The organism is Pseudomonas fluorescens (genome assembly GCF_902497875.1).
GTDB classification, from domain to species: Bacteria; Pseudomonadota; Gammaproteobacteria; order Pseudomonadales; family Pseudomonadaceae; genus Aquipseudomonas; species Aquipseudomonas fluorescens_BR.
This window is the reverse complement of sequence record NZ_CABVHY010000016.1, coordinates 1-57,671: the sequence shown is the minus strand read 5'-3', so window position 1 is coordinate 57,671 and position 57,671 is coordinate 1. Positions and strand designations below refer to the sequence as shown.

The following is a 57,671-nucleotide window of genomic DNA, read 5'->3' as shown; positions in this document are numbered from 1 at the left end:
TCGGGTCGAGATCGGCTGCAAGCAGCTGTACCACGACCGTGAAGAAGTGACCTGTCACCTGCGCCGACTGGATGTGAAGAAACCGAAATCCCGTTGAATCACACGAATTAATATGTGGGGCTTGTGTGGCGAGGGAGCTTGCTCCCGCGGGCCGGTCCGCGCTCGGGCGCAGCAGCCCTAAAACCAGCCGCCGAGATCTTCTGATAGACCGCATAACCAGAATTGGGGCCGTTTCGCGACCCAGCGGGAGCAAGCTCCCTCGCCACATACCCGGCAATGCGCGACAATGCCGGCAAGTTTCAGGAGTGAAGTATGAGTGAAATGATCGATACCCCTGTCGACGGGACCCTCGACGCCACTGGCCTCAATTGCCCGGAGCCGGTGATGATGCTGCACCAGCACATCCGTGATCTGGAGCCCGGTGGCTTGCTCAAGGTGATCGCCACCGACCCCTCGACCCGCCGCGATATCCCGAAGTTCTGTGTGTTTCTCGACCATGAACTGGTCGGGCAGCATGAAGAGGCAGGCACCTACCTCTACTGGATTCGCAAGAAGCTGGTTTAATCCGCCGAACGGCTGATGCGGATTCGCTTGCGTGCGCTGCGCGTCAGGCGGATCGATAGCATCAGCGCCGCGCAACTCAAGCCGACGATCAACCCCTGCCACAGCCCGCTCGGGCCGCTGGGCGTGCCGAGCCAGTCGGTCAGGCCCAGGGCGTAACCCACCGGCAAGCCAATCCCCCAGTAGGCGAACAGCGTCAGGATCATCGTCACCCGGGTGTCCTGATAACCGCGCAAGGCGCCGGCCGCGGTCACCTGAATCGCATCCGAAAACTGGAACAGTGCCGAGTAGATGATCAGCATCGATGCCACTTGAATCACCCTCGGGTCGGCGGTGTAGATGGTCGCGATGTGCTCGCGCAGCAACAGCATCATGCTCGCCGAGATACAGGCATAAGCCAGCGCCGTACCCATTCCGACTCCCGCGGCAAAACGCGCTTCGCGCGGCTGTTCACGGCCCAGTGCCTGGCCGACTCGCACGGTCACGGCCATCCCCAGTGAGTAGGGGATCATAAACACCAGCGAACTGAAGTTCAGGGCGATCTGGTGCCCGGCGACCACGGTGGCGCCGAGGCTGCCGATCAACAGGGCAATCACCGCGAAAATGCTCGACTCGGCGAACACCGCGATGCCGATCGGCAGGCCTATGCTCAGCAGGCGTTTGATCACCGCCCATTGCGGCAGATCGAAACGGCTGAACAGCTGACTCGATTGATAGGCCGGCGCCCAGCGAGTCCAGCCGGCCATGCCGAGCATCATCACCCACATCACGATCGCCGTGGCCCAGCCGCAGCCGACACCCCCCATGGCCGGCACGCCGAAATGCCCATAGATGAAGACGTAGTTCAGCGGAATATTCAGCGCCAGCCCGCACAGGCCCAGGACCATGCTCGGACGGGTGCGGCCCATTCCATCGCTGAAGCAACGCAGCACATGGTACAGCGCGACGGCCGGAAAACCGCTGGCGATCCCGCGCAGATATTCCATGCAGGGGCCGATCAGTTCGGGGTCGACCTTCATCACCTGCAGAATCGGCTCGGCATTGAACAGGATCAGCGTCGCCAGCAAGCCGACCACCAGGGCCAGCCACAACGCCTGGCGCACAATCGGGCCGATCTCGCCGTGAGTGCCGGCACCGAAGCGTTGCGCGACTTTAGGGGTGGTGGCCAGCAGTGTGCCGGTCATCAACAGAAAAACCGGCACCCAGATCGAGTTGCCCAACGCCACCGCCGCCAGATCTCCCGGCCCGACCCGCCCGGCCATCACCGCATCGACAAAGCCCATGGCGGTGGTCGCCAGCTGCGCAATCATGATCGGCAGGGCCAGGTTGAGCAGGTTACGCAACTCCAGGCGAACCCGGGCAGGGCGGTTGAGGGAAGTAGCGGCAGGGTCAGTCACGGAATTCACAAGCGAAACGTCCAGAGTATTTGATGCGCAAAGGCGGCGCATTCTACGCCTTGACGCAACGGTCAGGAAAATTCCCGTGTTGGGGATTTGTAAACTGCCGCCCTTGGCACCGATCCCTGTAACCCCGGGATTGATCGGTTGTATGCCACCCTTGTAGGAGCTGCCGCAGGCTGCGATCTTTTGATCTTCAGCTCTTGTGAGTCCTTGCTCGATTGAGCAGCCAATTAAAGTCAAAAGATCGCAGCCTGTGGCAGCTCCTACGCGGTGCCATGTGCGCTTATACTGCGGCTCCGCGAAAGGAGCCTGCCATGTTGATTGTTGCCGACGAAAATATCCCCTTGCTCGATGACTTCTTTGCCGGTTTAGGTGAGATCCGCCGTCTCCCCGGCCGCTCCATCGACCGTGCCGCCATCGAGGACGCCGATGTGCTGCTGGTGCGCTCGGTGACCAACGTCGACCGCGCATTGCTCGAAGGCAGCCAGGTGCGGTTTGTTGGCACCTGCACCATTGGTACCGATCACCTGGATCTCGATTACTTTGAGCAGGCTGGCATCAGCTGGTCGAGCGCTCCCGGGTGTAATGCCCGTGGGGTGGTTGACTATGTGCTCGGCAGTCTCCTGACCCTGGCAGAAATCGAAGGTGCCGACCTCACTCAGCGCACTTATGGGGTGGTCGGTGCCGGTGAAGTGGGCGCACGGCTGATCAAGGTGCTGCGCGCCCTGGGCTGGAACGTGCTGGTCTGTGACCCGCCACTCCAGGCGGTAAATGGCGAGGGCTATGTCAGCCTGGAGCAAATCATCGAGCAGTGCGACGTCATCAGTCTGCACACGCCACTGAGTAAATCCGGCGACCAACCCACCTGGCACTTGTTCGATAAAGACCGTTTGAACCAGCTCAAGCCCGGCACCTGGTTGCTCAATGCCAGTCGTGGCCCGGTGGTGGATAACGCCGCGCTGCGCGAAGTGCTGTTGCAGCGCGAAGACCTGCAAGCGGTGCTGGATGTCTGGGAGGGCGAGCCGCAGGTCGATGTGGCGCTGGCGGATCTGTGCGTGATCGCAACGCCGCATATCGCCGGTTACAGCCTTGACGGCAAACAGCGCGGCACGGCGCAGATCTATCAGGCGTTTTGCACATTCCAGGGCCGGCTGCCTCAGGTCAGCCTCGATGATCTGTTGCCCGCGCCGTGGCTGGCTGAAGTCTGCCTGAATGCCGACAGCGATCCGGCCTGGGCATTGGCCATGTTGTGCCGTGGCGTCTACGACCCGCGCCGTGATGATGCAGACTTCCGTCGTAGCCTGGTGGGCACTGTGCAAGAGCAGCGCACCGCGTTCGATGTCTTGCGCAAGCATTATCCGCAGCGGCGGGAGATTGATGGGTTGAAAGTGCGCATCGAGGGTGATTCGCCGGCATTGCGGCAGATTGTGGCGGCGCTTGGGGCGGTGTCCATTCAGGACTGAGTTGGCCCCATCGCGAGCAAGCTCGCTCCCACATTGGATTTGTGGCGCACACAAAATGTATGCCTGACGCGGTCCCCTGTGGGAGCGAGCTTGCTCGCGATGGGTCGCGCAGCGACCCTCAAAAAACACCCATAAAAAACCCGGCCTCAAAGCCGGGTACAAGAAGAGTTGAGGCTATTTGTCAGTCTTGCTTCGCAGGTTTGACCAATCGCTGTTCCAGTTCGCGGCAAGCTTCCTGGATCATGCCTTCAGTGATCGGTACTTCGCGCCCTTGAGCGTCGATAATGGAGCATCCCAGAGATTGGTCTGGCTGGGTGCGGATCACTTCAATCTTGTCATCGCTACTGTGTTGCAAGGACATGGCCTGTCTCCTCATCAGGTTGTGTTCTTACTATAAAGCCGCCAGGTGACCACGCTGTGACAGTTCCCTGCGGGGCAGCAAAGCGGTATCACCAGTCCACCAGATATAACTACAAACTTCCACCCGAACTTTAGACCAATAACATCTAGGTTCTAGTGTCAGAGGTCATATTTAACCTCACTCATTCTGATTTACAGCGTTTCAGCCGATGAGCGGGTGTAGGCTTGGCTGCACTTATCCCTTTCGGTGGTGCTTTTGGATGGTTTTCATGCTCTCTGCCACTCAACGCCGTGCAATCCGCCTGGCCACTCATTTTGTCGCGCCGTACCGCTGGCAGGCACTCGGCGCCTTGCTCGCGTTGATTGTCACGGCGGGTATCACCTTGTCCATGGGGCAAGGGATCCGGCTGCTGGTGGATCAGGGTTTCATGACCCAGTCACCGCAACTGCTCAACCAATCCATCGGCCTGTTTCTGTTGCTGGTAGTTGGGCTGGCGGTGGGCACCTTTGTGCGTTTCTACCTGGTGTCCTGGATCGGCGAGCGCTGCGTCGCGGATATCCGTCGGCAAGTGTTCAATCATTTGATCTACCTGCACCCGGGGTTTTACGAGAACAACCGAAGTTCGGAAATCCAGTCGCGGTTGACCACCGACACCACGCTTTTGCAATCGGTGATCGGCTCTTCGCTGTCGCTGTTTCTGCGTAACGCCTTGATGGTCATCGGCGGGATTGTATTGCTGTTTATCACCAATCCCAAGTTGACCAGCATTGTGGTCGTTGCCTTGCCGCTGGTATTGGCGCCGATCCTGATTTTCGGTCGGCGGGTACGCAGCCTGTCGCGCCTGAGCCAGGACCGCATCGCCGATGTCGGCAGCTATGTGTCCGAAACCCTCGGCCAGATCAAGACCGTGCAGGCTTACAATCATCAGCCGCAGGATGAACAGCGCTTTGCAGTGACGGTGGAAGAGGCCTTTATCACCGCCTGCCAACGTATCGTCCAGCGCGCCTGGCTGATTACCCTGGTGATCGTGCTGGTGCTGGGGGCCGTCGGGGTGATGCTCTGGGTCGGCGGCATGGACGTGATCGCCGGGCGGATCAGTGCCGGCGAACTGGCCGCGTTCGTTTTTTACAGCCTGATCGTCGGCAGCGCCTTTGGCACCTTGAGCGAAGTGATCGGCGAACTGCAGCGTGCGGCCGGGGCCGCCGAACGGATTGCCGAGTTGTTGCGTTCGGAAAACATCATCCAGGCGCCAACCTCTGGGGTGATCAAGTTGCCCAAGCGGGTCGAAGGCAATCTGCTATTGGAGGATCTGCGTTTTTCCTACCCGTCGCGGCCTGAAAGCTATGCCATCGACGGCCTGAGCCTGACCATCAAGGCTGGCGAAACTCTGGCGCTGGTCGGGCCTTCCGGAGCGGGCAAGTCGACCATCTTTGACCTGTTGCTGCGTTTTTATGACCCGCAGCAGGGTCGAATACTGCTCGACGGGCAGCCCTTGACCCGGCTCGATCCACTGGACCTGCGCCGCTGCTTTGCCCTGGTTTCGCAGAGCCCGGCGCTGTTTTTCGGCAGCATTGAAGAGAACATTCGCTATGGCAATCCAGCGGCGACCTTCGCCCAGGTCGAAGAGGCCGCACGGATTGCCCACGCCCACGATTTTATCCTGCAGATGCCCCACGGCTACCAGACCCACCTCGGCGATGCCGGCCTCGGTCTCTCCGGCGGCCAGCGGCAACGCCTGGCAATCGCCCGGGCGCTGCTGGTCGATGCACCGATCCTGCTGCTGGACGAAGCCACCAGCGCCCTCGACGCCCAGAGCGAATACCTGATCCAGCAAGCGCTACCCAGCCTGATGAAAAACCGCACCACCCTGGTCATCGCCCACCGCCTGGCCACCGTAAAAAACGCTGACCGGATCGCGGTGATGGACCAGGGGAAACTGGTGGCAATCGGCACCCATCAGCAATTGATCGCCAGCAACGCGTTGTATGCACGGTTGGCGGCGTTGCAGTTCAATGACGACAAGCCGGAGCTCGATGTCCGACCGTAGGAGCTGCCGCAGGCTGCGATCTTTTCAGGCCCGCAGCAAAGATCGAAACAAGCCACGAGTATCAAGAGGGCTGCTGAACACCGCCGCGTTAGGGCACTATGTCGACCTGTGTTACATGCCTGGATGAGGATATGAGCCGTTATCAGCCACCGTTGACCCTGACCACCAGGATGCTTGCGTTGATCGCCGAGATCAGCGAGCAGATCGGTCAGCTTTCGGCCGTGGACGATACACGGCAGACTCCTCAGCTACGCCGTGGCAACCGGATTCGGACGATTCAGGCCTCATTGGCGATCGAGAACAACACCCTCAGTGTGGAACAAGTGACAGCAGTCCTGGCAGGTCAGCGCGTGCTCGGTTTGCCCAGGGAAATCCAGGAAGTGCGCAATGCCTTTGCCGCATATGAGGCTATGCCAGGATGGCGGTCGAGCGCTCGGGTCGATCTGCTGCGGGCCCATGAGCTGTTGATGCAGGGCTTGATCGATGATGCAGGGAGATTTCGTCAGGCGGGGGTGGGCATCTATCGTGGCGAGCAGTTGATCCATATGGCTCCGCCGCCGAGTCGCGTGGCGCAGTTGATTGACGACTTGCTCGAGTGGCTTGGAAGTTCTGACTGGCATCCGTTGATCATCAGCTGCGTATTCCATTACGAATTCGAGTTCATTCATCCGTTCGCTGACGGCAACGGTCGGATGGGCCGTCTCTGGCAAACCTTGATACTCAGTCAGTGGCGCCCGGTTCTGGCCTATTTGCCGGTTGAGGCGGTGATTCGCGCCCAACAGGACGATTATTACGCAGCGCTGTCGGCTGCCGATCAACGGGCCGAAGCGACGCCTTTTGTTGAATTCATGTTGCAGGCGTTAAGCATCGCTCTTGAAGAGGCTGCGCGTAGCGAACCTGCAACCGACCAAGTAACCGACCAAGTAACCGACCAAGTAGCGCGACTGCTGCGGGTGCTTGATGGTAGTTCCGCGCTGAAGGTTAACGAGTTGATGGCAGAGGTGGGATTGGCCCATAAGGCAACTTTCCGGGCCAACTATCTCAAGCCGGCACTGGTTGCCGGGTTGATTGAAATGACTCACCCGGGCTCTCCCAATAGTCCTGTTCAAAGGTACCGATTGACCGAGCGCGGGAAGCAGGCTGCGATCTTTTGATCTTCGTTCGCCGAACAAAAATGCCCGCATCTCTCGATACGGGCATTTTTAATTAACGATTCAAAGCACGATCAAAAGATCGCAGCCTGCGGCAGCTCCTACATAGCCGGCATTGCCCTCATTGATCATCAAAATACCGCTCATGCCAGTCCACCAGCGGTTGTGGGGCGTTGAGTTTCTGGCCGTAGATCACCGAGTAGGACAATACGTTCTGCACGTACTGGCGGGTTTCGTCGAAGGGGATGCTTTCGACCCATACGTCGAAGCTCAGATGATCGGCTCCGCGCAGCCATTGGCGTACGCGGCCGGGGCCGGCGTTGTAGGCGGCGGAGGCGAGCACGCGGTTGCCGTTGAACTGGCTGTGGACCTGGCTCAGGTAGGCGGCGCCGAGCTGGATGTTTTTATCCGGATCCAGCACCTGCTGCGGCGAGGCCAGGGGAATGCTGAATTTGCGCGCGGTTTCCTTGGCGGTGCCGGGCATCAGTTGCATCAGGCCGGTGGCGCCGACGCCGGAGCGGGCGTCGGCCATGAAGGCGCTTTCCTGGCGGGTGATGGCGAACACCCAGCTGGAGTGCAGGCCACGTACCTTGGCTTCGCGAACCAGGGTCTCGCGGTGGGCCATCGGGAAGCGGATGTCCAGGTCATCCCAGTATTTAGCCTGGCTGATGGTGCGGATCGCCGGGAAGTACCATTTCAAGTCGTAGGCCAGTTTGGCCTGGGCAACCATTTCGTCGCGGTTGAAGTGCCGGCTGACGTGATACCACTCGCGGCGGCCATCGACGATTTGCCCGCGGGCATGGAATTCCAGGGCGCGACGCACGCCTGGGGTGTTGCGCACCTTGTTGATCAACTGCTGGCTAAGCACCAGTGGCGAGTTGTTCAGGTGGTAGGGCGACTGAGTGCGGTCGGCGGCCAGGAAGCCGTAAAAATCCCGTTCCCGGGCCAGGCCTTTATAGAGCACCTGCGCCTCCGGGTTCTGCGGCTGCGCGAGTTCCAGGCTGCGCGCCTGCCAGTAACGCCAGCGGTTGGTGGTGGCCAGGTCCTGGGGCAGTCTGCGGGTCAGTTGATAGGCATCGTCCCAGCGCGCCAGGCGCAACAATAGACGCAGACGCCACTCGGAGACGGTGTTGTCACGCAGCTCCGGATCGTATTTGGTCATTACGTCCAGCGCGCGGCTGTCGAACCGGCGGGCCAGGGTCAGGCCGATTTCCCGGGCAATTGCCACTTTTTCGTCACGGGAGAAGTGCATGCTGCTGGCATAGCCGTCGAGCAAGGCTAACGCTTTCTCCGGGTCCTGCCGGGCCAGGCGTCGCAGGCCGAGGCCGACCACGTCGGACATGGCTTCGTTGGCCGGGGTGAAGCGTGACGGCTGGTCGAGCAATTGCGGTTTCTGGGCGACGTCTATCAGCAACCGGCCCTGGGGGGCGAGGGTGCGCAGGCCGTTGACCAGGTTGTTGGCCAGTGGGTAGTTGCGGGCGTCGGCGGCCAGCTTGGCGCGTTGCCAGCGTTTTTGCTCGGTCAACTGGCCTTCGGCGGCCCACTGGGCGAACAAGGCGTCGCAGGCTTCGGGCTGGCTTTTGCCGGTCAGCCAGAGTTTTTCAGTGTTGGCGTAACCTTGGGCCTTGAGGTTGTGGCCCAGCTGATACTGGCCATACAAACAGTCCAGTTCGGTGAAATTCAGCTTGGGGTCATAGTATTTGACGAACGGTTGCCAGTCGCCGCGCTCGGCCAGCCAGCGTAACCAGCGCAGTTTCATCCAGTTGGCTTGCGGCAGGTCACCGTGCTCGGCGAGAAACTTCTCGATCTCGGCGTTGCTGGCGGATTTCAACCGGTAGGTCAGCTCGTCGTAGGCCAGGTAGGGTTCCAGCGGGTAATCGCGCAATGCCTGGCTGTAACGCATATACGGGCCTGAATCACCCTTGGCCAGGGCGCGCTTGGCTTCATCGTAATACTGGCGTTGTTGAGACAGGTCTGCAGCCTGGACGGATTGAACGGCACTGGCAGAAAGAATTAAACAGGATAAAAAGTTGAAAATGCGGCTGCGCATGATACGTCCGGGCAGAGAAAACGTGACGAGTGCCGACGATGTCGACACTGATTAGCTGTAGCTTAGCCTTTTGCCAGCAGCCGGCGAAAGCTTTGCCAGCTTGCCGGTACAAGTTCCGGGTAAATGTTGTTCAGGGTGCTTCGAAGTTGAAATTGCCGGCCTTATTAGGCCCCGATTCAGGTAGAATGCGCCCCCGGTTTTTGGAGAAGCTCATGACCCTGCTCAAATTCAGCGATGTGTCCCTTGCTTTCGGCGCTATGCCGTTGTTGGACAAGGTGTCCTGGCAGATCGCCCGTGGTGAGCGGGTGTGCATCATCGGCCGCAACGGCACTGGCAAATCCAGCATGATGAAGCTGGTCAAAGGTGACCAGAAGCCCGATGAGGGCTCCGTCTGGCGCGCGCCAGGGCTCAAGATCGGCGAATTGCCGCAAGAATTGCCACTGGCCGACGAGCGGACCGTGTTCGACGTGGTTGCCGAAGGCCTGGACGGTGTCGGTGAATTGCTCGCGCAATATCACCACCTGAGCCAGAATATCGTCACCGATGCTGACCTGGACAAGCTGATGCACGTCCAGCACGACCTCGAAGCCCGTGACGGCTGGCGTTTGCAGCAATTGGTCGACAGCACCCTGAGCCGCCTGCAACTGCCGGCCGACAAGACCCTCGCCGAGTTGTCCGGCGGCTGGCGTCGTCGGGTCCTGCTGGCCCAGGCGCTGGTGTCTGAACCGGACCTGCTGCTGCTCGACGAACCAACCAACCACCTGGACATCGGTGCGATCGCCTGGCTCGAAGAGGCGCTGAAGGATTTCCAGGGCGCGGTGCTGTTCATCACGCACGACCGTTCCTTCCTGCAGAACCTGGCGACCCGGATCCTTGAACTGGACCGTGGCGGCCTGATCGACTGGAACGGCGACTACGCCAGCTTCCTGGTGCACAAGGAAGCCACCCTGGCCGCCGAAGAGACCGCCAACAACCTGTTCGACAAGCGCCTGGCCCAGGAAGAAGTATGGATCCGCCAGGGCATCAAGGCCCGCCGCACCCGTAACGAAGGCCGCGTCCGCGCCTTGAAGGCTTTGCGTGTAGAGCGCAGCGAGCGTCGCGAGCGCACCGGCAAGGCCAATATCCTGCTGGACACCGCCGACAAGTCCGGCAAGCAAGTCATGGTCCTCGAGAACGTCAGCTTCGCTCATCCGGACGGCCCGTTCCTGATCAAGGACTTCTCCATGGTCCTGCAGCGCGGCGACCGTATCGGCCTGCTCGGCGCCAACGGCACCGGCAAGACCACCTTGCTGAAACTGATGCTCAGCGGCTTGCAGCCGACCAGCGGGACGATCGAAGAGGGCACTCGCATCGACGTGGCCTACTTCGACCAGTTGCGTCATCAGCTGGATCTGGAAAAGACCGTGATCGACAACGTCGCCGAAGGCCGCGACTTCATCGACATCGACGGCCAGAGCCGCCACGTCCTGAGCTACCTCGGCGACTTCCTGTTCAGCCCGCAGCGTGCCCGCACGCCGGTCAAGGCGCTGTCCGGTGGCGAGCGTGCTCGTCTGTTGCTGGCCAAACTGTTCAGCAAGCCAGCCAACCTGCTGGTACTCGACGAACCGACCAACGACCTCGACGTGGAAACCCTCGAACTGCTGGAAGAGGTCTTGCTGACCTTCAAAGGCACTGTGCTGATGGTCAGCCACGACCGGGCATTCCTCGACAACGTGGTCACCAGCACCCTGGTCTTCGAAGGTGAGGGCAAGGTCCGTGAATACGTCGGTGGTTATCAGGACTGGATTCGTCAGGGCGGCTCGCCGCGCCTGCTGGGCGTGACCGAGAACAAATCCGGCAAAGCCGAGCTGGCCTCCGCCGTTGTCGCGCCAGTGGCTGCCGCGCCTGCTCAGGAAGCGCCGGTGGCCAAGAAGAAGCTCAGCTACAAGGTGCAGCGCGAGTTGGAAGGCTTGCCAGGCGAGATCGAAGCCAAAGAGCAGAAAATTGCCGCGGTCGAGGTTGAAATGGCTGATTCGGGCTTCTATCAGCGTCCTGCCGCGCAAACAGCGGCGGTAATCGCTCAATTGGAGCAATTGCAGGCTGAACTGGAAACTCTGGTCGAGCGTTGGGCCGAGCTGGATGCCTGATTGATCCGCCAGCAATAAAAAAGCCCGGCCTCACTGATGTGAGCGCCGGGCTTTTTGCAAAAACGCAAACCTACTGTGGGAGCGAGCCTGCTCGCGATAGCGGTAAATCAGTCGACATCGATGTTGAATGTCAGGCCGCCATCGTCGGAACGCCGCCCGGAGCAAGCTCGCTCCCATTGGATATCAGAGGCTCCGGAATCAGCTTTTGATCAGGCGCACCGCCAGCACATCGCAAGGCGCGCCGTGCAGCACGTCGTTGGCCGTGGAGCCGAGCAGCAATGCCAGGCCATGTCGGCCGTGGCTGCCGACGACGATCAGGTCGCATTCCTGTTCCTTGGCCAGGTGATGGATTTCCTGGCGCGGCTGGCCGTAGGTCAGGTGGCAGTTGGCTTTGCTGGCTTCCGGGTATTTCAGGATCAAGCGATCGAGCCGTTCTTTAGCCTGGTCGAACTGCTGTTGCTGCAGTTGCGAAAGGTCCATCGGAACATCGCCGCCAAACGCCATGGCCATGGGCTCGACAATATGCACCAGTGAGAGTTTGGCGCCATTACTGACGGACAGCTCGCGAGCGCGCTTGATGACGGGGTCGCATTCTTCGGTGAGGTCGACTGCGACCAGGATGTGTTCGTAGGGCATGGAAGGCACTCCGGAGGATTGCGATATGGGTAAGTATGGCTGGTTTCAAGCGGATTGGATTTAGTGCGGCGAAATCCGCTCATCAAGAATCGGGAGTACACATATGACGGTCTGGATAGTGGTGTCAATCCTTGCGGTGGTTCTTAGCCCTCTGGCCTGGTTGCGACCCTCGCGTCAGCAGAGCGGGCGGATGGCCTTGCGCATGGAGGCGCGACGCATGGGCCTGGCCATGCAGTTGGCCCCTCAGGAGTGGCCACACTGGCTGGAACCCGAGCCGCCAAGCCCTTGCGCGCAATATCACCGGCCTCGGCGCAGTGTTAAATCGAGGTGCTGGTGCTACTGGCAGACAGCGCCGGGCGTCTGGGTCAATCAATGGCGGGAGGTGTGTGAGGATGAGACGTTGCTGGAGCATTTCAAAAAGTTGCCGGGCAATGTGTTCAAGATCGAAGCGGACCAGCAAATGATCGTCTTGTATTGGGGTGAAAAGGGCGAAGCTAGTGTTTTGCAGGATATTGCAGCGGTTCTCAAGGCGTTGGCCTGAAATCCGGTTTTCTGTGGGGGCGGCGGTGCGGCGATTCGACTTGCCCGCGAAGGCGGCCTGGTAGCCGGCCTATCTCTTGCTGGTGTACATATCCATTTCTGCGGTAACGGCCACTTAGGGTTTCGCCCTTACGGCGCCTCCCTTTGGCAAACGCCCCAAAGGAAGCAAAGGTCTCGCCCCGGCGTTCGGCACCTCGCCTAGGCTCGGTGTTCCCTCGCTCCGGTGTCCATCATGGGGCGCCGCAATGCGGCGGAGTCAGCTGCGCTGACGGCGCTACGCGCCACCCCCCTGATGAACACCTCCACTCGGCCTGCCGAAGGGGCGGGTAGATCAAAAGCCAGATCAAAAGCCAAAGCGAGGCGGCCGACCGGCCGGCCTGTTTGTTGTGGGTACGCGTGCCCTTGAGCTGCCGATAGGCTGCGATCTTTTCGGGGGATGTATTTTTCGTGCGAACGCCAGGATCAAAAGATCGCAGCCTATCGGCAGCTCCTACGGGGGATTGGGTTGATTTCAAGGATTGTCAGGCAATAAAAAGCCCGACATTCGTCATCGGGCTGGAGTTGGCCAGGCAGGCCGGAAACTCGGTAAATCGCAACGGCATGTGTTGCGTCGATTCTAGCCTTGGCGTTCGCCCAGGGTGTCATTTTTGTTGCGATTCCCGCCAGCGTAGCTTGAGAAAGCCACGGTCGGTGCGGGTTAGGGCGACTTTTCTAATTATTGACTTTATGAATGCTCAAACATGCCCTGGCGTGTTGATGGTCTTCCCGGCGCTGAAGTGACCGCAAGGTCTCGTTTCAACCAGTATTTTGGGCGATTGACAATTGTCTGAAATTCCGTGAAGGTGGCGTACCCGAATCAAACGGGCGTATGAATTGAGCGTTTGTATTACAGATCGCTCCTACAGAATCCCGACTATCGCGTTGGCGGGTGTGCCTGGCGGATTGGCGTAGCATCGACGGTAACGTCATTGCCCTGCCAGAAGTTAGCCGTCCGACGTGTACTGTTCAGCTTCCATATCGTGGAGATCAGTTGATGATTTACGAAGGTAAAGCCATCACGGTTAAGGCTCTTGAAAGTGGCATTGTCGAATTGAAATTCGACCTCAAGGGCGAGTCCGTCAACAAGTTCAACCGTCTAACCCTGAACGAATTGCGTCAGGCTGTAGACGCCATCAAGGCAGATGCTTCGATCAAGGGTGTGATCGTCAGCAGTGGCAAGGACGTGTTCATCGTCGGTGCCGACATCACCGAATTTGTCGAGAGCTTCAAGCTGCCTGATGCAGAGCTTGTTGCAGGGAACCTCGAAGCCAACAAAATTTTCAGCGATTTCGAAGACTTGAATGTTCCGACCGTAGCCGCGATCAACGGCATCGCTCTGGGCGGCGGTCTGGAAATGTGCCTGGCGGCGGACTATCGCGTCATGGCCACTACCGCCAAAATCGGCCTGCCGGAAGTCAAGCTGGGCATCTACCCGGGCTTCGGCGGTACCGTGCGCCTGCCACGGATCATAGGTGCCGATAACGCTATCGAGTGGATTGCCTCCGGCAAGGAAAACCGTGCCGAAGACGCACTGAAAGTGAGTGCAGTCGACGCCGTAGTCGCCCCTGAGAAGTTGCAGGAAGCGGCTCTGAACCTGGTCAAAGGCGCCATCTCTGGCGAGTTCGACTACAAGGCCAAGCGTCAGCCAAAGCTGGAAAAGCTCAAGCTCAACGCCATCGAACAAATGATGTCGTTCGAAACCGCCAAGGGTTTCGTCGCCGGTCAAGCGGGCCCGAACTACCCGGCGCCGGTCGAAGCGATCAAGACTATCCAGAAAGCTGCGAACTTCGGTCGTGACAAGGCGCTGGAAGTCGAAGCTGCCGGTTTCGTCAAGCTGGCCAAGACTTCTGCCGCGCAGAGCTTGATCGGTCTGTTCCTGAACGATCAGGAGCTGAAGAAAAAGGCCAAGGCCTACGACGAAATCGCCAAAGACGTGAAGCAGGCTGCCGTACTCGGCGCCGGCATCATGGGGGGCGGTATCGCTTATCAGTCGGCGTCCAAAGGCACGCCGATCCTGATGAAAGACATCAACGAGCACGGTATCGAGCAGGGTCTGGCGGAAGCCGCGAAGCTGCTGGTGGGTCGCGTCGATAAAGGTCGCATGACCCCGGCGAAAATGGCTGAAGTGCTCAACGGCATTCGTCCGACCCTGTCCTACGGTGATTTCGGCCACGTCGACCTGGTGGTCGAAGCGGTCGTCGAGAACCCGAAAGTCAAGCAGGCGGTTCTGGCTGAAGTCGAAGATCATGTCAAAGCGGACACCATCCTCGCTTCGAATACCTCGACCATTTCCATCACCTTGCTGGCCAAAAACCTCAAGCGTCCGGAAAATTTCGTCGGCATGCACTTCTTCAACCCGGTGCACATGATGCCGCTGGTGGAAGTGATCCGTGGCGAAAAGTCCAGCGAGCTGGCCGTTGCCACCACCGTTGCCTATGCCAAGAAAATGGGCAAGAACCCGATCGTCGTCAACGACTGCCCGGGCTTTTTGGTCAACCGTGTGCTGTTCCCGTACTTCGGCGGTTTCGCCAAGCTGGTCAGCGCCGGTGTGGACTTCGTCCGTATCGACAAGGTCATGGAAAAATTCGGCTGGCCAATGGGCCCGGCGTACCTGATGGACGTGGTCGGCATCGACACCGGTCACCACGGTCGTGACGTCATGGCTGAAGGCTTCCCGGACCGCATGAAAGACGATCGCCGTTCGGCTATCGATGTGCTCTACGAAGCCAAGCGCCTGGGCCAGAAGAACGGCAAGGGTTTCTACGCTTATGAGACCGACAAGAAGGGCAAGCAGAAGAAAGTCGCCGATCCGTCGGTGCTGGAAGTGCTCAAGCCGATCGTATACGAGCAGCGCGAAGTCACTGACGAAGACATCATCAACTGGATGATGATCCCGCTGTGCCTGGAAACCGTGCGTTGCCTGGAAGACGGCATTGTCGAAACCGCCGCCGAAGCCGACATGGGTCTGGTCTACGGTATTGGTTTCCCTCCATTCCGTGGCGGTGCGCTGCGCTACATCGATTCGCTCGGTGTTGCAGAGTTCGTTGCCCTGGCTGACCAGTACGCTGATTTGGGCGCGCTGTACCACCCGACCGCGAAGCTGCGTGAAATGGCCAAAACCGGCCAACGGTTCTTCGGTTAAGCGTCCAAACACTTGAGCGAGAGTGAAATTTTATGAGCTTGAATCCAAGAGACGTCGTGATTGTCGACTTCGGTCGTACTCCGATGGGCCGCTCCAAGGGCGGCATGCACCGCAACACCCGCGCCGAAGATATGTCGGCGCACCTGATCAGCAAATTGCTGGAACGTAACGTCAAGGTCGATCCGGCCGAAGTCGAAGACGTGATCTGGGGCTGCGTCAACCAGACCCTGGAGCAGGGCTGGAACATCGCCCGCATGGCGTCCCTGATGACGCAGATCCCGCACACCGCTGCCGGCCAGACCGTCAGCCGCCTGTGTGGCTCGTCGATGAGTGCTTTGCACACTGCCGCGCAAGCGATCATGACCGGCAACGGTGACGTGTTCGTCGTCGGCGGCGTCGAGCATATGGGCCACGTGAGCATGATGCACGGTGTCGATCCGAACCCGCACATGTCGCTGTACGCGGCGAAAGCCTCGGGCATGATGGGTCTGACCGCGGAAATGCTCGGCAAGATGCACGGCATCAGCCGTGAAGCGCAGGATGCCTTTGGCGTGCGTTCCCACCAGCTCGCTCACAAGGCGACGCTGGAAGGCAAGTTCAAGGACGAAATCATCCCGATGCAGGGTTACGACGAGAACGGTTTCCTGAAATTGTTCGACTTCGACGAAACCATCCGTCCGGAAACTACCCTGGAAAGTCTCGCGGCCTTGAAGCCTGCGTTCAATCCAAAGGGTGGCACCGTAACGGCGGGGACTTCCTCGCAGATCACCGACGGTGCTTCGTGCATGATCGTGATGTCGGCGCAGCGTGCACAGGACCTGGGCATCCAGCCGCTGGCGGTTATCCGCTCGATGGCAGTGGCCGGTGTAGACCCGGCAATCATGGGCTATGGTCCAGTACCGGCGACACAGAAAGCACTGAAGCGCGCCGGTCTGGGTATTGCTGATATCGACTTCTTCGAGCTCAACGAAGCTTTCGCCGCACAGGCCCTGCCAGTGCTGAAAGATTTGAAAGTGCTCGACAAGATGAACGAGAAGGTTAACCTGCACGGCGGCGCAATCGCTCTGGGCCATCCATTTGGTTGTTCCGGTGCGCGTATTTCCGGCACCTTGCTCAATGTGATGAAGCAAAATGGCGGCACCTTTGGGGTAGCTACCATGTGCATTGGCCTCGGCCAGGGCATTGCCACCGTCTTCGAACGCGTTTAAACGTTTCGTTGATGGAAGCCGGGGCCATGTGCCCCGGTTTTTGTTTTTGCGGATTTTTTTACGATTTTATTTTCAAGCGATTTTTAACGGATTTGTAGAGGGCCAGCACATGAAAGTCGAACCCGGGCTCTATCAGCATTACAAGGGGCCGCAGTACCGCGTTTTCAGTGTCGCGCGGCATTCCGAAACCGAAGAAGAAGTGGTGTTCTACCAAGCACTGTATGGCGATTACGGCTTTTGGGTGCGTCCCTTGAGCATGTTCCTGGAGTCGGTCGAAGTTGACGGCGAACAGGTGCCACGCTTTGCTTTGGTGCAAGCCGAACCGAGCCTTTTTTCGAAGCCATAAGTTGAGTGCGCGCAAAACCCTGCGCTTGACCTCACCTTGTTGCCACTATATATAGCGGTGCCGCGTCAGGCGCCAACCGCCTTTCACTTCTAGAATTCAGGAATTTTCTGATCCATGGGCAAATCGCTGGTCATTGTGGAATCCCCGGCTAAGGCCAAGACCATCAACAAGTATCTGGGCAACCAATACGTGGTGAAGTCGAGTATCGGCCATATCCGAGACCTGCCCACCAGCGGTTCGGCTAGCGCCAGCAAAGAGCCTGCCGCCAAGCGTGGCAAGGCCGCCGCGGGTGAAGGTCCGGTGCTCACGCCGAAAGAGAAAGCGCGCAAGCAGCTGGTCTCGCGTATGGGTGTCGATCCCGATCATGGCTGGAAAGCCAAGTACGAGATCCTCCCGGGCAAGGAAAAGGTCATCGAAGAGCTGCGCCGGCTCGCCAAGGATGCTGACACCATCTATCTCGCAACCGACTTGGATCGCGAGGGGGAAGCCATTGCCTGGCACCTGCGCGAAGCCATCGGTGGTGACGACAGCCGCTACAAGCGCGTGGTGTTCAACGAAATCACCAAGAAGGCGATTCAGGAAGCCTTCTCCAAGCCAGGCGAGCTGGACATCGATCGGGTCAATGCGCAACAGGCCCGCCGTTTCCTCGATCGCGTGGTCGGTTACATGGTCTCGCCGCTGCTGTGGTCCAAAATCGCCCGTGGCCTGTCCGCCGGCCGCGTGCAATCGGTTGCCGTGAAGCTGGTGGTCGAGCGTGAGCGCGAGATCCGTGCGTTCAACCCGGAAGAGTACTGGGAAGTGCATGCCGACCTCGGTACCGCCAAGGGCGCCAATGTGCGTTTTGAAGTGGCCCGTGAAAACGGCGAGGCGTTCAAGCCGCTCAACGAAACCCACGCCATGGCGGCACTGGAAAAGCTCAAGGCTTCCAGTTACACCATTGCCAAGCGTGAAGACAAACCGACCAGCAGCAAGCCGTCGGCTCCGTTCATCACTTCCACCCTGCAACAGGCCGGTAGCAACCGCCTGGGCTTCGGGGTGAAGAAAACCATGATGATGGCTCAGCGTTTGTACGAAGCGGGCTACATCACTTATATGCGTACCGACTCGACCAATCTCTCGGCCGATGCCGTGGAAATGGCGCGTACCTATATTGAAGGCGAATTCGGCAGCAAATACCTGCCGGCCGCGCCGAACGTCTACAGCAGCAAGGAAGGCGCGCAAGAGGCTCACGAAGCGATTCGTCCTTCTGACGTGAATACCGACCCAAGCAAGCTGGTGGGCATGGAACGTGACGCTGAGCGGCTCTACGAGCTGATCTGGCGCCAGTTCGTCGCTTGCCAGATGCTGCCGGCGCAATACTTGTCGACCACTGTCACCGTCGCCGCCGGGACCTTCGAGCTGCGTGCCAAGGGCCGCATCCTCAAGTTCGACGGCTACACCCGCGTCATGCCGCAAATGACCAAGCCTGGCGACGACGATGTGTTGCCGGACATGGCTCAGGGCGACGCGATGAAGCTGATCAAGCTCGACCCGAGCCAGCACTTCACCAAACCGCCTGCACGTTACTCCGAAGCGAGCCTGGTCAAGGAAATGGAAAAACGCGGTATCGGTCGTCCTTCGACCTATGCAGCGATCATTTCGACCATTCAGGATCGTGGTTACGTCGCGCTGCACAACCGTCGTTTCTATTCGGAAAAGATGGGCGATATCGTGACCGAGCGCTTGTCCGAGAGCTTCTCCAACCTGATGGACTACGGCTTCACCGCCGGCATGGAAGAGAACCTCGATGACGTCGCCCAGGGCGAACGCGACTGGAAAAACGTGCTCGACGAGTTCTACGACGACTTCAAGAAGAAACTCGAAGTGGCTGAGGGCGCCGAGCACGGCATGCGTGCCAACGAACCGGTGATGACCGACATTCCGTGCGTCCAGTGCGGCCGGCCGATGCAGATTCGTACGGCCTCCACCGGCGTGTTCCTCGGCTGCTCGGGTTACAGCCTGCCGCCGAAAGAGCGTTGCAAGGCCACCGTCAACCTGGTGCCGGGCGATGAAATTGCTGCGGACGACGAGGGTGAGTCGGAGTCGCTGGTACTGCGTGGCAAGCATCGTTGCCCGATCTGCAGCACGGCGATGGACGCCTACCTGCTCGACGAGAAACGCAAACTGCACATCTGCGGTAACAACCCGGATTGCGTCGGTTTCGAAGTCGAAGAGGGCACCTACCGGATCAAGGGCTACGAAGGTCCGAGCCTGGAATGCGACAAGTGCGGCAGCGAGATGCAGCTCAAGACTGGCCGTTTCGGCAAGTTCTTCGGTTGCACCAATGCAGAGTGCAAGAACACCCGCAAACTGCTGAAAAGCGGTGACGCGGCGCCGCCGAAGATGGATCCGGTGAAGATGCCGGAACTCAAGTGCGAGAAGGTCAACGACACCTACATCCTGCGTGACGGTGCTTCCGGACTGTTCCTGGCCGCCAGCCAGTTCCCGAAAAACCGCGAGACCCGTGCGCCGCTAGTGATGGAGATCGTGCCGCACAAGGATGAGATCGATCCGAAGTATCACTTCCTGTGTGAAGCACCGAAGAAAGATCCGGACGGCCGTCCCGCGGTCATCCGCTACAGCCGCAAGACCAAGGAGCAGTACGTCCAGACCGAAGTCGAAGGCAAGCCTACCGGCTGGCGCGCGTTCTACGACGGCGGCAAGTGGACGGTCGAAGACAAGCGCTGATCGCAGAGGTCGCGCGCGAACCTGTGGCGAGGGGGCAAGCCCCCTCGCCACAAATGTCACCAGGCTGAAGAACCGCGTTCACTGATAGGCCACAAAGGCCGCGTGAAAACCCTCGGGTTGTCACGCGGCCTTTTGCTTTTTGCGCTTGCAGTTGGCCGCAGTGACCACGACACTGTCCGGCCAGCATGCAGCTTTTTATTCGTAGTGGAGACTGCCGTCATGGCCCACGAGCTCTATACCCGTACCAACCAGAAAATTTACTTCGCCGGTCTGGCGCTCGAGGCGTTGGCCAAGGCTGAAGAGGGGCGGGCGATCAACGCTCAGGCGCTGGTTCAGGCAGGGCGTGAAGCGGTGTTGTTTCATCTGTACGGTGCGGTGCTTGGGCTGTGCCATGAAATCGCTGGTTATTACCGTTTGCCCCAGGCTAATGCGCCACGGGCAGAAATGCTGCTGACTCGCGAAGTGCTCGAGACCCTGGCAATCCCCGAGTTGGCCGAGCTGGTGGAGCTGGCGCAGAACCGTGAAACCTGGCTGGCAAAGCTGCTGGCGGCCCATGCTGCGCTGTTTCAGCCACCACGAGCACCGCATAAACCCAAGGGCGATGTCACTCAGCCGTTGATCGTTGCGGTCAATCTCGATGAGGAAGTGGAGCCAGAGTTGAGTCGCGAGGAGCTGGAAAGCTGGCGGCAGAACCTGAAAGGGCTGGCCATTCGGTTTCGCGACGGGCTTAACGAGAGTTGAGAGGTTGTTTCGGTTGTAGCAGCTGCCGAGCCTGCGAGGCTGCGTTCGGTTCGGGCCGCGATCGGACGCAGCAGTCGTAAAATCGGACTCTGCGGTATTCCAGAAAAACCGTTGAAGCAGGATTTACGACTGCTTCGCAGCCGAACGCAGCCTCGCAGGCTCGACAGCTGCTACAATACCCGCCTTTCGTGGAGATCAGACTTTTATGCCAGCGTCCTTTCTAGAAATTGTTGAGTTGCCTGACGGCCGTATCGAGCTGCGCAGGGCTGAGGACGAGGGTTCTCTGGTGACTTTGGACTTTTCCAAAGATGCCAAAGCGTTTCTGCAAGGTCAGCACGTGGAAGTGGCCAAGGCCATGTTGAGCGTAGGCGTGCAGATGGCTGGACGTCTGGTTGAAGGCGAATTTGAGAAAGACGAAGGGTCACGGGTGCTTCACTGAGTCCGTTTGTCGGTTTCCCTGTGTAGTTCGTCGCCGCAAATCGGCTTCTCTGTTCTCGAGAAGCCCCGCGTTATCCAGCTGTCGTTGTAGCCTTTACGATCAGCCCAAACGAATATTCAGACTTTGTGCGTCCCCTGTACGGGCGGCGCTGATCAACTGTTGCCGCGCGCTGGAGTTCAGCGGGTTGAGCCAGCTGACCACGGTGTGGCTACGCCCCAGGCGCAGCGCCTCGCAGGTCAGTTGCTGAGCGCTTTGCGCGCCTCGGGGTTGCAGCAGCAGAATCCGCTCGCGGTTCAACCCTGCATCCCGCAACCAGGTCTGGGTCAGGCTAGAGGGTGGGGCGATCAGCGTCAGCCAGCGCGCGTCCTGGTCCTGACTCAGCTCTCTGAGAATCGGTGCCAACAGGCTCAGGCAGTTCCCGGCCGCACCGCGTAGCGACAGTTCACTGAACGCTTCGGGCGCGGTGCCCCATGGCGACTCGACCACATCCTTGAGGATCGGCGCGAGTGGCTGGGCCATGAAGACCTCGAACAGTGACAGTTGTGCTTGCTGTGGGTGTGGGAACTGCATAAAGCCTCCTTTAGCGGCGAATGACGCCGACACTCAAGCCTTCGATCACCAGATCCTGATCTTTCAGGTTCACTTCGATGGGGGCGAACTCGGGATTTTCGGCCATCAGCCAGACTTTGCTGCCTTCACGCTTGAAGCGCTTGACGGTGACTTCGTCGCCAATCCGTGCGACCACGATCTGGCCGTTGCGGGCTTCGCGTGTGGTATGCACGGCGAGCAGGTCGCCGTCGAAAATACCAATGTCCTTCATGCTCATGCCATGTACGCGCAGCAGGTAGTCGGCGCGCGGATGGAAGAAGGTCGGATTGATGTTGCAGGACTCTTCGATGTGCTGCTGGGCGAGAATCGGTGCACCGGCAGCCACCCGGCCAATGATCGGCAGGCTGGATTCGTCGGTCTTGGCTTCAAAGCCGGGAATGCGAATCCCGCGGGAAGCGCCGGGGGTCATCTCGATCGCGCCCTTGCGGGCCAGCGCCTTGAGGTGTTCTTCAGCGGCGTTGGGGGATTTGAAACCCAGTTCCTGAGCGATTTCCGCACGTGTAGGCGGGTAGCCATTGTCGTCGAGGCAGCGTTTGATGAAAGCCAGAATCTCAGCTTGGCGTGGCGTCAGTTTTAGCATGTCGATCGCTCTGTCTTTTTATACAGTGACTGGGATTATATACAGTAGATGGCGCTTGGCAATCCTCCTTTTTATTCAGTCCGCTGGACGGTCGGGTCGCAATGGATCGACTATTGCGGCACAGGACTGACTACAGAGTCAGTCGGGTGTGATTAAATAGGTGACTGAGCGGCCGGAATACGGACAGTCAGACTTGACAATGCAAAGTCTGAAACGTATGTTTCAAACAAGTGTTTGTCAGGCGGAGTAGCCATGGCCCAGTCGGAAACCGTTGAACGTATTCTTGATGCTGCCGAGCAGTTGTTCGCGGAAAAAGGGTTTGCCGAAACCTCATTGCGGCTGATCACCAGCAAGGCCGGGGTCAACCTGGCGGCGGTGAACTATCATTTCGGCTCGAAAAAAGCCCTGATCCAGGCGGTGTTCTCACGGTTCCTCGGGCCTTTCTGTATCAGCCTCGATCGCGAGCTCGAGCGGCGCCAGGCCCGGCCGGACAACAAGCCAAGCCTCGAAGAGCTGTTGGAAATCCTCGTCGAACAGGCGCTGGTGGTGCAACCGCGCAGCGGCAACGACCTCTCTATCTTCATGCGTCTGCTCGGTCTGGCCTTCAGTCAGAGCCAGGGGCACTTGCGTCGTTATCTGGAAGACATGTACGGCAAGGTGTTCCGCCGCTACATGATGCTGGTCAACGATGCCGCGCCGCGCATTCCTCCGATCGAACTGTTCTGGCGTGTGCATTTCATGCTGGGGGCGGCGGCGTTCAGCATGTCGGGCATCAAGGCCTTGCGGGCGATCGCCGAGACTGATTTCGGGGTCAATACCTCGATCGAGCAGGTGATGCGCTTGATGGTGCCGTTTCTGGCCGCCGGCATGCGCGCCGAAACCGGCGTTACCGATGACAAGATGGCCAGCGCCCAACTACGGCCGCGCAGCAAGTCGAGCCCTTCGGTCGCCAAGGTTTAACCGCGCACGGGTGGGCGCGGCGGCTGACATCCGTTAAGCTAGCCGCCCATGCCGACAGCAGTTTTAGCTCCGCTCCCTATCCCCTTCGCCGACCCTGTTTTGCCGGGCATTGCCTGTGCCGATCCGGTCGCGCGCCTGCGCCTGGGCCATCGTTGATGTGCCGCGCGCTTGCCGTTATTAAGGATTTTCCATGACTTCTGGCCTGCAAGGCTCCTTGATGGTGGACGTCGCCGGTACCTGGCTGACGGCTGAAGATCGCCAGTTTTTGCGTCAGCCCGAAGTGGGCGGCCTGATCATTTTTGCGCGCAATATCGAGCACCCGCGGCAGGTGCGTGAGCTCAGCGCATCGATCCGCGCAGTACGCCCGGACCTGCTGCTGGCGGTGGACCAGGAGGGCGGTCGGGTGCAACGACTGCGCCAGGGTTTCGTGCGTTTGCCGGCGATGCGGGCGATTGCCGATAACCCGAATGCCGAGCTGCTGGCCGAGCAGTGTGGCTGGATCATGGCGACTGAAGTGCTGGCTGTCGGCCTGGACCTGAGTTTTGCCCCGGTGCTGGATCTGGACTATCAGCGCAGCGCGGTGGTCGGCAGTCGTTCCTTCGAAGGCGATCCGGAGCGTGCCGCGCTGTTGGCGGGGGCGTTCATTCGCGGCATGAACAGCGCCGGCATGGCCGCCACCGGCAAGCACTTCCCCGGCCATGGCTGGGCAGAGGCCGATTCCCATGTGGCGATCCCGACCGACGAGCGTAGCCTCGAAGAGATTCGCACCCATGACCTGGTGCCCTTTGCCCGCTTGAGCAAGCAACTGGCGGCGGTAATGCCGGCCCACGTCATCTACCCGCAGGTCGACTCCCAGCCTGCCGGGTTCTCGCGACGTTGGTTGCAGGACATCCTGCGCGGCGAACTGCAGTTCGACGGGGTGATTTTCAGCGACGACCTGTCGATGGCCGGCGCTCATGTGGTCGGCGATGCCGCCAGCCGAATCGAGGCGGCGCTGTCGGCCGGTTGCGACATGGGCCTGGTGTGTAACGATCGCGCGGCGGCCGAGCTGGCCTTGAGCGCCGCCCAGCGCCTGAAGGTCAAGCCGTCGGCGCGAATTGCGCGGATGCGCGGCCAGGCCTGCGCCAGTACCGAGTACCGCCAGGACCCACGCTGGCTGGCGGCCCTTGGTGCGCTCAAAGATGCCCAACTGATTGATTAAGGACTTTTTGCGATGACGGTTTACGCGATTATCGGTGGCACCGGTCTCACTCAGCTCGATGGCTTGAGCATTCGCCAGTCGTTGCAGCTGGATACGCCATACGGCGCACCTTCGGCGGACATCCAGATCGGTGAGTACGCCGGGCGTGAAGTGCTGTTTCTGGCGCGCCATGGCCATCCGCACCGGTTTCCACCGCATCAGGTGAATTACCGGGCCAATCTCTGGGCACTGAAGCAGGCCGGTGCCGAGGCGATTCTGGCGGTCAATGCGGTGGGCGGGATTCATGCGGCGATGGGCACCGGGCATTTCTGCGTGCCTCACCAATTGATCGACTACACCAGCGGTCGCGAGCACACCTACTTTGCCAATGACCTGGAGCAGGTCACCCACATCGACTTCAGCTACCCCTACAGCGAACCGCTGCGCGAGCAACTGATTGCCGCCCTGGCCGCCGAAGGCTGCGCCTACAGCAGTCAGGGCGTGTATGCCTGCACCCAGGGGCCGCGGCTGGAAACCGTGGCCGAGATCGCCCGACTGGAGCGCGACGGTTGCGATATCGTCGGCATGACCGGCATGCCGGAAGCCGCGTTGGCCCGCGAGCTGGACCTGGCTTATGCCTGCCTGGCGCTGGTGGTGAATCCGGCCGCGGGCAAGTCCAGCGCAGTCATCACCATGGCCGAAATCGAACAGGCATTGCATGATGGCATGGGCAAGGTCAAATCGACCTTGGCGCGGGTGTTGGCGGCGAATGTTTAGTCTGTGAGCTCCGGTGCGGGGCAGCCAATCTGTTGTGCAACTTCCGATTGAATTGATCCCCGATAAGCGCTGAATCCATGCCAACCCATCTCCAGCACATTTTCGAACTTCCATGGGCTGAAGAATTCAGCCAGTCCACCCTCGAACGCGGCCGCAAGTATGCCCAGGAGCGGCGAGTAGAGATTGTCAGGGTCGACGGGGATGGCGTTCTTGCAGCCTGCCGAGGTTCGGCCGGGAATGTCTACGAGCAGCACATTCTTATTAATGGCGATCCGGTGGGTGAATACCTGCTCGAATGCTACTGTTCGTGCCCGGTCGTGGTCGATTGCAAGCATTGCGCGGCGGTCATGTTTCACCTGCAAGAGACCTCTGTTCAAGCGCCGAACGCCTCTGCCGAGGCCCGGCTCAATCGTGAGCTTGAGCAATGGCTCCAGCAGATTGCCGATCAAGACCGCGAAGCCGATCCCGTCAAAGGCACGGGTACCCGACTCGTGTACAAGCTCGAGGTGAGCCGCAGCCTTGGCCAGTGGGTGCTGGAGGTGTACAGAGCGCGTCAGCTCAAGGACGGCGCGCTACGGGACATAAAACCGTTGTACTCAATGGCGGATACGCTGGCTCGCGAGCCGGGTTACCTGTCCGACCAGGATCTGCGAATCGCCAGGCTGATGGTGGCGGGTCGCTCCCACTCCTTCCTCAGTGGTTATCCCTTGCAAGGGCGCGGCGGGGCGGAAATTCTCGAGCTGGCACTGCAGACTTCACGGCTGTTTCTCGATTTTGAACAATCGCAGCCATTGTCGGTTGGCGCACAACGGCCAGCGGACTTTATCTGGGCTGAACAAGCCAACGGCAATTATCGTCCGCAATGGCTCAGTGCCGGGCAGGCGCTGGAGGCAGTATTGCCCCTGGAACCTTTGCATTATCTGGATCGGACCCGAGGTGAACTAGGTGTTGTACTGCACCCGCTGGACGATAAGTTAGCCAGTCATTTATCCCTTGCGCCGGAAATTCCGGCCCGTCAGGTGCTGCAGTTCAGTCACCGCCTGAGTGCTTTGAACAAGGCGGCGCTCGCTCCGAAAACACTGACCGAACGTCTGATCGATGATCTTGAGCCGCAGGCGTATCTCACCCTGGGCAGCCACGGTTTTACGGGCTATGTACATGAAACGCGGCGTATGCAGCAGCAATTCGAACACCGTGCGGCGTTGACGTTCAGCTATGACGGACACTTGGTGACGGACAAGAAATCCAAAGCGCTCATGGTGCTGTCCGGCACTGAAACTCTGCGCATTCAGCGCAAGCCCGCTGCCGAAAAAGCCTTGCTTCAAACCTTGCAGAAAACCGGCTTGAAAAAAGCCACGGGCAAAAGTCAGGCGTTGCCCGATAGCGCTGGCGAGATGTTTGGTTTGGCGGATGATCAGGCCTGGTTCGATTTCGTTCATACCGGCATACCGGCCCTGCGCGCGGCCAATTGGCACATCGAGATCGCCAAGGGATTTCAGTTTGATCTGCGCCCCGTGGAGGATTGGTACGCTGACATTGAAGAGTCGTCCGGGCGTGAATGGTTCGATCTCGAGCTGGGTATCGTGGTCAATGGCGAGCGTCACAGTTTGTTGCCGATCATCCTGCACCTGTTGCGCAGCAGCCCGCAGCTATTGAACCCGGATTACCTTGCGCAGCGCGCGGATGACGAGTACCTGCTGACCGATCTCCATGGCGGGCAATCCGCCGGCAAGCCCGGGGCAAAGATCGCGCTACCTTATGGCCGGATCAAGCCATTGATGGCTACCCTGGGCGAGTTGTATCTGGGTGAGCACAATGGCACTTCGTTGCGGTTGAGTGCGCCCGACGCAGCGCGGTTGAGTGAGCTGGAAGGTTTGCCGATGCTCTGGCAGGGCGGCGAGCGTTTGCGGGCTTTTGCCAAACGCCTGCGTGAGTCGACTCACATCCAGGTCCCGGCACCGGTGGGGCTTGATGCGACGCTACGGGAGTATCAGCTCGAAGGCCTGAACTGGATGCAGACCCTGCGCGAGCTGGAAGTCGGCGGGATCCTTGGCGACGACATGGGGCTGGGTAAAACCCTGCAAGCCCTGGCCCACCTGCTCTGCGAGAAACAGGCCGGTCGTCTCGCGAGCCCGGCTCTCGCGGTCATGCCCACCAGCCTCATTCCCAATTGGCTCGACGAAGCTGCGCGTTTTACGCCACAGCTCAAGGTGCTGGCGCTTCACGGGGCCAACCGTCAGAAAGACTTTACCGACCTGGCGCAGTACGACCTGATTTTGACCACTTATGCGCTGCTCCCACGAGACCTGGAGGTATTACAGCCTCAAACCTGGAGCCTGTTGATTCTCGACGAAGCTCAGAATATCAAGAATCCGCTGAGCAAAGCGGCTCAGGCGGCGCGACAGTTGGGCGCCAGGCAACGATTGTGTCTGTCGGGGACGCCTTTGGAAAATCACCTGGGTGAACTCTGGTCATTGTTCCATTTCCTGCTGCCGGGCTGGCTCGGTGACAGCAAGACCTTCAATCGCGAGTACCGCACGCCCATCGAGAAGCACGGTAATCGCGAGCGCATGCAGCACCTGACCGCGCGGATAAAACCGTTCCTGCTGCGCCGCAAAAAAGACCAGGTGGCCACCGAACTGCCGTCCAAGACCGAAATCGTGCATTGGGTCGATCTGAGCGATACGCAGCGGGATGTCTACGAAACCGTGCGCGTCGCCATGGACAAGAAAGTCCGTGACGAAATTACCCGCAATGGCGTTGGGCGTAGTCAGATCATCATCCTCGAGGCGTTGCTCAAGTTGCGCCAGGTCTGCTGCGATTTGCGCCTGGTGAAGACGGCCTCGACGGCCAAGGCAGCGCGTCCAGGCAGCGGCAAGCTGGGTAGCCTGATGGAAATGCTTGAGGAACTGCTCAGTGAAGGCCGACGGGTCCTGCTGTTCTCGCAATTCACCTCAATGCTTGCGCTGATTGAAGAGGAGTTGCAGCAGCGCAATCTCAGCTACTCGATCCTGACCGGTGAAACCCGGGATCGGCGTACACCGGTCAAAGACTTCCAGAGTGGCAAGACTCCGCTGTTCCTGATCAGCCTCAAGGCGGGTGGAACCGGCCTCAATCTGACTGCTGCCGATACGGTGATTCACTACGACCCGTGGTGGAACCCGGCGGTGGAAAACCAGGCGACTGATCGAGCCTACAGGATCGGCCAGGATAAACCGGTGTTCGTCTACAAACTCATCGCCCGCGGCACCGTCGAAGAGAAAATACAGGCGCTGCAACAAGAAAAGGCCGCCCTGGCCGCCGGGGTGCTGGAAGGCGGTATGAGTGGTGGCTGGAAGCTTGAACAGAGTGATATTGAAGCCCTGTTTGCGCCTTTGAAGGGGTGAGCCGGACACCCAGAGTTAGGCACGGAACCTGTGGGAGCGGGCTTGCTCGCGATAGCGATGTATCAAACACTGCTCTATCAGCGCTTTTCCAGCTTGTTCGGCAGCGGTGCAAATAACGCTTCGATATCGTCGCTCTGCAGCTTCCAGTCGCCGGTCTTGCGTCCGTCCAGCACGCCTGCCGCCAGGTCGGATTTTTCTTTCTGCAGGTGCTGGATTTTCTCTTCGACGGTGCCGCGGGCAATCATCTTATAGACGAATACCGGCTTCTCCTGACCGATGCGGTAGGCGCGGTCAGTGGCCTGGTTTTCGGTGGCCGGGTTCCACCACGGATCGTAGTGGATGACCGTGTCGGCCTCGGTCAGGTTCAGGCCCACGCCGCCGGCTTTCAGGCTGATCAGGAAGATCTGCAGCTTGCCGCTCTGGAACTCTTTGACCGGCGTGCGACGATCGCGGGTTTGCCCGGTCAACAAGGCATAAGCGACGCCACGGCGTTTCAATTCGACTTCGATCAGCGCGAGCATCGAGGTGAACTGGGAGAACAGCAGAATTCGGCGACCCTCTTCGAACAGCTCTTCGAGCATTTCCATCAGACTGTCGAGTTTGCCGGACGAACTGCCGCGGGCCGGTGGCGCATCGTTGACCAGGCGCAGATCACAGCAGACCTGACGCAGCTTGAGCAGCGCTTCGAGAATGATGATCTGGCTGCGGGCCACGCCTTTGCGGGTGATCTCGTCGCGGACTTTCTTGTCCATTGCCAGGCGCATGGTTTCATAGACGTCACGCTGCGCTTCGTTGAGTTCGACCCAGTGGATGATCTCGGTTTTCGGCGGCAGTTCGGTGGCGACCTGTTCTTTGGTCCGGCGCAGCAGAAAGGGTTTGATCCGGCCATTGAGGTGCTGCAGCCGCACTTCGCTGGCGCGCTTTTCGATCGGTACGCGGTAGTCGCGATTGAAGCTTTTCACGTCGCCCAGCCAGCCGGGCAACAGGAAGTGAAACAGCGACCAGAGCTCGCCCAGGTGGTTTTCCAGTGGCGTACCACTCAAGCACAGGCGTTGCCGGGCATTGAGCTCGCGCGCGGCATGGGCCGCCTTGCTGTTGGGGTTCTTGATGTATTGCGCTTCGTCGAGGACCAGCACGTGCAAGGGCAGGGCGGCGAGCCGCTCGACATCCTTGGGCAGCAGCGCATAGGTGGTCAGGATCAGGTCGTAATCGGTCAACTCGGCGAAATATTTTTTGCGCCCGGCACCGTACAACGCCAGCACCTTGAGTTGCGGGGTGAAGTGCGCCGCCTCATCCAGCCAATTGGGGATCAGGCTGGTCGGCATCACCACCATGCACGGCCGGTCCAGGCGGCCGGCATTCTTCTCGGTCAGCACATGAGCCAGGGTTTGCAGGGTCTTGCCCAGGCCCATGTCGTCGGCGAGGATCCCGCCGACTTCCAGTTGCCGCAGCGACTGCATCCAGCTCAAGCCTTCCAGCTGATAAGGCCGCAGCGTGGCGTTCAGCCCTTCGGGGGCGGTGGTTGTGAAGTCTTTGATATCCCGCAGGCGCTGGGCGAAGGTGCGGATCTGCTCGCCACCTTCCCAGAGCAGCGGCAAATCATCCAGCGGGTTGAGCCGCGTCGCATCGGCCTTGCTCAAGCGCAGGGTGGTGGTGCCGGGTTCTTGCAGATAGAACTCGCCGAGGGTCGCCAGCACCGGCTTCAAGCGGCCGAACGGCAAGGCAACCTGCAACGGGCCGTGATCGGAGCCGGGGCGGTGGGGAATGTTCACCAGGATCAGCTCATCGTCACGCCGCCTGGCGAGGCGTTCCGGGTTGAGCAGTTCGGTGTGCGAACGCATCAGGTTGAGCAGGATCGGCAGCAGGCTCAGGCGTTCGCCATTGACGATAATCCCCAGCTCAAGGTCGAACCAGTCGCGCTCGGGTGCCTCTTCGACGGTGGCGTACCAGTCGTCGACGGCTGTCAGATCGAAGCCGAAGTCTTCATCGATCTGCAATTCCCAACCTTGCTCGCGTAGCTTGGGCAGCTCATTGAGGGTGAAGGTCAGCCAGGCGCTGTCGTTAACCATCTCGAACAGTTCGCCGGCGCTTTCCGGGAGTGCCTTGCTTTGGCGGGTGGCGATCTTGAAACCGAGGATTCGCAGTTGTTCGCGGTAGGTATTTTCCACTTCGGGCTGGCGTTTGATCCGCAGGGTCTGCTTTTCCTGACGAATCAGGATGTCGGCATTCTTCTGTCCGCTGACGTATTCATCCAGGTAGCTGAAAGACAGGGCGGCGCGATGCTGGATGTAACGCTGCATTTTGCCGTTGCGCGGTTCGAAAGCGCTGAACTCGATGCTCGCCAGCCACAATCGCGGAACCGGCTGTACGTTGTCCACCACCACCTGTGGCAATACGACAGGGCTGCGGTTTTCGAGGACGGCCTGGAGTTTTTCCAGCAGTTCGGCATCTTTCGCGGCGGCCGGGTAGGCCAGGGTTTCCTGCACCTGCAGCAATACCGCTGCGCAGTGTTTGCAGTTAGTGCGGACCGGGCAGGTGCAGGTGGCATCGACCATCAGCAAGGTGCCTTTGGCCGACTCGCGCAAGCGAATGGTCTGACGGTAAACATTGCCCCCCGAGCCTTCGCAACTGGCGGTGATCGTACTGTCGCCGGCCTGGACGATTCTGACGCGGTTTTCCAGGGCGTAGCGGCGGCCGCGCTCCAGGCTTTGTTCCTTGAATCGACTGACCCAGGAGGGTCCCAGGGGTTTGGTCAGGGTCGGGGGCATGGGGACTTCAATCAGTCCGGTATTTCATCGGGGATTGGCGCAGGCGCGGGGGCTGTCAGCGAGGTGATCTTGATCAGCAGGCCGAGGTGGCCGTTGTCGAGGAAGTTCAGCTGGCCATTCTTGGTATGGCTGGACTGGCTCATGCGCTCGCTGGCAGTGACCAGGCCATTGCTGTCGATCTGATTGACCCAGAACTCCGCATCGACGTCGGTAAAACGTCCCAGTTTCAGGTTGAGGGTGCCCTCGATCGGAAACTGGCCGAATTGTTCCTGGCCGTCGCTGACCGCGACTTTGCTCGGCTCTTCGCCCAGGTTCTGTTGCCAGGCCTTGTGCAGTAGAACGGTGTAGTCGTTGCTGGCGGTGAGTTTTTCCACCTCGCCGCCGAGGCTCGGTGTGCGTTCGTCCTGTGCCGGGATGCGCTGGGCGCCGGCGGCCCAGTCTTCCGGTGCGACGATTTTATCGCTGACGATCGCCGGCACGGCGTTCTGCCGGACCAGGATCATTTCAACCTGATACAGGCTGTCGGCAAATGCCGTGGGTGCGACCAGTGCCAGTAGCAGGGTCAGAGAGCGAAACAGGCGCATGCGGCGTCCTTCAAGCAGTTTTCGGAAGGAGGCGCTCAAACAGCGCCTCCAATGTATTGAAACGCTCTTCCGGGCGTTCCATGGGTACCATGAATTTGAACATCGTGGCGCCCTCGAACTTGTAGCGATTGGGCTGGCCCTGGATCAGCTTGATCAGCACCAGTGGATCGACCGGGGTTTGCGCCTCGAATTCGATGCGACCGCCTTGCGGGCCGCCGTCGACTTTCTTGATGCCGAGCAGTTCGGCCTGCAGTTTCAGCAGGGTCAGGCGCACCAGGTTCTTGGTCGGCTCCGGCAACAGGCCGAAGCGGTCGATCATCTCCACCTGCAGGTCTTTCAGGCCTTCCTCGTCGGTGGCCGAGGCAATGCGTTTGTAGAGGATCAGCCGAGCGTGCACGTCCGGCAGATAGTCTTCGGGAATCAATGCCGGCAGCCGCAGGTTGATCTCCGGACCACCGCCCAACGGTTGGTCGAGGTTCGGCTGCTCGCCCTTGCGAATGGCTTTTACCGCGCGCTCGAGCATCTCCATGTACAGAGTAAAGCCAACCGCCTGAATCTGCCCGCTTTGACCGTCACCCAGTAATTCACCGGCACCGCGGATCTCCAGGTCGTTGGTGGCAAGCACGAAGCCCGCGCCGAGGTCCTGGGTGTTGGCGATGGCTTCCAGGCGCTTTTCCGCGTCCGGGGTGATTTGCTGGCGTGGCGGAGTCAGCAGGTAGGCGTAGGCCTGGTGGTGACTGCGACCGACCCGGCCGCGCAGCTGGTGCAATTGCGCCAGGCCGAACTTGTCGGCGCGCTCGATGATGATGGTGTTGGCGCTCGGCACGTCGATCCCGGTCTCGATGATGGTCGAGGCGATCAGCACGTTGAAGCGCTTGTGATAGAAGTCGCTCATCACTTGTTCGAGTTCACGCTCGCGCATCTGCCCGTGGCCGATGCCAATCCGTGCTTCCGGCACCAGTTCGGCGAGGTCGGCGGCGCATTTCTCGATGGTCTTGACGTCGTTGTGCAGGTAATAGACCTGGCCGCCGCGCAGCAGCTCGCGGAGCAGGGCCTCTTTGACCGTGCTCTTGTTCTGCTCCATGACGAAGGTCCGCACCGACAGGCGACGAGCCGGCGGCGTGGCGATGATCGACAGGTCGCGCATGCCCGAGACCGCCATGTTCAGCGTGCGCGGAATCGGCGTGGCGGTCAGGGTCAGAATGTCGACTTCGCTGCGCAAGGCCTTGAGCTGTTCTTTCTGGCGGACACCGAAGCGGTGTTCTTCGTCGATGATCACCAGCCCGAGGTTTTTGATTTTCACATCGTCTTGCAGCAGCTTGTGGGTGCCGATGACGATGTCGATCTTGCCCTCGGCCAGTTCGGCGACCGCGGCGTTGATTTCCTTGGTCGACTTGAAGCGGCTCATCACTTCCACGGATACCGGCCAGTCGGCGAAGCGATCGCGGAAGCTGTTGTAATGCTGCTGGGCGAGCAGGGTGGTGGGTACCAGGATGGCCACCTGACGACCGCCGTGCACGGCGATGAAGGCCGCGCGCATCGCCACTTCGGTCTTGCCGAAGCCAACGTCGCCACAGACCAGGCGGTCCATCGGCTTGGGCGCGAGCATGTCGGCGCGCACCGCGTCGATGGTGGTTTGCTGGTCCGGGGTTTCTTCGAACGGGAAGCCGGCGCTGAAGGTCGCGTAGTCGGCTTTCGGGTCTTCGAAGGCATAACCTTCGCGCGCCGCGCGCCGGGCATAGATGTCGAGCAGTTCGGCGGCCACGTCGCGCACCTGCTCGGCGGCTTTGCGTTTGGCTTTCTGCCAGGTTTCCGAACCCAGGCGATGCAGCGGGGCCAGGGCATCGTCGGTGCCGGTATAGCGGGCGATCAGGTGCAGGTTGGCCACTGGCACATAGAGCTTGGCGCCCTCGGCATAGGCGAGGGTGAGGAACTCGGCTACCTGATTGTCGATCTCCAGGGTGGCCAGGCCGAGGTAGCGGCCGACCCCGTGATCGATGTGCACCACCGGCGCGCCTTCGCGCAGCTCGGTGAGGTTCTTGATCACTGCATCATTGTTGGCGTCGGCGCGCTTTTCCCGACGTCGGCGCTGCATCACTCGCTGACCGAACAGCGGGCTTTCGGCGATCAGTGCCAGTGACGGGTCATCCAGCACCAAGCCTTCGTCCAGCGGGGCAATGGTGATTGCCAGCCGGTGTTTGCTGGCGACGAAATCCGGCCAGCTGTCGACGGTTTTCGGCCGCAGCTTCAGGCGCTCGAGCAGTTCCAGCAGCACTTCGCGGCGTCCGGCGGATTCCGCGGTAAACAGCACGCGGCCGGGAAACTCGTCAAGGAAGCCGGCGAGTGCCGCCAGTGGCTCATTGGCCTTGGCTTCGATCGCCAGGTTGGGCAATGGCTGGGCCGGGAAGCGTTCACGACCGACGCCAGTTTCGACGTCCTGCTGGCTGGCGATCACTCGCGGCCAGTTTTTAAGGCGGGCAAAGCAGTCTTCCACCGGCAGGAACAGTTCGGCCGGCGGCAGCAAGGGCCGTGACGGGTCGACGCGGCGCTCTTCATAGCGGTTGCGCACGTCGTTCCAGAAGTTCTCGGCGGCCTGTTCGATGCCCGGCAGGGAAAACACCTGGGTGTCCTGGGGCAGGTAGTCGAACAGGGTCGAGGTTTCGTCGAAGAACAGCGGCAGGTAGTACTCGATACCGGCCGGGGTAATCCCGCTGCTCAGGTCCTGGAAGATCGGGCAGCGGCGGAAGTCGACATCGAAACGCTCGCGAAAACGCGCCTTGAACCGGGTGACCGCATCCTTTTGCAGCGGAAATTCCCGCGCCGGCAGCAGTCGCACCGAGGTGACCTTGTCGATGGAGCGCTGGTTTTCCGGGTCGAAGGTGCGCAGGGTCTCGATTTCGTCATCGAACAGGTCGATGCGGTAGGGCAATTTGCTGCCCATCGGGAACAAGTCGATCAGCGCCCCGCGCACCGCGAACTCGCCATGCTCGTACACCGTATCGACACAGCGGTAGCCACTGGCCTCAAGCCGGGTGCGCATCTGGTCGACATCGAGCTTCTGGCCGATGTCCAGCACCAGGCTGCTGCCCAGCAGGAATTTGGTCGGTGCCAGGCGATGTAGGGCCGTGGTGATCGGCACTACCAAAACGCCATGACTGAGTTCCGGCAACCGATAAAGGCTGGCGATGCGCTGGGAAATAATGTCCTGGTGCGGCGAAAACAGATCGTAGGGCAGGGTTTCCCAGTCCGGGAAGTGCAATACGGGCAAATCCGGGGCGAAGAAACTCAGCTCCTGTTCCAGCCGTTCGGCACTTTGGCTGTCGGCGGTCAGTAGCAGGGTGAAGCGCTTTGCAGCGCTGGCAGCCTCGGCAATCGCCAGACTGAGGGCGGCACCGGGCAGATTGCCCCAGTGCTGTTTGCCTGCGGCGGCAGGGAGTAGCGGTAGACGCAGAACGGGCACGGAAGGTTGAGCTCCAAGCGTTGCGACAAAGTCGACGATTGTAGCGGGCGAAGGTGCCGGCTGTCAGTTGCAGACTACTAAACAAAGGGTGAAAAGCGTGTCGCGACAGGCGCGCATTGATCCGCGGGGCAGTCGGCGGCATAATGTAGCCCCTTTTTTCTGCCCCTACATATGTGGAAGGTTCCCGTGACTCAGAAGCCCGACCAGTGTCTTGGTGAATGGATCGACCGTGAAGCACTCGCAGAAGCGATGATTCCGCTTATCGGTCAGCTCTACCGCAACAACAACGTGGTGAGCTCGATCTATGGCCGCAGCCTGATCAATCGTTCAGTCATTGCGATTCTCAAAGCCCACCGCTTTGCTCGTCATCGCCAGTCCGATGACAGTGAACTGTCCGTCCACGAAACGTTTCCTCTGCTCAAAGCGATGAGCGAGCTCAAGCTCGGCGCTGCTTCGGTAGACCTGGGCAAGCTGGCGGTCAAATTCAAGACCGAAGGCAATGACCGCACTGCCGAACAGTTCGTCCGTGACGAACTGGCCGATGTGGTCGGCAAGCAAAATGGCTCCGGACGCACCGGCACTGACGTGGTGCTGTACGGCTTCGGTCGTATCGGCCGTCTGCTGGCGCGCATCCTGATCGAAAAAACCGGTGGTGGCGACGGTCTGCGTCTGCGTGCCATCGTGGTCCGCAAGGGCGCCGACAACGATCTGGTCAAACGTGCCAGCCTGTTGCGTCGTGACTCGGTGCATGGCCCGTTCGATGGCACCATCACTATCGATGAAGCCAACAACACCATCACCGCCAACGGCAACCTGATTCAGGTGATCTACGCGAAGAACCCTACTGAAGTGGATTACACCCAGTACGGCATCAAGAACGCGCTGCTGGTGGACAACACCGGTGTATGGCGTGACGCCGACGGCCTGGGTCAGCATCTGTCCTGCCCGGGTATCGACCGCGTCGTTCTGACCGCGCCTGGCAAAGGCAAGCTGAAGAACATCGTGCACGGTATCAACCACGGCGAAATCACTGCTGACGACAAGATCGTGTCCGCGGCTTCCTGCACCACCAACGCCATCGTGCCGGTGCTCAAGGCAGTCAACGACAAGTTCGGCATCATCAACGGTCACGTCGAAACCGTTCACTCGTACACCAACGACCAGAACCTGATCGACAACTTCCACAAAGGCGATCGCCGTGGTCGTAGCGCCGCGTTGAACATGGTCATCACCGAGACCGGTGCTGCCACTGCCGCTGCCAAGGCACTGCCTGAGCTGGCTGGCAAGTTGACCGGTAACGCGATCCGCGTTCCAACGCCAAACGTGTCGATGGCCATTCTCAACCTCAACCTTGAGAAAGCCAGCACCCGCGAAGAGATGAACGAGTACCTGCGCTACATGGCGCTGCACTCCGATCTGCATAAGCAAATCGACTTCGTCAACTCGCAGGAAGTGGTTTCCACCGACTTCGTTGGCTCGCGCCACGCCGGTGTGGTGGATGCTGAAGCCACCATCTGCAACGATAACCGTGTTGTTCTGTACGTCTGGTACGACAACGAATTCGGTTACAGCTGCCAGGTAGTGCGCGTGATGGAAGACATGGCCGGGGTAAACCCGCCAGCGTTCCCGCGCTAAGCTTTAGCTGCACGTGAAAACGCCCCGACTTGTCGGGGCGTTTTTGTTTGTGCGGCAATCAAAAGATCAAGATCAAAAGATCGCAGCCTGCGGCAGCTCCTACACCTACCGAGTACATCCGCTAATTTGCGGGTGTATACGAATCCTGAGCTGCCGAAGGCTGCGATCTTTTAGGCGAGTAACTGTCGCATAATGGCCACCCCTGCTTACAGGGCGAGTCAATTTTCTGGAGGGACAGGTTTGCGCACGTGGCCAATGCAGGTTCTCAGTCTATTCCTGGTGATCGGCGCACTCTCGGGCTGTGGCAATGGCGATTCGCTGGAAAGCTTCGGCGGGCCGACCATGGGCAGCACCTATTCCATCAAATACGTGCGCTATACCGGGATTCCCGGGCCGGCCGAGGTTCAGCAGCAAGTCCAGCACATCCTCGCCGAGGTCGATCAGCAGATGTCGACCTACCGCAGCGATTCGGACATCGAGCGTTTCAACGAGTTGCCGGCAAACAGTTGTCAGCCAATGCCGGCGTCGATCCTGCAATTGGTGCGGGTCGGCGAGCAGCTGTCGATTGAAAGTGACGGCTCGTTCGATCTGACCGTGGAGCCGCTGCTGAACCTGTGGGGCTTCGGGCCCCAGGCCCGCGAGGAGAAAGTTCCGAGTGCCGAAGCCCTGGCTGAAGTCCGCCAGCGGGTCGGGCATGGGCATTTACGGATCGAGGGTGATCGGTTGTGCAAGGACGCGCCAGTCAACGTCGACTTCAACAGTATCGCCGCCGGTTATGCGGTGGACCAGATCGCCGGGAAGCTGACGGCACTCGGTATCGACAGCTATCTGGTGGAAGTTACCGGAGAACTCAAGGCCCTCGGTAAAAAGCCCGATGGCTCACCCTGGCGGATCGCCCTGGAAGAGCCGCGTGACGATCAGCAAGTGGTCGAGCGGGTGATTGTGGTCGATGGTCACGGCGTATCCACATCCGGCGATTATCGTAAATATTTCGAGCAGGACGGGCGACGTTATTCCCACACGTTCGATGCCCGCACTGGCAAGCCGGTGGAACACGCGCTGGCGTCAGTGACAGTGATTCATACGTCGGCGTTGATGGCTGATGGCTTGTCGACACTGTTGCTGATTCTGGGGCCGGAACGCGGTTGGGATTATGCAGAAAAACACCAGGTCGGCGCTTTTTTTGTGATGCGCACCGATAGCGGTTTCGTCACACGAAGCAGTCAGGCTTTTGTACGGCTGAGCGCGGATAAAACCAAGTGATTGCGCGCGTTCGCGTCGAGTGCTGGCGATGTAGTGCAGGCAAAAGTAGCCTACGACGCGACCAAGGGTTAATGTGCGCGGCGTTGACGCTTCTATAGACTGTGTCCGGGTTTTCTTGATGACCCCAAATTGTTCCTTCATGCCGCACAGGCCGGCATGATTTAGCCGCGGGTACCTGAGTGGTGCCGCGGCCTGTTCTGAGGAGTACGCATGGCTGTCTACAACTACGACGTGGTGGTGCTGGGTTCCGGCCCGGCTGGAGAAGGTGCGGCGATGAACGCCGTCAAGGCAGGGCGCAAGGTGGCGATGGTCGATACCCGTCGTCAGGTCGGCGGTAACTGCACCCACCTGGGGACCATCCCGTCCAAGGCCTTGCGTCACTCGGTCCGACAGATCATGCAATTCAACACCAACCCGATGTTCCGGGCCATTGGCGAGCCGCGCTGGTTCTCTTTTCCTGACGTACTCAAGAGTGCGGAAAAGGTGATTTCCAAGCAGGTTGCCTCGCGCACCGGTTATTACGCACGCAATCGGGTTGACCTGTTCTTCGGCACCGGCAGCTTCGCCGACGAGCAGACCATCGAAGTGGTCTGCGCCAATGGCGTGGTCGAGAAACTGGTGGCCAAGCACATCATCATTGCTACCGGTTCGCGCCCGTATCGCCCGGCCGACATCGATTTCCACCACCCGCGTATCTACGATAGCGACACCATCCTGAGCCTGGGCCACACCCCGCGTAAACTCATCGTTTATGGCGCCGGCGTGATCGGTTGCGAGTACGCCTCGATCTTCAGTGGTCTTGGGGTATTGGTGGAACTGGTGGATAACCGCGGCCAGCTGCTGAGCTTCCTCGACTCCGAGATCTCCCAGGCCCTGAGCTACCACTTCAGCAACAACAACATCACGGTGCGGCACAACGAGGAATACGACCGGGTCGAAGGCCTCGACAACGGCGTGATCCTGCACCTCAAGTCCGGCAAGAAGATCAAGGCCGATGCCTTGCTCTGGTGCAACGGGCGTACCGGCAACACCGACAAGCTGGGCATGGAAAACATCGGGGTCAAGGTCAACAGCCGTGGTCAGCTCGAGGTGGACGAGAACTATCGCACCTGCGTGCCGAACATCTACGGCGCCGGTGACGTGATCGGCTGGCCGAGCCTGGCCAGTGCCGCCCATGACCAAGGGCGTTCGGCCGCCGGCAGCATCGTCGACAATGGCAGCTGGCGCTTCGTCAACGACGTGCCAACCGGCATCTACACCATTCCGGAGATCAGCTCGATCGGCAAGAACGAGCAGGAGCTGACCCAGGCCAAGGTGCCGTACGAAGTCGGCAAGGCGTTCTTCAAAGGCATGGCGCGCGCGCAGATCGCCGGTGAGCCCCAGGGCATGCTGAAGATTCTGTTTCACCGCGAGACTCTGGAAGTCCTCGGCGTGCACTGCTTCGGTTACCAGGCCTCGGAGATCGTGCACATCGGCCAGGCGATCATGAACCAGCCGGGCGAGCTCAATACCCTGAAGTACTTCGTCAACACCACGTTCAACTACCCGACCATGGCCGAAGCCTATCGGGTAGCGGCTTACGACGGCCTCAACCGGCTTTTTTGAGCGGCTCCGGCCGGTGGCCTGAGCCGGCCGGGGAGACCGATTTCAGCAATTCTCGAGAGTGGCGCTGGCCAAACCGGGAAAGTCTGTAATCAGGCTATCTACGCCGAAGTCGGCGAGCCTGCGCATCAGCGCGGGTTCGTTGACTGTCCATACCGACACATGCAAACCCTGACGCTGCGCCTTCTCCAGGCGCTCGGGGGTGCACAGCGTCCAGTTCAGCGCGAGAATCTCACAGCCATAGCTTTGCGCGACCTTGATCGGGTCGAGCCAGGCGTATTCGGCGACCAGCCCGCGGGATATATCGGGTGTCAGATCCAGCGCGGCCTTCAGCACTTCCCTTGAGCTCGAGGTGATGCTGATCTTGTCCAGCAAGCCGAAGCGCTGGGCCATTTCGCGAATCGCCAGCACCGTGGTGACCGCGCGAGTGCGCGAAGCGCTCTTGACTTCAAGCTGCCAGTGCTCGAAATCACACTTCTCGAACAGCTCCTCCAAACGCGGAATCGGACATGGCTTGATCCAGCCCGGCCCGCCGTTGCGCGCATCGTAGGTCGCCAGGTCGGCGGCCGAATGCTCGACCACCTTGCCGCGACGGTCGGTGGTGCGCTTGAGCGTCGGGTCGTGGATCACCATCAACTCGCCGTCCATGGACAAATGCAGGTCCAGCTCGCAGCGACGTACCCCGTGCTTGAGGCATTGCTGAAAACCAACCAGGGTGTTTTCCGGTGCTTCGCCTTTGGCGCCGCGGTGGCCGTAGATAAGGGTCACAGTTCTTCCTTAAAAAAGTTAATCGCCGGATAAATCGGTTTGTTCGCGGGCCAGGCGTCGCTCCTGCGCCTGTTTCTGCAAGATGTAACGGGCCAGCAACTGGCGTTGCGCGTCGGTCGGCGACTCGAACTCAGTGCCGATTTTGAACGTGCCGAAGCCCTCCGGTTCACAGTTCGTGACCTTGGCCCGCAACAGCAGGCCCAAGGCTTGCGGCATCAGCAAGAGCTTGATCGCCAGATGGCTGTCGGGTGGGTAGGCGAGGTGATGCTCGAACTCGATGCCGCCTTCGGACAGCACCACGGCCTGTGGCTCCTCGAACTTGTCGAGCACGGTCTGGGCGACAACCTGGCCAAGCAGGTCGATGCGCTTGTTCAGCACCTTCAGGTAGGTGGCCATGGTTCGATCGCGTTCGCTGATCTGCCTGAGCAGGTGCTGCGACTCGAATTCGCTCAGGTGCAATTCGCTGAGCAGATTGAATAGTGTCGACTCATCCTGCAACACTTCCTGGCCTGTGGCTTCCAGGGCAGACAGGGGCCGAATATCCAGTGCGATCGTGTCCTCGATACGGTAGTATTCGCGGCGATCTTCTTCATCTAATGTCGACATGGCGAACCCATGGTAGTAGCGGTGGTCTGAGTGTAAAGCTGGTTACCAACCCCCGCCACAAGGACGTTCCTTTTCCCTCCGAACAAGCCCCGACATGTTCAGACCTCTCTTCGTATTTATTGGCACGCGTTACACCCGTGCAAAGCGTCGCAATCATTTTGTGTCATTCATTTCCCTGACCTCGATGATCGGACTCGCCCTCGGCGTGGTCGTGATGATCGTCGTGTTATCGGTGATGAACGGCTTCGATCATGAGATGCGCACCCGCGTGCTGGGCATGGTGCCCCACGCGACCATCGAAGCCGGTGAGCCGGTCAGCGACTGGCAACGCCTGGCCGCCAAGGTCAAGCAGAACCCGCAGGTGCTGGCGGTTGCGCCGTTCACCCAGATGCAAGGCCTGCTGACCAACAACGGCAAGGTCTCCAAAGTGCTGCTCAATGGCATCGACCCGGCGCTGGAACGGCAGGTGTCGATCATTGATAAGTTCATGCTGCAGGGCAAACTCGACGACCTGGCGCCCGGCAGTTTCGGCATCGTCATCGGCGACAAGGCGGCGGCCAAGCTTGGCGCTGCGATCGGCGACAAGCTGACGTTTGTGGCGCCGGAAGTCACCGTGACTCCGGCCGGGATGTTCCCGCGCATGAAACGCTTTACCGTGGTCGGCATCTTCCATGTCGGCGCCGGTGAAATCGACGGCTACCTGGGTGTCACTAATCTGCAGGATCTGGCGAAGTTGCATCGTTGGAAACCGGATCAGGTGCAGGGCATCCGCCTGAAGTTCGACGACCTGTTCCAGGCACCGCGCACCGCGTGGAGCATTGCCCAGCAGCTCGGCGAAGATCGTTTCTACGCCCGTGACTGGACCCGCACCCACGGCAATCTGTATCAGGCCATCCGCATGGAAAAAGCCATGATCGGCCTGCTGTTGCTGCTGATCGTTGCCGTCGCCGCCTTCAACATCATTTCCACGCTGGTGATGGTGGTGAATGACAAGAAGGGCGACATCGCGATTCTGCGCACCCTCGGCTCCACACCGGGGCAGATCATGGCGATTTTCATGGTCCAGGGCACGGTGATCGGCGTGGTCGGTACGCTGATCGGCGCCGTGGTCGGGATGTTCGCCGCGCTGAATGTCAGCGCCGCGATCTCCGGCCTGGAAGGCCTGCTGGGGCACAAATTCCTTAACGCTGACGTGTACTTCATCGACTACCTGCCGTCGCAGCTGATGGCCGAAGACGTGTTGATGGTCTGCGCCGCCGCGTTGGTCCTGAGTTTCCTCGCCACCCTGTATCCAGCCTGGCGTGCCGCGCGCACCCAGCCCGCGGAGGCGTTACGTTATGAGTGAGTTGGGCATGAGTGAAAAAGCAATCTTGAGCTGCCGCGACCTAGGCAAATCCTACGAGGAAGGTCCTGAGTCGGTGGTGGTGTTGTCTGGCCTGCAACTGGAGTTGCATCCGGGTGAGCGCGTGGCGATCGTCGGCACTTCCGGTTCGGGCAAAAGTACCTTGCTCAACCTGCTGGGCGGCCTCGATACTCCGTCCTCGGGCAGTGTCTGGCTGGCCGGTGAGGAACTCTCGGCCCTCAACGAAAAGGCCCGCGGCTTGCTGCGCAACCGTTCGCTGGGTTTCGTCTACCAGTTCCACCACTTGCTGCCGGAATTCACTGCCCTGGAAAACGTCTGCATGCCGCTGTTGATCGGCCGCACGGCGATTCCCGAGGCGCGCAAGCGTGCCCAGGCATTGCTTGATCGGGTAGGGCTGGGTCATCGCCTGGAGCATAAGCCGGCGGAACTGTCCGGTGGCGAGCGCCAGCGCGTGGCAATTGCCCGGGCCCTGGTCAACAATCCGGGGCTGGTGATGCTCGATGAGCCGACCGGCAACCTCGATTCCCACACCGCTCAAGGCATTCAGGATCTGATGCTGGAACTCAGCACCTCGATGCGCACCGCGTTCCTGGTGGTGACCCACGACATGAACCTGGCCCGCCAGATGGATCGCGTCCTGCACTTGCAGGAAGGTTACCTGACGCCTATCTGATTGGCCGAAACCCGGCGTGGCTGAAAAGCGTGTCGGGTCTTTTATTTTTATACGGTGCCCCAGCGAATGTTCAGACCGTTATCGATCTTTATCGGCACGCGCTATACCCGCGCCAAGCGCCGCAATCGTTTTGTTTCGTTTATCTCGATGACCTCGATGATCGGCCTCGCCCTGGGTGTGCTGGCGATGATCGTGGTGCTCTCGGTGATGAACGGTTTCCAGCGCGAAATGAGCTCGCGCATCCTCGGCATGGTGCCCCACGCGACCATCGTCGGCGTTAACCCGATCGATGATTGGCAGCCGGTGGCCGCCGCCGCGATGAAAAATCCTGAAGTGACCGCCGCAGTGCCGTTCACCGAGATGGAGGGCATGCTGTCCTATAAGGGTTCGATGCAGCCGATCCAGATCAGCGGCATCGACCCGGCTCAGGAAGGCAAGGTCTCGATCGTCGCCCAGCATATCGTCCAGGGTCGCCTGGATGCGTTGAAACCCGGTGAGTTCGGGGTGGTGCTGGGTGAAATTACCGCGCGGCGCTTTCGCTTGAACGTCGGCGACAAACTGACCCTGATCGTCCCGGAAATCAGCTCCGCCCCCGGCGGCATCACGCCGCGCATGCAGCGGCTGAATGTGGTCGGGGTGTTCAAGGTCGGTGCCGAGCTGGACGGTTCGATGGCGCTGATCCACCTCGCCGACGCCGCGCAAATGCAGCATTGGCAGCCGAATCAGGTGCAAAGCGTGCGGCTGGCGGTGAAGGATCTGTATGCCGCGCCGCAGGTGTCGAGCGACATCGCCAGCGGCCTGGGCGCCGATTTCAAGGCCGATGACTGGACCCACACCCAGGGCAGCCTGTTCAGCGCGATGAAGATGGAAAAGACCATGATCGGTCTGTTGTTGCTGATGATCGTTGCGGTGGCGGCCTTCAACATCATCGCCACCTTGATCATGGTGGTGAACGACAAAGGCGCGGACATCGCGATCCTGCGTACCATCGGCGCGACACCCGGGCAGATCATGGCGATCTTCATGGTTCAGGGCACGGTGATCGGGGTCGTCGGCACATTGATCGGCGGAATCCTCGGGGTCATCGCGGCGCTGAATGTCAGCGAACTGGTGGGTTGGGCGGAGCGGGTCAGTGGCCAGCACATCTTCAGTTCCGACGTGTACTTCGTCAGCAACCTGCCGTCCGAACTGCAAGGCGCGGATGTGGCGCTGATCTGCAGCGCGGGTTTTGTCCTGAGCTTCCTGGCCACCGTCTACCCGGCCTGGCGCGCATCGAAGATCCAGCCTGCGGATGCGCTGAGGTATTCGTAAGCCGTAACACCGATCGCGAGCAGGTCGGATCGCCGCACCGTCGCTCCCACACTGGTCCTCAGTCGTACACAAACTAAGTGTTCACTGAAGATCTAATGTGGGAGCGAGCTTGCTCGCGATAGGGCCGGTACTACTGACTTCAATCTGCCACAGTGGATCGTAGTCCTGCGCAAATTATGTGTTCACTGAAGATCCAATGTGGGAGCGAGCTTGCTCGCGAAGAGGCTGGTACTGCCGGCATCAATCTACCTGTGGCAACTCAATCACAAACCTGGTCCACCCCTGGCCCGATTCACAGCGAATCTGCCCACCATGGGCGCGGATGATCGACTGGGTTATTGCCAGCCCCAATCCCGCATGTTCGCTGCTGCCTTCGCGGCGAGCCGGATCAGCCCGGTAAAAGCGATCAAACAAACGCGGTAGCGATGCCTGGGAAATCCCGTCACCGCTGTTCTCGATGCTCAGGCTCAGGCCTTGCGCGGTCTCGACAATCCGCACTCCGACTTCACCGCCTGCCGGGGTAAACCGCAGGGCGTTGTCCAGTAGGTTGGAGAGGGCGCGCCGCAGCATGCTGCGGTCCCCGGCGAAGCTTGCGCTGCCTTCGCGGCTCAGGCTGACCTGGGCGTCCTCCGCCAGCGGAGCGAAAAACTCCAGCAGCAGATCGACCTCATCCGCCAGCTGCAAAGGCTCTCGTTTGGGGTTTAGCAAGCCATGATCGGCCTTGGCCAGATACAGCATGTCGTTGACCAGTTGCGCCATCCATTGCAGCTCTTCGAGGTTGCTGTGCAGCGCTTCGCGATAGTCCTCCAGCGGCCGAGGGCGGGTGAGGGTGACCTGGGTGTGGGTCAGCAGGTTCGACAGCGGCGTGCGCAGTTCATGGGCGATGTCGGCGGAAAACGCCGAAAGCCGCTGGAACGAATCGTCCAGCCGCCCGAGCATGGCGTTGAAGGTATGGGCCAGTTCGGCCAGTTCGTCCGGCATCTGATCCACCGGCAGGCGTTTGGTCAGCGAGCTGGCGGACACACTGGCGGCGACCTCGCTCATGCGCCGCAACGGACGCAAACCGCTGCGTGCCGCCCAGGCGCCGAGCAGCGCAGTGGCCAGCGCCGACAAGCCGACCGTCAACCAGATCAAGTGCTGCATGCGTTGCAGGAAGTGTTGGTGGTGAGTGATATCGAGCATCAGGGTCAGCCGTGGCGAGCCCGGTTTCTCCGGCTCCAGCGCGGCGCTGTAGACCCGATAAGCCGTGCCGTCGCTTTGCAGGCTGTGCAAGCCGGGCTCGGATGGCAAATCGGCGGGCAGAGCGCTGGAGCTGCTGAACCAGACGTTGCCATCTGCGGCACTGACCCGCAGCGACAGGTCCGGTGAATGACTCAGTTCATCCAGCAACCGGGCTTTGCGTTCGGCGAACCGGGGCGGGCCATCGACGCCTTGCAAGGCACTGCGCAGGGCAATCAGCTTGCCGTCGAGCAGTTGCTGATCGAGCTCGATGAAATGCCCTTCACTGGCGCGACTGAACAGCACCCCGGCCAGCAACGAAACCACCGCGGTGCAGGCGGCAAACAACAGGGCCAGGCGACTGCTCAAAGAAAGCCGGCGCATCAGGCCGGGCGCTCTTCGAGCACGTAGCCCATGCCGCGCACGGTATGAATCAGTTTGTTCGGGTAGTCATCGTCGATCTTCAGGCGCAAGCGGCGAATCGCCACTTCGATGACATTGGTGTCGCTGTCGAAATTCATGTCCCAGACCTGTGAAGCGATCAGCGACTTGGGCAGCACCTCGCCCTGACGGCGCAAGAGCATCTCCAGCAAGGCGAACTCCTTGGCGGTCAGGTCGATACGCTGGCCACCACGTTCGACCCGACGGCGGATCAGGTCCAGGCGCAAATCGGCCAATTGCAGGCTGGTGTCCTGGGTGGTGGCACTGCCGCGGCGCAGCAGGCTGCGCACGCGGGCCAGCAGTTCGGAGAAAGCGAAGGGTTTGACCAGATAGTCGTCGGCCCCCAGCTCAAGGCCATGCACCCGGTCCTCCACTGCGTCGCGGGCGGTCAGGAACAGCACCGGCATGTCCAGGCCGGCGCTGCGCACAGCCTGCAGAATCTGCCAGCCGTCGCGACCGGGCAACATCACGTCGAGGATCAACAGCGCGTAATCGCCGGTCAGCGCCAGATGCTGGCCGGTGGTGCCATCGGCCACCAGCTCGGCGTTAAACCCGGCTTCACTCAGCCCTTGGCGCAGGTACTGCCCGGTTTTCGGTTGGTCTTCGACGATCAGCAGTTTCATGGGCGACTCATGGCAAACGGACGGGAGCTTTATACCGTGGGTGGCCGCGATGCGGCGTAACCTGACAAAGTTGTAATCTAGCAGTCAGCTGACTGGCAGCGGCGCGGGGTTAGAGTTTCCCACAGGCTGAACCTTATCTTGCTGGAGTGTGACTATGTTTTTGCGAAATCGACTGGTGCTTGCCGGTTGCCTGCTGGTATTGAGCTTTCCGGTATGGGCGTCGCCAGCGCAGACCTACAGTTTCGGCGCGCCTGCGCCGGCGGCGAAAGCCACGCGTACGGTCGAGGTGGTGATGGGCGAGATGTCGTTCAACCCTCAGTCGCTGGAGATCAAGGCCGGTGAGACGGTGCGGTTTGTGCTGATCAACAAAGGCCAACTGCTGCATGAGTTCAACCTGGGCGATAAATTGATGCATGCCAGGCACCAGGAGGAAATGCTGCAGATGCAGCAGAGCGGCATGCTGACCCCGACAGCGATGAAGCCTTCAACAAAATCCTCGGACGCCATGGATTACGCGGCGATGGGCCACGGTGCAACGGCCGGCATGAAGCATGGGTCGAACATGAAGCATGACGACCCCAACAGTGTGCTGGTGGAGCCGGGGAAAACCGCCGAATTGACCTGGACCTTCAGCAAAGCCGGTCACCTGGAATTCGCCTGCAACGTTCCCGGCCACTATCAGGCGGGCATGGTCGGCAAGCTGAACATCAGCCAGTAAGCGCCTGGCATTCAAAGGCGGGGGCAAAGGCTGATAGACTTGTCGGGTTTATTTAGTCAGGTTCCCGCCATGCATCCCGCAGCCGAACATTCGCCGCTGGGCAAGTCCAGTGAATACATATCTACCTACACCCCGTCTCTGCTGTTTCCGATCCCGCGCGCGGCGAAATGGGCCGAGCTGGGCTTGAGCGCCGAAACCCTGCCATACAAGGGCGTGGACTTCTGGAACTGCTTCGAGCTGTCCTGGTTGCTGCCCTCCGGCAAGCCAGTGGTGGCCATCGGCGAGTTCAGCATTCCTGCGGATTCGCCGAACATCATCGAGTCGAAGTCCTTCAAGCTGTACCTCAACTCGTTGAACCAGACGCCGTTCGCCGATCGTCAAAGCCTGGAAGCAACCCTGCAGGCCGACCTGTCGGCTGCGGCCGGCAAGCCGGTGGGTGTGCGAATTCGCAGCCTGAGCGAAGTCCAGGCCGAAGGTGTGGCCGGGTTGCCGGGGGTGTGCATCGACGAGCTGGAAGTCAGCGTCAGCGATTATGCGCAGCCGCGTCCGGAACTGCTGCGCTGCGACGAGTCGCGAGTGATCGAGGAAAGCGTGCACAGCCATCTGCTCAAATCCAATTGCCCGGTGACCGGCCAGCCGGATTGGGGCAGCGTTGCCGTGGAATATCGCGGCGCCGCGCTGGACCACGCCAGCCTGTTGGCTTATCTGGTGAGCTTCCGTCAGCACGCGGACTTCCATGAGCAGTGCGTGGAGCGGATCTTTCTCGACCTGCAGCGTCTGCTCAAGCCGGAGAAACTCACGGTCTATGCACGTTATGTGCGCCGGGGTGGTCTGGATATCAACCCGTATCGCAGTACTGAGGCGTTGGAATTGCCTAACCTCAGGTTGGTTCGCCAGTAAGGCCTGAAAAATGTGGTGCCCCTAAAAGATCGCAGCCTGCGGCAGCTCCTACGCCGACCGCGTACACCCGCCAATCCGGGGTAAACGCAAATCCTGTAGGAGCTGCCGCAGGCTGCGATCTTTTGATCTTGTCTTCAGAAACAAAAAAGCCCCGCTCCAAGAGCGGGGCTTTTGCATCCGGGGTGTCTTAGATTCCCATGTTGCCGAGCGCTATCACGATATTGCGCAAGGTACCGGCAATCGCCGGATGGTCGACTTCGAAGCGTTCTACGGCGAGGTTGACGCCATCGGCCAGGCTGGTGTCCTGGGTTTTTCTCTCGATTTCGATCTCGAGTTCGATCTGCTGCATCAGTAATTGCAGATCGGCGCGTTCTGCTTCCGAAAGCGGTGGGTTCTGCTCCAATTGCTCGCGCAGGGTATTGAGCTGGTGTTGCAGGTCGCGGGCAGGCATGGCGTTCTCCCTTTATTGATAGGCACAGGGATGGACCGCTGCAGCAGGCTAAAGGTCCATACCCTGACCTTAGAGTAATCCACTCCACCGCTAAGTGCATGATCTCGATCAAATCAAGGCTTTTCCCCCTTGAGCCGCCGCAGGCTGATATCCGCCAGGCAGGTGCCGAGTTCACCCAGGTGATCGATCACTGAATGCACCCCGAGGCCGAACAGTTGCAGCGTCGCCTTGCCGCGTTTGTGCTCGCGCGCTTGCTGGCTCAACGCCTGCCATTCGCTGGGCGCCAGCCCGCACAACGAGCCGCAGGAGGCCAGGCCGACGGTCCACAGCCCGGCGTTGAGGCCAGCCTGGAGCAGGCGCGGTTCGCCGCTGACCAGTACGCAGCCATCCAGGCGATCGACATTCAGCGCCATCAGCGCCTGCCAGCAGGCATTTGGCGCCGGCCATTGACGGCTGGTTGCGACGTTGTGGGTGGGTTTGATCCAGTCCGGCAGCGATGCTGCGAGGGAATGGCTGACCCCTTGCGGCAGCTCATCCAGCCAGGCGCAGGGGACGCCTTGGTGGTGCAAGCTGTGCAAGATGTCCAGCGCGCCCGGCGTCGCATTGGCGGGCTCGTGGGGCGGCTGATCGGGGCTGTGCTGGCGCGTTCGGGCGCCGAAATCGACCAGGCAGCCGCTGAGGCCGAAAAGCACGGCGGTCAGGGCTGGAGCGGCTATGGGTACGGCTTCGGCGTGCGGCATATCAGCATCCCTGAAATAGCAACGTAGCCTAGCTGTCGCTGATGACGGTTGAGTGACAGCGGTGTGAATGGGGCAGGGCGGTACTGCGAATGTTCCAGTACGCCGCGTGGAAGGCTGCGTAATAGAGCCGATTCGTCTTATACTAGCGCGCTTACCGCCGGGGCCTGGCCCTCGCGACAGAACAAACCAAGGAGTTTCTGCTATGCGCTGGAGCAATCGCCTGGCTCATTTATGTGTGTGTGCCGGCGCCATGCTGGTTCCGTTTGTTGCTCAGGCAGCCACGGAAGAAGATCCTTGGGAAAGTCTCAATCGGCCGATTTTCCGCTTCAACGACATGCTCGATACCTATGCGCTGAAACCCCTGGCGCAAGGCTATCAGGCGATCACGCCGCAGTTCCTTGAAGACGGCATCCACAACATGTTCCGTAACGCCGGTGACGTTGGCAACCTGGCGAACGATGTGTTGCAGATCAAACCCCACGCCGCCGGCGTCGACACCGCTCGCCTGGTGTTCAACACCACCTTCGGTCTATTTGGTTTCTTCGACGTCGGGACCAAAATGGGCCTGCACCGCAACGACGAAGACTTTGGTCAGACCCTTGGCTACTGGGGCATGGGCAGCGGTCCGTACGTCATGCTGCCATTCCTTGGCCCAAGCACCCTGCGCGATGCGCCTTCCAAGTACGTGGACAGCTACACCGAACCCTACCGTTACATCAATCACATCCCGACACGGAATGTGGGATTCGGCCTGGATATCATCGACACCCGCGCCAGCCTGTTGTCGAGCGAGAAGCTGATCCGCGGTGACAAATACGTGTTCATCCGCAACGCCTACCTGCAAAACCGCGAATTCAAGGTCAAGGACGGTCAGGTCGAAGACGACTTTTAAACCTGACCCGGTAAACGAGGAAGGCGGCCAATGGGCCGCCTTCTGCGTTTTTGTCCGCGATCAATTCATTGTCAGGATTGTAAGGCCAAGTTTCTGGCCCTCCTTGATCCAGACCACTTCGGCCTCAGCTTCCAGCCCAGCGAGGGCCGCATGTTCGGATTCGATGCGCACGCTGAGCCTGTCGCCCACCTTGAACGAACGCTGTGCCTGCACTTGCATACCACTGCTGGAAAGGTCCACGCAGACCGCTGGCACCACCTGGCCGGCATGGATCAGGGTGATCTCGGCATCCACCCGCATACGGATGAAGTCGCGCTTTTCACTGTAGTCACGATCGTTTTGACCCATGGGCTCTATCCTTCGATTGCGTTACGGTTTTGTCTGTTCTTATAACTCCCGGTCATTTGCGATGTAAAGACGTTCAGGCGACCATCGGCATGAGCTTGAAACGCCCCGCGGATGGGAGTACCGTCTGCGCCTTAGAAGGGCACCTCTGATAACGCGCGAACAGGGCAATAAGCTCCGAAAGGCTGCGACTCAGAGAGGCTAGAAAGCGAATCCAGTAGCGTGAGCCCGGCCCAAGCCTCGCCCACCTACGCCAACCTAATTCTGGCGCCGTTTGCCCACATGCAGAAAACCAGTGCCACACTGCTGATAATCGACGACGACGAAGTAGTGCGCGCGAGCCTTGCGGCCTATTTGGAAGACAGCGGATTCAGTGTCCTTCAGGCCAGCAATGGCCAGCAGGGTCTCAAGGTATTCGAGCAAGCAAAGCCCGATCTGGTGATCTGCGATCTGCGCATGCCACAGATGGGCGGACTCGAACTGATTCGTCAGGTGACTGACCAGGCTCCGCAAACACCGGTAATCGTTGTTTCCGGCGCGGGCGTCATGAACGACGCTGTCGAGGCCCTGCGTCTCGGCGCGGCGGACTACCTGATCAAGCCCCTCGAAGATCTGGCCGTGCTCGAGCACTCGGTGCGCCGGGCCCTGGATCGCGCGCGTCTGCTGCTGGAGAACCAGCGCTACCGCGAGAAGCTGGAAACCGCCAACCGTGAACTCGAAGCCAGCCTGAACCTGTTGCAGGAAGACCAGAACGCCGGGCGCCAGGTGCAGATGAACATGCTGCCGGTCAGCCCCTGGACGATCAACGAGTTCCAGTTCGCGCATCAGATCATTCCGTCTTTGTACCTCTCCGGCGATTTCGTCGACTACTTTCGGGTCGACGAGCGTCGGGTAGCGTTTTATCTGGCAGACGTTTCCGGCCATGGCGCGTCATCGGCATTTGTCACCGTGCTGTTGAAATTCATGACCACACGGTTGTTGTTCGAGTCCAAGCGCAACGGCACTTTGCCGGAATTCAAGCCTTCGGAAGTCCTCGGCCATATCAACCGGGGCCTGATCAGCTGTAAGCTGGGCAAACATGTCACGATGGTCGGTGGAGTCATCGACGAGGAGACAGGTTTGTTGACCTATAGCATTGGCGGTCACCTGCCATTGCCTGTTTTGTACACCCCGACCAGTGTCCGTTATCTGGAAGGGCGTGGTCTGCCGGTGGGTTTGTTCAACGAAGCCACCTACGAGGATCATGTGATGGAATTGCCGCCGACATTCAGTTTGACGCTGATGTCTGATGGCATTCTGGACCTTTTGCCCGAGCAGACACTCAAAGAGAAAGAAGCCGCCTTACCTGAACGGGTAAGGTCGGCGGGCGGCAGCCTGGATGGTCTGCGGCAGGTATTTGGATTGGCCACGCTAGGGGAGATGCCGGATGATATCGCCCTGTTGGTGTTGAGCAGGAATCTTTAATGAGTACTGGAAGAATCCAGTTCGCCGAGCAGGATGGCACTTTCGTCCTGAAATTCATCGGTGAAGTACGCCTGACCCTGTGTTCGGCGTTGGATGCGACTATCGAGAAAATCTTCACTTCGCTGAATTTTACAGCGATCGTGATCGATCTGACCGAAACCCGCAGCATAGACAGCACGACCCTGGGTTTGCTGGCCAAACTGTCGATCCTTTCGCGGCAGAAGATCGGTCTGTTGCCGACGGTTGTCACCACCCACGAAGACATCACCCGGCTTTTACAGTCGATGGGCTTCGATCAGGTGTTCAACATCGTCGATCACCCTATTCCGTGCCCGGAGTGCCTGGCCGACTTGCCATCCCAGGATCAGTCGGAAGAAGTGGTGCGGATCAAAGTGCTCGAAGCGCACAAGATCCTCATGGGTCTGAACGACTCCAACCGCGAAGCCTTCCATGACCTGGTAAACGCCCTGGAGCGTCACTGATCGCACCTGGCGTTCGCGCATAAATCAAGCGCATAAAAAAGGGCGAACCCGCGAGGGTCCGCCCTTTTTGCATGGGCCTGATGCTGGTCAGAGCTTGGCTTGCAGCAGCGCTTCGAGTTTTTCCTGGTCGCGGGAGAACTGACGAATGCCTTCAGCAAGCTTCTCGGTGGCCATGGCGTCTTCGTTGGAAGCCCAGCGGAACTGGCTCTCGGTCAGGCTCTGACGGGGTTCACCGGCGTTACCTGGGGCCAGCTTGCGCTCAAGCTTGCCAGTGTCCGCGGCGAGTTTCTCCAGCAGCTCCGGGCTGATCGTCAGGCGATCACAGCCGGCCAACTGCTCGATCTGGTTCAGGTTGCGGAAACTGGCACCCATGACCACAGTCTTGAAGTCATTGGCCTTGTAGTAGTTGTAGATGCGAGTGACCGACTGCACGCCCGGATCATCGGAACCGGTGTAGTCGTTGCCGCTGCTCTTCTTGTACCAGTCGTAGATGCGGCCCACGAACGGCGAAATCAGGAACACCCCGGCATCGGCACAGGCAACCGCCTGGGCGAAGGAGAACAACAGGGTCAGGTTGGTCTGAATACCCTCGCGCTCGAGTTTCTCGGCAGCGCGGATACCTTCCCAGGTGGAAGCGACCTTGATCAGCACGCGCTCACGGCCAATACCGGCCTTGTCATACAGCTCGATCAGACGGTGCGCGCGCTTCAATACCGCGTCAGTGTCGAACGACAGGCGCGCATCCACTTCAGTGGAAATACGCCCCGGAATCACTTTCAAAATCTCTTGCCCGACCGCCACGCCAAAGCGATCACTGGCCAGACCGATATCGCCCTTGCAGTCGCTGATACAGGCATTCAGCAACTCGGCATAACCTGGAATGGCCGCGGCCTTGAGCAGCAGCGAAGGATTGGTGGTGGCATCCACCGGTTTGACCCGAGCGATAGCTTCAAAATCGCCAGTATCGGCAACAACGGTGGTGAACTGCTTGAGTTGATCCAGCTTGGAAGTCATAAGCGTGCTCTGTCCTGTGGGTCTGTTGACATTACCCGAGCGCTGACAGCCACTCAAGGGTACGAATGCGTATCGATGGCTCCAGCGGCAACTACCTGAAAACAGGTGTTTGAAAGGCGGGGCGCGGTATCGCTAAATTCGATGCCGAAATGCGGCACAGGTTCAAACAAAATGACCGTTAGCGGCCTTCGAGCAGCTCTGCAGCCTGATCCAGCAACACCAAAGGCTCCTTAGCCTTGTGAATATCCACCGACAACAACTGCCGAAACTTGCGCGCCCCCGGAAACCCGGTGCCCAGCCCCAATACATGTCGAGTGATATGGTGCATCGACCCGCCAGTCGCCAGATGCTCGGCGATATAAGGCCGCAACCGCGCCAACGCCTCGGCCCGGGTAATCACCGGCGCCGTGCTGCCGAACAACTGCTGATCCACTTCAGCCATCACATAAGGATTGTGATACGCCTCACGCCCCAGCATCACCCCATCGAAACGCTGCAAATGCTCGTGACACTCCGCCAGCGTCTTGATCCCGCCGTTGAGAATAATCTCCAACTCCGGAAAATCCGCCTTCAACCGCGCCGCCACGTCATATTGCAGCGGCGGAATATCCCGATTCTCCTTCGGCGACAACCCCTCCAGAATCGCAATCCGCGCATGCACCGTGAAACTGGTACAGCCGGCATCCCGAACCGTGCCAACGAAATCACACAACTCCTCGTAACTGTCCCGCCCATTGATCCCGATCCGATGCTTCACCGTCACCGGAATCGACACTGCATCGCGCATCGCCTTCACGCAATCCGCCACCAGCGCAGGGTGCGCCATTAGGCATGCGCCGATCATATTGTTCTGCACACGGTCGCTTGGGCAGCCGACATTGAGGTTCACCTCATCGTAACCGTGTTCCTGGGCCATGCGCGCGCACGCGGCCAGATCAGCCGGGACACTGCCGCCGAGTTGCAGGGCGAGCGGGTGCTCGGCTTCGTTGTGGCGCAGGAAACGGTCGTGGTCGCCGTTGAGCAAGGCGCCGGTGGTGACCATTTCTGTGTAGAGCAGGGCGTGTTTGGAGAGCAGGCGGAGGAAGAACCGGCAATGGCGGTCGGTCCAGTCCATCATCGGCGCGACGGAGAAGCGGCGAGAAGGCTCGGACCGGGAAGGGGTAATGTCGTTCAAGGGCATGGAATGTCTGTCGCTTTAGGCGCAGCCGGCGCAGAAGGGGCAGGGCGCGGGCTTGAATGGCGTATGAGGCTAAGTGGGGCACAGTTTATCAGGAAATAGGGCGTTTCAGGCGGGGCGGCTTATGTAGGGTTACTCTGAACGAATCCGTCTTCTTCTTTTGGTGGTCTCGAATGCGTCACTCGTTACCTGTTCGCGAGCATTGCGGAACAGCCGGAGCGGGAGCGGAGAGTCTTCGAGTACAGGGTGTTCCTGAATGAGAACGGGGGTATTCAGCATGCCGAGAAGGCAAGGATTGTTGCCGGGGATTCCACTGATGCTGAATCAGCATGCTTTTCGGTAGTGCAGCCCTGGATCTGGATAAGGAGGCAGAGCTGCGTTCTCGATGGCTCAAGTCCCAACGACAAGCCTTGAAGCAGAAATGGACATTCTCCGAGATCGTTCGCGTACTCGAAAAGGCGAAAGAACCCACGCTGAATCTCTCCAGCTATGATTCGCTGCTGCACAGCTATGGGCTCAGCCACCACCTCATTGATCTGGCTCTCTGCTGGAATCCCGAACATGTTATGCCGCTTCCAGATAACAGGTTGTTCGAGGGCTCGCTTTTAACTCACCCTGCCAGCACGTCCCGAAAAACATCAGGTCGAAGTGCTGCGATATGCAGCAATGATCTTGCGGCACCAGACGGAGAGCGTCGCCCTTGCTCCCACTCCTGCAGCGTTCGTACCGATACGCCCAGCAGTTAGGCAAATTTGGGTTGTGACAGTCCCGTCTTGCTACGTGCTTCAGCGGCCTCGGTCACTTCTACAGGGTGGACATCACCATGACGGCCAGCCTTTACATCGATGATGGCGGCTAGCAGTTCTTCGCCGAGGTTGCGCTTGGCATCACGTGCCAAGAGCTCTTTTTCAGTCAGGACCATGATTCATCTCCTTTGCGATTTTGCGCAGGATATGCGCTGGTATGTTCTCGGTAGCGCCTTTACCGTAGATCAGCAGGGCAACCAATGCTCCGCTAGCGAGTTGCGCGGTGTAGATGACCCTCACGGCACCGCTTTTACCACGGCCATCATCGGCGCCACGCTGATGTGGCGAGAGAGGGATGAGGATGAGCGATGGGGGTAACGGAGGTATCAGTGTATTTATCGCTTTGAGGCTCTAGCTGGATGCAGGTGAGGAAAGCAGGCTGGTGCGCGCCCCAAGATCCCTTGAATCAAGGAGTATGTCGCACAATGTTGATGTATTTCATGAGATTTAATTTCGCGTTAGATGTAACTCATTGGCCAAGTCTGAAATTAATTCATTTGCTTCAATGAGCATGGCATTGTTCGTCTTGTGCAATTCACTCCAGTCGCACTCAGTACCACACTTAATCCATTGACGGTTCATCGGCGCATCTTGTTCCGCAAAAAAACGATTCAGAAAGGTATTGAGTCTCGTAGATGTCTGTTCCGATGCTAGAACGTATGACTGATTTGCTAGTGCTCGCCATTTCGAAAGTAGGTCTACTGAACGTTCCGAGTAGCGTTCAAATGCTTTCTTTTGCATTTCTGCATTTTTCGCATCTGCTGTTCCAAACCACGTTACGTCGAGCATCAGGGTCTGACAATTCAAGACCGTTTCAGATGCTTCATTGAATAACTTTGCTTGGGCGAGAGATAATGCTTCCTTTCCCTCTCGCGAGCTATCAATGCTTTTGACTATCACTGGGGCAATTATGCTAGACAGTATTGCAGCAATTATTAGCAGTAAGGCCTTTTCGATAAATGAATCGTAAGCGCTCCATGAACCCCACATTTTAAAGATGGGGATCTATGGCTATCTTGGAATTTGCGGCGTGCAGTTCCACGGCAGCAAAGCCTCGAAGTCTTCTACGCTCGAGGCTTGTGGCAGGCGCTCAAGTGCGTGGCGCAGCCACGCATAGGGCTCTTGGCCGTTGGCTTTAGCCGTCTCGACCAAACTGTAAAGTTGAGCGCTGGCCATCGCGCCTTTGGGCGTGTCGCTGAACAGCCAGTTCTTGCGCCCGATAACGAAGGGCCTGATCGCGCGCTCTGCCGCATTGTTGTCGATCGGCAAGTAACCGGCTTCGGTGTAGCGCACCAACTTGATCCAGTTGCTGGCCAGGTAGCTGATGGCTTTACCCAGTGCATTTTGCGTCGTCACTTGTGGCTGGGTTTTCTCCAGCCATGTTTGCAACTGCGCCAACACCGGCAGGCTGTTTTGCTGTCGGCTTTCGTGGCGATGTTCATCGCCGACTTCTTTTAAATCTCGCTCGATACCGTACAGCTTGTTGATCAGATTCAGGGCGATATCGGCACGCCCGGTTTTGCCTTTAGGCTGCACCTTTTGCGCCTCGACAAACTTGCGTCGCGCATGCGCCCAACAGCCTAAACGTTCGACACCGGATTGCCCGCCCAAGGCGTTATAACCCGCGTAATCATCAGTCATCAGGTAGCCGCGATAACCTTCGAGCAGGCGCGATGGAACCTCCTGCGCCCGGCTGGTCGAGTAGTCAAAAAGGATCACAGGCTGATCCGGCGGCCCGCCGGTTTGCACCCACATCCAGGATTGGCTGGTGGGCTCTCGATCTGGCTCTTTCATCACCTGTACACGTGTTTCGTCGCAGTGGATGACGCGACTTTCCAGCAGTCGATCCCGCATCAAGTTGAGCAAGGGTTGCAGGTGTTCGCCGCACTGGATAACCC

At 59.7% G+C, this 57,671-nt stretch carries 48 protein-coding genes and 1 pseudogene (1 of these 49 running past the window's edge); 28 read left to right on the top strand and 21 right to left on the bottom strand.

What is annotated here, in order from left to right:
* Positions 1–97, top strand: the 3' end of a protein-coding gene (rlmM, locus tag F8N85_RS17345) for a 23S rRNA (cytidine(2498)-2'-O)-methyltransferase RlmM (protein ID WP_150804780.1). Its footprint begins 977 nt before the window's first position; the window shows 97 of its 1,074 coding nt (coding positions 978–1,074); its start codon lies beyond the left edge, outside the window; the stop codon is at positions 95–97.
* Positions 98–312: 215 nt separating this feature from the next.
* Positions 313–564, top strand: coding sequence for a sulfurtransferase TusA (tusA, locus tag F8N85_RS17340; RefSeq protein ID WP_150804779.1), 252 nt, complete (start codon positions 313–315; stop codon positions 562–564).
* Here the strand turns inward: tusA and F8N85_RS17335 are convergent.
* Positions 561–1,967 carry an MATE family efflux transporter gene (locus tag F8N85_RS17335; RefSeq protein WP_150804778.1) on the bottom strand — a complete coding sequence of 469 codons (1,407 nt, stop codon included), beginning with the start codon at positions 1,965–1,967 and terminating at the stop codon, positions 561–563. The genes tusA and F8N85_RS17335 overlap by 4 nt on opposite strands.
* A gap of 308 nt (positions 1,968–2,275) precedes the next feature.
* Here F8N85_RS17335 and pdxB point away from each other — a divergent pair, with 308 nt between their 5' ends.
* On the top strand, positions 2,276–3,424 hold the full coding sequence (pdxB, locus tag F8N85_RS17330; RefSeq protein WP_150804777.1) for a 4-phosphoerythronate dehydrogenase PdxB: 1,149 nt from the start codon (positions 2,276–2,278) through the stop codon (positions 3,422–3,424).
* A gap of 181 nt (positions 3,425–3,605) precedes the next feature.
* Here the strand turns inward: pdxB and F8N85_RS17325 are convergent, their stop codons facing one another.
* Positions 3,606–3,785: a PA1571 family protein gene (locus F8N85_RS17325; RefSeq protein ID WP_150804776.1), complete on the bottom strand. Its 180-nt coding sequence runs from the start codon at positions 3,783–3,785 to the stop codon at positions 3,606–3,608.
* Positions 3,786–4,044: 259 nt separating this feature from the next.
* On the opposite strand from F8N85_RS17325, the gene F8N85_RS17320 reads away from it, so the two are divergent.
* Positions 4,045–5,832 carry an ABC transporter transmembrane domain-containing protein gene (locus F8N85_RS17320; protein WP_191636199.1) on the top strand — a complete coding sequence of 596 codons (1,788 nt, stop codon included), beginning with the start codon at positions 4,045–4,047 and terminating at the stop codon, positions 5,830–5,832.
* Between the two features lie 131 nt (positions 5,833–5,963).
* Positions 5,964–6,986, top strand: coding sequence for a Fic family protein (locus F8N85_RS17315; protein ID WP_150804774.1), 1,023 nt, complete (start codon positions 5,964–5,966; stop codon positions 6,984–6,986).
* 118 nt (positions 6,987–7,104) lie between these two features.
* Here the strand turns inward: F8N85_RS17315 and F8N85_RS17310 are convergent, their stop codons facing one another.
* On the bottom strand, positions 7,105–9,033 hold the full coding sequence (locus F8N85_RS17310) for a transglycosylase SLT domain-containing protein (protein ID WP_150804773.1): 1,929 nt from the start codon (positions 9,031–9,033) through the stop codon (positions 7,105–7,107).
* Positions 9,034–9,245: 212 nt separating this feature from the next.
* Between F8N85_RS17310 and F8N85_RS17305 the strand changes: the two genes are divergently transcribed.
* Entirely contained in the window at positions 9,246–11,159 is a 1,914-nt protein-coding gene (locus F8N85_RS17305) for an ATP-binding cassette domain-containing protein (RefSeq protein WP_150804772.1), read from the top strand.
* 198 nt (positions 11,160–11,357) lie between these two features.
* On the opposite strand, the gene F8N85_RS17300 is transcribed toward F8N85_RS17305, so the two are convergent.
* Positions 11,358–11,795, bottom strand: coding sequence for a universal stress protein (locus F8N85_RS17300; RefSeq protein WP_150804771.1), 438 nt, complete (start codon positions 11,793–11,795; stop codon positions 11,358–11,360).
* 103 nt (positions 11,796–11,898) lie between these two features.
* On the opposite strand from F8N85_RS17300, the gene F8N85_RS17295 reads away from it, so the two are divergent.
* The 7 genes from F8N85_RS17295 to F8N85_RS17265 all read left to right on the top strand — a co-directional run bounded on the left by F8N85_RS17295 (position 11,899) and on the right by F8N85_RS17265 (position 20,977).
* Positions 11,899–12,336 (top strand): hypothetical protein, encoded by a 438-nt coding sequence (locus F8N85_RS17295; RefSeq protein WP_150804770.1) that lies wholly within the window; start codon positions 11,899–11,901, stop codon positions 12,334–12,336.
* A gap of 1,032 nt (positions 12,337–13,368) precedes the next feature.
* Positions 13,369–15,516, top strand: a complete 2,148-nt coding sequence (fadB, locus tag F8N85_RS17290) for a fatty acid oxidation complex subunit alpha FadB (RefSeq protein ID WP_150804769.1) — start codon at positions 13,369–13,371, stop codon at positions 15,514–15,516.
* A gap of 32 nt (positions 15,517–15,548) precedes the next feature.
* The gene (fadA, locus tag F8N85_RS17285) at positions 15,549–16,724 is read left to right on the top strand and encodes an acetyl-CoA C-acyltransferase FadA (protein WP_150804768.1); all 1,176 of its coding nucleotides are present in this window, start codon (positions 15,549–15,551) and stop codon (positions 16,722–16,724) included.
* 109 nt (positions 16,725–16,833) lie between these two features.
* Positions 16,834–17,070: a DUF1653 domain-containing protein gene (locus tag F8N85_RS17280; protein ID WP_150804767.1), complete on the top strand. Its 237-nt coding sequence runs from the start codon at positions 16,834–16,836 to the stop codon at positions 17,068–17,070.
* A gap of 114 nt (positions 17,071–17,184) precedes the next feature.
* The gene (gene topA, locus F8N85_RS17275; RefSeq protein WP_150804766.1) at positions 17,185–19,797 is read left to right on the top strand and encodes a type I DNA topoisomerase; all 2,613 of its coding nucleotides are present in this window, start codon (positions 17,185–17,187) and stop codon (positions 19,795–19,797) included.
* A gap of 219 nt (positions 19,798–20,016) precedes the next feature.
* Positions 20,017–20,538 carry a DUF6586 family protein gene (locus F8N85_RS17270; protein WP_150804765.1) on the top strand — a complete coding sequence of 174 codons (522 nt, stop codon included), beginning with the start codon at positions 20,017–20,019 and terminating at the stop codon, positions 20,536–20,538.
* A 205-nt stretch (positions 20,539–20,743) separates the two neighbouring features.
* Entirely contained in the window at positions 20,744–20,977 is a 234-nt protein-coding gene (locus F8N85_RS17265; RefSeq protein WP_150804764.1) for a hypothetical protein, read from the top strand.
* 99 nt (positions 20,978–21,076) lie between these two features.
* Here F8N85_RS17265 and sulA read toward each other — a convergent pair whose 3' ends face one another.
* Together sulA and lexA are read right to left on the bottom strand one after the other, a co-directional pair.
* Positions 21,077–21,547, bottom strand: coding sequence for an SOS-induced cell division inhibitor SulA (gene sulA, locus F8N85_RS17260; RefSeq protein ID WP_150804763.1), 471 nt, complete (start codon positions 21,545–21,547; stop codon positions 21,077–21,079).
* Between the two features lie 10 nt (positions 21,548–21,557).
* Entirely contained in the window at positions 21,558–22,166 is a 609-nt protein-coding gene (lexA, locus tag F8N85_RS17255; protein WP_150804762.1) for a transcriptional repressor LexA, read from the bottom strand.
* Between the two features lie 252 nt (positions 22,167–22,418).
* On the opposite strand from lexA, the gene F8N85_RS17250 reads away from it, so the two are divergent.
* The 4 genes from F8N85_RS17250 (at position 22,419) to F8N85_RS17235 (ending at position 28,469) form a co-directional block, all read left to right on the top strand.
* Entirely contained in the window at positions 22,419–23,126 is a 708-nt protein-coding gene (locus F8N85_RS17250) for a TetR/AcrR family transcriptional regulator (protein ID WP_150804761.1), read from the top strand.
* A gap of 202 nt (positions 23,127–23,328) precedes the next feature.
* Positions 23,329–24,327, top strand: coding sequence for a beta-N-acetylhexosaminidase (gene nagZ, locus F8N85_RS17245; protein ID WP_191636201.1), 999 nt, complete (start codon positions 23,329–23,331; stop codon positions 24,325–24,327).
* Positions 24,328–24,339: 12 nt separating this feature from the next.
* On the top strand, positions 24,340–25,083 hold the full coding sequence (locus tag F8N85_RS17240; protein WP_150804759.1) for an S-methyl-5'-thioinosine phosphorylase: 744 nt from the start codon (positions 24,340–24,342) through the stop codon (positions 25,081–25,083).
* Positions 25,084–25,160: 77 nt separating this feature from the next.
* Positions 25,161–28,469, top strand: a complete 3,309-nt coding sequence (locus F8N85_RS17235; protein ID WP_150804758.1) for a DEAD/DEAH box helicase — start codon at positions 25,161–25,163, stop codon at positions 28,467–28,469.
* Positions 28,470–28,546: 77 nt separating this feature from the next.
* Here the strand turns inward: F8N85_RS17235 and F8N85_RS17230 are convergent, their stop codons facing one another.
* The 3 genes from F8N85_RS17230 to mfd are packed head-to-tail and all read right to left on the bottom strand — an operon-like array spanning position 28,547 to position 35,281.
* A complete protein-coding gene (locus F8N85_RS17230) occupies positions 28,547–31,237 on the bottom strand; it encodes a DEAD/DEAH box helicase (RefSeq protein ID WP_150804757.1) in 2,691 nt (896 codons plus the stop codon).
* An 11-nt stretch (positions 31,238–31,248) separates the two neighbouring features.
* Positions 31,249–31,821: a CsiV family protein gene (locus tag F8N85_RS17225; RefSeq protein ID WP_150804756.1), complete on the bottom strand. Its 573-nt coding sequence runs from the start codon at positions 31,819–31,821 to the stop codon at positions 31,249–31,251.
* A gap of 10 nt (positions 31,822–31,831) precedes the next feature.
* Entirely contained in the window at positions 31,832–35,281 is a 3,450-nt protein-coding gene (mfd, locus tag F8N85_RS17220; RefSeq protein ID WP_150804755.1) for a transcription-repair coupling factor, read from the bottom strand.
* 171 nt (positions 35,282–35,452) lie between these two features.
* Between mfd and F8N85_RS17215 the strand changes: the two genes are divergently transcribed.
* The 3 genes from F8N85_RS17215 (at position 35,453) to sthA (ending at position 39,784) form a co-directional block, all read left to right on the top strand.
* Entirely contained in the window at positions 35,453–36,916 is a 1,464-nt protein-coding gene (locus tag F8N85_RS17215) for a glyceraldehyde-3-phosphate dehydrogenase (protein ID WP_150804754.1), read from the top strand.
* A 255-nt stretch (positions 36,917–37,171) separates the two neighbouring features.
* Positions 37,172–38,179 carry an FAD:protein FMN transferase gene (locus F8N85_RS17210; RefSeq protein ID WP_150804855.1) on the top strand — a complete coding sequence of 336 codons (1,008 nt, stop codon included), beginning with the start codon at positions 37,172–37,174 and terminating at the stop codon, positions 38,177–38,179.
* 210 nt (positions 38,180–38,389) lie between these two features.
* Positions 38,390–39,784, top strand: a complete 1,395-nt coding sequence (gene sthA / locus F8N85_RS17205) for a Si-specific NAD(P)(+) transhydrogenase (RefSeq protein ID WP_150804753.1) — start codon at positions 38,390–38,392, stop codon at positions 39,782–39,784.
* 42 nt (positions 39,785–39,826) lie between these two features.
* Here the strand turns inward: sthA and F8N85_RS17200 are convergent, their stop codons facing one another.
* Positions 39,827–40,549 (bottom strand): glycerophosphodiester phosphodiesterase, encoded by a 723-nt coding sequence (locus F8N85_RS17200; RefSeq protein ID WP_150804752.1) that lies wholly within the window; start codon positions 40,547–40,549, stop codon positions 39,827–39,829.
* 18 nt (positions 40,550–40,567) lie between these two features.
* On the bottom strand, positions 40,568–41,155 hold the full coding sequence (locus F8N85_RS17195) for a PilZ domain-containing protein (RefSeq protein WP_150804751.1): 588 nt from the start codon (positions 41,153–41,155) through the stop codon (positions 40,568–40,570).
* 94 nt (positions 41,156–41,249) lie between these two features.
* On the opposite strand from F8N85_RS17195, the gene F8N85_RS17190 reads away from it, so the two are divergent.
* The 3 genes from F8N85_RS17190 to F8N85_RS17180 all read left to right on the top strand — a co-directional run bounded on the left by F8N85_RS17190 (position 41,250) and on the right by F8N85_RS17180 (position 44,502).
* A complete protein-coding gene (locus F8N85_RS17190) occupies positions 41,250–42,500 on the top strand; it encodes a lipoprotein-releasing ABC transporter permease subunit (RefSeq protein ID WP_150804750.1) in 1,251 nt (416 codons plus the stop codon).
* A 7-nt stretch (positions 42,501–42,507) separates the two neighbouring features.
* Complete coding sequence (gene lolD / locus F8N85_RS17185) at positions 42,508–43,191, top strand: lipoprotein-releasing ABC transporter ATP-binding protein LolD (RefSeq protein WP_191636198.1); 684 nt, start codon at positions 42,508–42,510, stop codon at positions 43,189–43,191.
* A gap of 66 nt (positions 43,192–43,257) precedes the next feature.
* Complete coding sequence (locus F8N85_RS17180; RefSeq protein WP_150804748.1) at positions 43,258–44,502, top strand: lipoprotein-releasing ABC transporter permease subunit; 1,245 nt, start codon at positions 43,258–43,260, stop codon at positions 44,500–44,502.
* 240 nt (positions 44,503–44,742) lie between these two features.
* On the opposite strand, the gene F8N85_RS17175 is transcribed toward F8N85_RS17180, so the two are convergent.
* Positions 44,743–46,104: a heavy metal sensor histidine kinase gene (locus F8N85_RS17175; RefSeq protein WP_150804747.1), complete on the bottom strand. Its 1,362-nt coding sequence runs from the start codon at positions 46,102–46,104 to the stop codon at positions 44,743–44,745.
* Positions 46,104–46,784, bottom strand: coding sequence for a heavy metal response regulator transcription factor (locus tag F8N85_RS17170; RefSeq protein WP_150804746.1), 681 nt, complete (start codon positions 46,782–46,784; stop codon positions 46,104–46,106). Before F8N85_RS17170 ends, F8N85_RS17175 begins: the two co-directional genes overlap by 1 nt.
* 154 nt (positions 46,785–46,938) lie before the next feature.
* On the opposite strand from F8N85_RS17170, the gene F8N85_RS17165 reads away from it, so the two are divergent.
* Both F8N85_RS17165 and queF read left to right on the top strand, forming a co-directional pair.
* Complete coding sequence (locus F8N85_RS17165; protein WP_150804745.1) at positions 46,939–47,502, top strand: plastocyanin/azurin family copper-binding protein; 564 nt, start codon at positions 46,939–46,941, stop codon at positions 47,500–47,502.
* 69 nt (positions 47,503–47,571) lie between these two features.
* Positions 47,572–48,402, top strand: a complete 831-nt coding sequence (queF, locus tag F8N85_RS17160; RefSeq protein WP_150804744.1) for an NADPH-dependent 7-cyano-7-deazaguanine reductase QueF — start codon at positions 47,572–47,574, stop codon at positions 48,400–48,402.
* 187 nt (positions 48,403–48,589) lie between these two features.
* On the opposite strand, the gene F8N85_RS17155 is transcribed toward queF, so the two are convergent.
* Positions 48,590–48,853 (bottom strand): DUF4404 family protein, encoded by a 264-nt coding sequence (locus F8N85_RS17155; RefSeq protein ID WP_150804743.1) that lies wholly within the window; start codon positions 48,851–48,853, stop codon positions 48,590–48,592.
* Positions 48,854–48,966: 113 nt separating this feature from the next.
* A complete protein-coding gene (locus tag F8N85_RS17150) occupies positions 48,967–49,593 on the bottom strand; it encodes an HAD family phosphatase (RefSeq protein WP_150804742.1) in 627 nt (208 codons plus the stop codon).
* 202 nt (positions 49,594–49,795) lie between these two features.
* Between F8N85_RS17150 and F8N85_RS17145 the strand changes: the two genes are divergently transcribed.
* On the top strand, positions 49,796–50,485 hold the full coding sequence (locus F8N85_RS17145) for a VacJ family lipoprotein (protein WP_150804741.1): 690 nt from the start codon (positions 49,796–49,798) through the stop codon (positions 50,483–50,485).
* A 60-nt stretch (positions 50,486–50,545) separates the two neighbouring features.
* Here F8N85_RS17145 and F8N85_RS17140 read toward each other — a convergent pair whose 3' ends face one another.
* Positions 50,546–50,833 (bottom strand): PilZ domain-containing protein, encoded by a 288-nt coding sequence (locus tag F8N85_RS17140; RefSeq protein ID WP_150804740.1) that lies wholly within the window; start codon positions 50,831–50,833, stop codon positions 50,546–50,548.
* A 279-nt stretch (positions 50,834–51,112) separates the two neighbouring features.
* Between F8N85_RS17140 and rssB the strand changes: the two genes are divergently transcribed.
* Both rssB and rssC read left to right on the top strand, forming a co-directional pair.
* Entirely contained in the window at positions 51,113–52,294 is a 1,182-nt protein-coding gene (rssB, locus tag F8N85_RS17135) for a two-component system response regulator RssB (protein WP_150804739.1), read from the top strand.
* On the top strand, positions 52,294–52,776 hold the full coding sequence (rssC, locus tag F8N85_RS17130) for an anti-sigma factor antagonist RssC (RefSeq protein WP_150804738.1): 483 nt from the start codon (positions 52,294–52,296) through the stop codon (positions 52,774–52,776). Before rssB ends, rssC begins: the two co-directional genes overlap by 1 nt.
* 87 nt (positions 52,777–52,863) lie before the next feature.
* Here rssC and tal read toward each other — a convergent pair whose 3' ends face one another.
* The 5 genes and pseudogenes from tal to tnpC form a co-directional block, all read right to left on the bottom strand.
* Positions 52,864–53,790 (bottom strand): transaldolase, encoded by a 927-nt coding sequence (gene tal, locus F8N85_RS17125; RefSeq protein WP_150804737.1) that lies wholly within the window; start codon positions 53,788–53,790, stop codon positions 52,864–52,866.
* Between the two features lie 178 nt (positions 53,791–53,968).
* Positions 53,969–54,970: a tRNA dihydrouridine(20/20a) synthase DusA gene (gene dusA, locus F8N85_RS17120; RefSeq protein WP_150804736.1), complete on the bottom strand. Its 1,002-nt coding sequence runs from the start codon at positions 54,968–54,970 to the stop codon at positions 53,969–53,971.
* 607 nt (positions 54,971–55,577) lie between these two features.
* A pseudogene (locus F8N85_RS17115) lies at positions 55,578–55,889 on the bottom strand (helix-turn-helix domain-containing protein).
* A 331-nt stretch (positions 55,890–56,220) separates the two neighbouring features.
* On the bottom strand, positions 56,221–56,763 hold the full coding sequence (locus tag F8N85_RS17110; protein WP_150804735.1) for a hypothetical protein: 543 nt from the start codon (positions 56,761–56,763) through the stop codon (positions 56,221–56,223).
* Positions 56,764–56,784: 21 nt separating this feature from the next.
* A partial coding sequence (gene tnpC, locus F8N85_RS17105; RefSeq protein WP_150804734.1) for an IS66 family transposase occupies positions 56,785–57,671 on the bottom strand: 887 nt, incomplete at its 5' end.

Bases quoted from the DNA above. Each gene is read 5' to 3' on its own strand.
- tusA (WP_150804779.1), top strand. From the start codon at position 313: ATGAGTGAAATGATCGATACCCCTGTCGACGGGACCCTCGACGCCACT.
- pdxB (WP_150804777.1), top strand. From the start codon at position 2,276: ATGTTGATTGTTGCCGACGAAAATATCCCCTTGCTCGATGACTTCTTT.
- F8N85_RS17325 (WP_150804776.1), bottom strand. From the start codon at position 3,785: ATGTCCTTGCAACACAGTAGCGATGACAAGATTGAAGTGATCCGCACC.
- F8N85_RS17320 (WP_191636199.1), top strand. From the start codon at position 4,045: ATGGTTTTCATGCTCTCTGCCACTCAACGCCGTGCAATCCGCCTGGCC.
- F8N85_RS17315 (WP_150804774.1), top strand. From the start codon at position 5,964: ATGAGCCGTTATCAGCCACCGTTGACCCTGACCACCAGGATGCTTGCG.
- F8N85_RS17310 (WP_150804773.1), bottom strand. From the start codon at position 9,033: ATGCGCAGCCGCATTTTCAACTTTTTATCCTGTTTAATTCTTTCTGCC.
- F8N85_RS17305 (WP_150804772.1), top strand. From the start codon at position 9,246: ATGACCCTGCTCAAATTCAGCGATGTGTCCCTTGCTTTCGGCGCTATG.
- F8N85_RS17300 (WP_150804771.1), bottom strand. From the start codon at position 11,795: ATGCCCTACGAACACATCCTGGTCGCAGTCGACCTCACCGAAGAATGC.
- F8N85_RS17295 (WP_150804770.1), top strand. From the start codon at position 11,899: ATGACGGTCTGGATAGTGGTGTCAATCCTTGCGGTGGTTCTTAGCCCT.
- fadB (WP_150804769.1), top strand. From the start codon at position 13,369: ATGATTTACGAAGGTAAAGCCATCACGGTTAAGGCTCTTGAAAGTGGC.
- fadA (WP_150804768.1), top strand. From the start codon at position 15,549: ATGAGCTTGAATCCAAGAGACGTCGTGATTGTCGACTTCGGTCGTACT.
- F8N85_RS17280 (WP_150804767.1), top strand. From the start codon at position 16,834: ATGAAAGTCGAACCCGGGCTCTATCAGCATTACAAGGGGCCGCAGTAC.
- topA (WP_150804766.1), top strand. From the start codon at position 17,185: ATGGGCAAATCGCTGGTCATTGTGGAATCCCCGGCTAAGGCCAAGACC.
- F8N85_RS17270 (WP_150804765.1), top strand. From the start codon at position 20,017: ATGGCCCACGAGCTCTATACCCGTACCAACCAGAAAATTTACTTCGCC.
- F8N85_RS17265 (WP_150804764.1), top strand. From the start codon at position 20,744: ATGCCAGCGTCCTTTCTAGAAATTGTTGAGTTGCCTGACGGCCGTATC.
- sulA (WP_150804763.1), bottom strand. From the start codon at position 21,547: ATGCAGTTCCCACACCCACAGCAAGCACAACTGTCACTGTTCGAGGTC.
- lexA (WP_150804762.1), bottom strand. From the start codon at position 22,166: ATGCTAAAACTGACGCCACGCCAAGCTGAGATTCTGGCTTTCATCAAA.
- F8N85_RS17250 (WP_150804761.1), top strand. From the start codon at position 22,419: ATGGCCCAGTCGGAAACCGTTGAACGTATTCTTGATGCTGCCGAGCAG.
- F8N85_RS17240 (WP_150804759.1), top strand. From the start codon at position 24,340: ATGACGGTTTACGCGATTATCGGTGGCACCGGTCTCACTCAGCTCGAT.
- F8N85_RS17235 (WP_150804758.1), top strand. From the start codon at position 25,161: ATGCCAACCCATCTCCAGCACATTTTCGAACTTCCATGGGCTGAAGAA.
- F8N85_RS17230 (WP_150804757.1), bottom strand. From the start codon at position 31,237: ATGCCCCCGACCCTGACCAAACCCCTGGGACCCTCCTGGGTCAGTCGA.
- F8N85_RS17225 (WP_150804756.1), bottom strand. From the start codon at position 31,821: ATGCGCCTGTTTCGCTCTCTGACCCTGCTACTGGCACTGGTCGCACCC.
- F8N85_RS17215 (WP_150804754.1), top strand. From the start codon at position 35,453: ATGTGGAAGGTTCCCGTGACTCAGAAGCCCGACCAGTGTCTTGGTGAA.
- F8N85_RS17210 (WP_150804855.1), top strand. From the start codon at position 37,172: ATGCAGGTTCTCAGTCTATTCCTGGTGATCGGCGCACTCTCGGGCTGT.
- sthA (WP_150804753.1), top strand. From the start codon at position 38,390: ATGGCTGTCTACAACTACGACGTGGTGGTGCTGGGTTCCGGCCCGGCT.
- F8N85_RS17195 (WP_150804751.1), bottom strand. From the start codon at position 41,155: ATGTCGACATTAGATGAAGAAGATCGCCGCGAATACTACCGTATCGAG.
- F8N85_RS17190 (WP_150804750.1), top strand. From the start codon at position 41,250: ATGTTCAGACCTCTCTTCGTATTTATTGGCACGCGTTACACCCGTGCA.
- lolD (WP_191636198.1), top strand. From the start codon at position 42,508: ATGAGTGAAAAAGCAATCTTGAGCTGCCGCGACCTAGGCAAATCCTAC.
- F8N85_RS17180 (WP_150804748.1), top strand. From the start codon at position 43,258: ATGTTCAGACCGTTATCGATCTTTATCGGCACGCGCTATACCCGCGCC.
- F8N85_RS17175 (WP_150804747.1), bottom strand. From the start codon at position 46,104: ATGCGCCGGCTTTCTTTGAGCAGTCGCCTGGCCCTGTTGTTTGCCGCC.
- F8N85_RS17170 (WP_150804746.1), bottom strand. From the start codon at position 46,784: ATGAAACTGCTGATCGTCGAAGACCAACCGAAAACCGGGCAGTACCTG.
- F8N85_RS17165 (WP_150804745.1), top strand. From the start codon at position 46,939: ATGTTTTTGCGAAATCGACTGGTGCTTGCCGGTTGCCTGCTGGTATTG.
- queF (WP_150804744.1), top strand. From the start codon at position 47,572: ATGCATCCCGCAGCCGAACATTCGCCGCTGGGCAAGTCCAGTGAATAC.
- F8N85_RS17155 (WP_150804743.1), bottom strand. From the start codon at position 48,853: ATGCCTGCCCGCGACCTGCAACACCAGCTCAATACCCTGCGCGAGCAA.
- F8N85_RS17150 (WP_150804742.1), bottom strand. From the start codon at position 49,593: ATGCCGCACGCCGAAGCCGTACCCATAGCCGCTCCAGCCCTGACCGCC.
- F8N85_RS17145 (WP_150804741.1), top strand. From the start codon at position 49,796: ATGCGCTGGAGCAATCGCCTGGCTCATTTATGTGTGTGTGCCGGCGCC.
- F8N85_RS17140 (WP_150804740.1), bottom strand. From the start codon at position 50,833: ATGGGTCAAAACGATCGTGACTACAGTGAAAAGCGCGACTTCATCCGT.
- rssB (WP_150804739.1), top strand. From the start codon at position 51,113: ATGCAGAAAACCAGTGCCACACTGCTGATAATCGACGACGACGAAGTA.
- rssC (WP_150804738.1), top strand. From the start codon at position 52,294: ATGAGTACTGGAAGAATCCAGTTCGCCGAGCAGGATGGCACTTTCGTC.
- tal (WP_150804737.1), bottom strand. From the start codon at position 53,790: ATGACTTCCAAGCTGGATCAACTCAAGCAGTTCACCACCGTTGTTGCC.
- dusA (WP_150804736.1), bottom strand. From the start codon at position 54,970: ATGCCCTTGAACGACATTACCCCTTCCCGGTCCGAGCCTTCTCGCCGC.
- F8N85_RS17110 (WP_150804735.1), bottom strand. From the start codon at position 56,763: ATGTGGGGTTCATGGAGCGCTTACGATTCATTTATCGAAAAGGCCTTA.